The sequence below is a fragment of the Sphingorhabdus sp. genome (assembly GCF_023910635.1).
Taxonomy (GTDB): Bacteria; Pseudomonadota; Alphaproteobacteria; order Sphingomonadales; family Sphingomonadaceae; genus Sphingorhabdus_B.
Genome location: NZ_JAAVVZ010000010.1, coordinates 57672 through 100572, shown reverse-complemented (window position 1 = coordinate 100572; position 42901 = coordinate 57672). Strand labels below are relative to the sequence as shown.

At 55.7% G+C, this 42901-nt stretch carries 41 protein-coding genes, 1 tRNA gene and 1 pseudogene (1 of these 43 running past the window's edge); 15 read left to right on the top strand and 28 right to left on the bottom strand.

Annotation, left to right across the window (positions count from 1 at the left end; genetic code table 11):
* The 4 genes and pseudogenes from HEQ34_RS08080 to HEQ34_RS08065 all read left to right on the top strand — a co-directional run.
* Nucleotides 1-432, top strand: a pseudogene (locus HEQ34_RS08080) (tryptophan synthase subunit beta); the annotation flags it as partial.
* Between the two features lie 181 nt (nt 433-613).
* A complete protein-coding gene (gene trpA, locus HEQ34_RS08075; protein ID WP_296199505.1) occupies nt 614-1396 on the top strand; it encodes a tryptophan synthase subunit alpha in 783 nt (260 codons plus the stop codon).
* A 110-nt stretch (nt 1397-1506) separates the two neighbouring features.
* Nucleotides 1507-2361, top strand: a complete 855-nt coding sequence (gene accD / locus HEQ34_RS08070; RefSeq protein ID WP_296199502.1) for an acetyl-CoA carboxylase, carboxyltransferase subunit beta — start codon at nt 1507-1509, stop codon at nt 2359-2361.
* A 147-nt stretch (nt 2362-2508) separates the two neighbouring features.
* Nucleotides 2509-3849: a folylpolyglutamate synthase/dihydrofolate synthase family protein gene (locus HEQ34_RS08065; protein WP_296199500.1), complete on the top strand. Its 1341-nt coding sequence runs from the start codon at nt 2509-2511 to the stop codon at nt 3847-3849.
* A gap of 42 nt (nt 3850-3891) precedes the next feature.
* On the opposite strand, the gene HEQ34_RS08060 is transcribed toward HEQ34_RS08065, so the two are convergent.
* A complete protein-coding gene (locus HEQ34_RS08060; RefSeq protein ID WP_296199498.1) occupies nt 3892-5217 on the bottom strand; it encodes an MFS transporter in 1326 nt (441 codons plus the stop codon).
* A 91-nt stretch (nt 5218-5308) separates the two neighbouring features.
* On the opposite strand from HEQ34_RS08060, the gene HEQ34_RS08055 reads away from it, so the two are divergent.
* The 5 genes from HEQ34_RS08055 (at nt 5309) to cysK (ending at nt 11523) form a co-directional block, all read left to right on the top strand.
* Nucleotides 5309-6154 (top strand): pseudouridine synthase, encoded by an 846-nt coding sequence (locus HEQ34_RS08055; RefSeq protein ID WP_296199496.1) that lies wholly within the window; start codon nt 5309-5311, stop codon nt 6152-6154.
* 97 nt (nt 6155-6251) lie between these two features.
* Nucleotides 6252-6800, top strand: coding sequence for a 16S rRNA (guanine(966)-N(2))-methyltransferase RsmD (gene rsmD / locus HEQ34_RS08050; protein WP_296199494.1), 549 nt, complete (start codon nt 6252-6254; stop codon nt 6798-6800).
* A gap of 89 nt (nt 6801-6889) precedes the next feature.
* Nucleotides 6890-9193 carry an ATP-dependent helicase gene (locus HEQ34_RS08045; protein ID WP_296199492.1) on the top strand — a complete coding sequence of 768 codons (2304 nt, stop codon included), beginning with the start codon at nt 6890-6892 and terminating at the stop codon, nt 9191-9193.
* A gap of 84 nt (nt 9194-9277) precedes the next feature.
* The gene (locus HEQ34_RS08040; RefSeq protein WP_296199489.1) at nt 9278-10606 is read left to right on the top strand and encodes an MFS transporter; all 1329 of its coding nucleotides are present in this window, start codon (nt 9278-9280) and stop codon (nt 10604-10606) included.
* Entirely contained in the window at nt 10603-11523 is a 921-nt protein-coding gene (gene cysK, locus HEQ34_RS08035) for a cysteine synthase A (protein WP_296199488.1), read from the top strand. The genes HEQ34_RS08040 and cysK overlap by 4 nt, the downstream gene beginning before the upstream one ends.
* A gap of 59 nt (nt 11524-11582) precedes the next feature.
* Here cysK and HEQ34_RS08030 read toward each other — a convergent pair whose 3' ends face one another.
* From HEQ34_RS08030 to HEQ34_RS08020, 3 genes are all read right to left on the bottom strand, one after another.
* The gene (locus tag HEQ34_RS08030) at nt 11583-13382 is read right to left on the bottom strand and encodes an acyl-CoA dehydrogenase C-terminal domain-containing protein (RefSeq protein WP_296199486.1); all 1800 of its coding nucleotides are present in this window, start codon (nt 13380-13382) and stop codon (nt 11583-11585) included.
* A 31-nt stretch (nt 13383-13413) separates the two neighbouring features.
* Nucleotides 13414-13866, bottom strand: coding sequence for a MerR family DNA-binding transcriptional regulator (locus HEQ34_RS08025; RefSeq protein ID WP_296199484.1), 453 nt, complete (start codon nt 13864-13866; stop codon nt 13414-13416).
* A 94-nt stretch (nt 13867-13960) separates the two neighbouring features.
* Nucleotides 13961-14848, bottom strand: coding sequence for a L,D-transpeptidase family protein (locus tag HEQ34_RS08020; protein WP_366934851.1), 888 nt, complete (start codon nt 14846-14848; stop codon nt 13961-13963).
* A gap of 135 nt (nt 14849-14983) precedes the next feature.
* Between HEQ34_RS08020 and HEQ34_RS08015 the strand changes: the two genes are divergently transcribed.
* Entirely contained in the window at nt 14984-15622 is a 639-nt protein-coding gene (locus HEQ34_RS08015; RefSeq protein WP_296199482.1) for a murein L,D-transpeptidase catalytic domain family protein, read from the top strand.
* A 279-nt stretch (nt 15623-15901) separates the two neighbouring features.
* Here HEQ34_RS08015 and HEQ34_RS08010 read toward each other — a convergent pair whose 3' ends face one another.
* On the bottom strand, nt 15902-16429 hold the full coding sequence (locus HEQ34_RS08010) for a superoxide dismutase family protein (RefSeq protein ID WP_296199480.1): 528 nt from the start codon (nt 16427-16429) through the stop codon (nt 15902-15904).
* Between the two features lie 73 nt (nt 16430-16502).
* Nucleotides 16503-17393 (bottom strand): phosphoserine phosphatase SerB, encoded by an 891-nt coding sequence (gene serB, locus HEQ34_RS08005; protein ID WP_296199478.1) that lies wholly within the window; start codon nt 17391-17393, stop codon nt 16503-16505.
* A gap of 16 nt (nt 17394-17409) precedes the next feature.
* On the opposite strand from serB, the gene miaA reads away from it, so the two are divergent.
* The 5 genes from miaA to HEQ34_RS07980 all read left to right on the top strand — a co-directional run bounded on the left by miaA (nt 17410) and on the right by HEQ34_RS07980 (nt 22525).
* Entirely contained in the window at nt 17410-18312 is a 903-nt protein-coding gene (miaA, locus tag HEQ34_RS08000; protein ID WP_296199477.1) for a tRNA (adenosine(37)-N6)-dimethylallyltransferase MiaA, read from the top strand.
* A 101-nt stretch (nt 18313-18413) separates the two neighbouring features.
* Nucleotides 18414-20156, top strand: a complete 1743-nt coding sequence (locus tag HEQ34_RS07995) for an acetolactate synthase 3 large subunit (RefSeq protein WP_296199475.1) — start codon at nt 18414-18416, stop codon at nt 20154-20156.
* Nucleotides 20156-20671 carry an acetolactate synthase small subunit gene (gene ilvN / locus HEQ34_RS07990; RefSeq protein WP_296199474.1) on the top strand — a complete coding sequence of 172 codons (516 nt, stop codon included), beginning with the start codon at nt 20156-20158 and terminating at the stop codon, nt 20669-20671. The genes HEQ34_RS07995 and ilvN overlap by 1 nt, the downstream gene beginning before the upstream one ends.
* A gap of 126 nt (nt 20672-20797) precedes the next feature.
* Complete coding sequence (ilvC, locus tag HEQ34_RS07985; protein ID WP_296199472.1) at nt 20798-21817, top strand: ketol-acid reductoisomerase; 1020 nt, start codon at nt 20798-20800, stop codon at nt 21815-21817.
* Between the two features lie 78 nt (nt 21818-21895).
* Nucleotides 21896-22525 carry a YceI family protein gene (locus HEQ34_RS07980; protein WP_296199471.1) on the top strand — a complete coding sequence of 210 codons (630 nt, stop codon included), beginning with the start codon at nt 21896-21898 and terminating at the stop codon, nt 22523-22525.
* 310 nt (nt 22526-22835) lie between these two features.
* On the opposite strand, the gene HEQ34_RS07975 is transcribed toward HEQ34_RS07980, so the two are convergent.
* The 22 genes from HEQ34_RS07975 to pyrH all read right to left on the bottom strand — a co-directional run.
* A complete protein-coding gene (locus HEQ34_RS07975; protein ID WP_296199469.1) occupies nt 22836-23807 on the bottom strand; it encodes a nitronate monooxygenase family protein in 972 nt (323 codons plus the stop codon).
* Nucleotides 23808-23959: 152 nt separating this feature from the next.
* The gene (gene leuA, locus HEQ34_RS07970; RefSeq protein WP_296199467.1) at nt 23960-25630 is read right to left on the bottom strand and encodes a 2-isopropylmalate synthase; all 1671 of its coding nucleotides are present in this window, start codon (nt 25628-25630) and stop codon (nt 23960-23962) included.
* Nucleotides 25631-25870: 240 nt separating this feature from the next.
* Nucleotides 25871-27808, bottom strand: a complete 1938-nt coding sequence (locus HEQ34_RS07965) for a potassium transporter Kup (protein WP_296199465.1) — start codon at nt 27806-27808, stop codon at nt 25871-25873.
* A gap of 129 nt (nt 27809-27937) precedes the next feature.
* A complete protein-coding gene (locus tag HEQ34_RS07960; protein ID WP_296199463.1) occupies nt 27938-28594 on the bottom strand; it encodes a hypothetical protein in 657 nt (218 codons plus the stop codon).
* Entirely contained in the window at nt 28591-28992 is a 402-nt protein-coding gene (locus HEQ34_RS07955; RefSeq protein ID WP_296199461.1) for a cytochrome c-type biogenesis protein, read from the bottom strand. The genes HEQ34_RS07960 and HEQ34_RS07955 overlap by 4 nt, the downstream gene beginning before the upstream one ends.
* Nucleotides 28989-29519, bottom strand: a complete 531-nt coding sequence (locus tag HEQ34_RS07950) for a DsbE family thiol:disulfide interchange protein (protein WP_296199459.1) — start codon at nt 29517-29519, stop codon at nt 28989-28991. Before HEQ34_RS07950 ends, HEQ34_RS07955 begins: the two co-directional genes overlap by 4 nt.
* On the bottom strand, nt 29516-31447 hold the full coding sequence (locus HEQ34_RS07945; protein ID WP_296199456.1) for a heme lyase CcmF/NrfE family subunit: 1932 nt from the start codon (nt 31445-31447) through the stop codon (nt 29516-29518). Before HEQ34_RS07945 ends, HEQ34_RS07950 begins: the two co-directional genes overlap by 4 nt.
* A gap of 27 nt (nt 31448-31474) precedes the next feature.
* Nucleotides 31475-31924, bottom strand: coding sequence for a cytochrome c maturation protein CcmE (ccmE, locus tag HEQ34_RS07940; protein WP_296199454.1), 450 nt, complete (start codon nt 31922-31924; stop codon nt 31475-31477).
* Nucleotides 31921-32052 (bottom strand): heme exporter protein CcmD, encoded by a 132-nt coding sequence (ccmD, locus tag HEQ34_RS07935; RefSeq protein ID WP_296199452.1) that lies wholly within the window; start codon nt 32050-32052, stop codon nt 31921-31923. Before ccmD ends, ccmE begins: the two co-directional genes overlap by 4 nt.
* A complete protein-coding gene (ccmC, locus tag HEQ34_RS07930; RefSeq protein WP_296199449.1) occupies nt 32052-32768 on the bottom strand; it encodes a heme ABC transporter permease CcmC in 717 nt (238 codons plus the stop codon). Before ccmC ends, ccmD begins: the two co-directional genes overlap by 1 nt.
* A 52-nt stretch (nt 32769-32820) precedes the next feature.
* Nucleotides 32821-33852 carry an amino acid dehydrogenase gene (locus HEQ34_RS07925; RefSeq protein ID WP_296199447.1) on the bottom strand — a complete coding sequence of 344 codons (1032 nt, stop codon included), beginning with the start codon at nt 33850-33852 and terminating at the stop codon, nt 32821-32823.
* Nucleotides 33853-33963: 111 nt separating this feature from the next.
* Nucleotides 33964-34040, bottom strand: a tRNA-His gene (locus HEQ34_RS07920).
* Nucleotides 34041-34137: 97 nt separating this feature from the next.
* Nucleotides 34138-34365, bottom strand: a complete 228-nt coding sequence (gene rpmE / locus HEQ34_RS07915) for a 50S ribosomal protein L31 (protein ID WP_295443769.1) — start codon at nt 34363-34365, stop codon at nt 34138-34140.
* Nucleotides 34366-34521: 156 nt separating this feature from the next.
* Nucleotides 34522-34983, bottom strand: a complete 462-nt coding sequence (gene fabZ, locus HEQ34_RS07910; protein ID WP_296199446.1) for a 3-hydroxyacyl-ACP dehydratase FabZ — start codon at nt 34981-34983, stop codon at nt 34522-34524.
* Nucleotides 34984-34988: 5 nt separating this feature from the next.
* Nucleotides 34989-35687 (bottom strand): OmpH family outer membrane protein, encoded by a 699-nt coding sequence (locus HEQ34_RS07905; protein WP_296199443.1) that lies wholly within the window; start codon nt 35685-35687, stop codon nt 34989-34991.
* Nucleotides 35687-38362, bottom strand: a complete 2676-nt coding sequence (bamA, locus tag HEQ34_RS07900) for an outer membrane protein assembly factor BamA (RefSeq protein ID WP_296199441.1) — start codon at nt 38360-38362, stop codon at nt 35687-35689. The genes HEQ34_RS07905 and bamA overlap by 1 nt, the downstream gene beginning before the upstream one ends.
* A 99-nt stretch (nt 38363-38461) precedes the next feature.
* Nucleotides 38462-39577 (bottom strand): RIP metalloprotease RseP, encoded by a 1116-nt coding sequence (gene rseP, locus HEQ34_RS07895; protein WP_296199439.1) that lies wholly within the window; start codon nt 39575-39577, stop codon nt 38462-38464.
* Nucleotides 39553-40743 (bottom strand): 1-deoxy-D-xylulose-5-phosphate reductoisomerase, encoded by a 1191-nt coding sequence (locus tag HEQ34_RS07890; RefSeq protein WP_296199437.1) that lies wholly within the window; start codon nt 40741-40743, stop codon nt 39553-39555. Before HEQ34_RS07890 ends, rseP begins: the two co-directional genes overlap by 25 nt.
* A 4-nt stretch (nt 40744-40747) precedes the next feature.
* The gene (locus HEQ34_RS07885) at nt 40748-41485 is read right to left on the bottom strand and encodes a phosphatidate cytidylyltransferase (RefSeq protein WP_296199435.1); all 738 of its coding nucleotides are present in this window, start codon (nt 41483-41485) and stop codon (nt 40748-40750) included.
* Nucleotides 41482-42198: a polyprenyl diphosphate synthase gene (uppS, locus tag HEQ34_RS07880; RefSeq protein ID WP_296199433.1), complete on the bottom strand. Its 717-nt coding sequence runs from the start codon at nt 42196-42198 to the stop codon at nt 41482-41484. Before uppS ends, HEQ34_RS07885 begins: the two co-directional genes overlap by 4 nt.
* Before the next feature lie 40 nt (nt 42199-42238).
* Nucleotides 42239-42796: a ribosome recycling factor gene (gene frr / locus HEQ34_RS07875; protein WP_296199431.1), complete on the bottom strand. Its 558-nt coding sequence runs from the start codon at nt 42794-42796 to the stop codon at nt 42239-42241.
* A gap of 3 nt (nt 42797-42799) precedes the next feature.
* Nucleotides 42800-42901: the 3' portion of a UMP kinase gene (pyrH, locus tag HEQ34_RS07870; RefSeq protein WP_296199430.1), read on the bottom strand. Its footprint extends 624 nt past the window's final position; the window shows 102 of its 726 coding nt (coding positions 625-726); the start codon falls outside the window, past its right edge; its stop codon occupies nt 42800-42802.

The window sequence follows — 42901 nt, the reverse complement described above, 5'->3', positions numbered from 1 at the left end:
GCGATGCTCGGCATTGAAGCGGCAGGTCACGGTCTCGACAAGGAACATGCCGCGTCTTTGGCGGGCGGTCGCCCCGGTATCCTCCACGGCAACAAAACCTATTTGCTGCAGGATGCAGACGGCCAGATCGCCGAGGCGCATTCGATCTCCGCTGGCCTAGATTATCCCGGCATTGGTCCGGAGCATAGCTGGCTCAAGGAAATTGGCCGCGTGCGGTACGACAGCGTGACCGATGTGGAGGCCCTTGCCGCTTTCCAATTGCTCTGCCGCACCGAAGGCATCATTCCCGCGCTAGAACCAGCGCACGCGATTGCAGCAGTTGAGCGCGAAGCCAAGAAGATGGACCGTGACCAGATTATATTGGCAAACTTATGCGGGCGTGGTGACAAGGATATCTTCACTGTTGCCGAGGCTTTGGGGACGACGATATGAACCCCTTTCGGCGCTTATTTGTGACCATATTTATATTCTTTGGCTCATTTGTTGGTGTAGGTGTGGCGCTAGCTTGGTACCGAGGGGACACTTACGATCTTCCCGAAGATTGGCTATTCATCTTTGGCGCTTTCGCAATTGGTGCATTAGCACGCCTCCTTTTGCGGGAACCTGAAAAGCTATGACCCGCCTTTCCTCCGCATTCTCCAAACCGCACCCCGCGCTCGTCACCTTCATCACCGCTGGCGATGGTGACACTGCCGCCAACCTCGACGCGCTGGTGGCGGGCGGGGCGGATGTCATTGAACTTGGCATGCCGTTCACTGACCCAATGGCCGATGGCCCTGTTATTCAGGAGGCGAATATCCGCAGCCTGAACGCTGGCACGACCACCGCAGACATCTTCGCCCTCGCCGCGGCCTTTCGCAAACGCCATCCCGACACGCCTTTGGTGCTGATGGGCTATGCCAACCCGATGACGATCCGTGGCGGAGACTGGTTTGCGTCGGAATGTAACAAGGCGGGCGTCGACGGCGTCATTTGCGTCGACATTCCGCCCGAGGAAGACCCGGAGCTTGGCCCTGCTTTGCGCAATGCTGGCATTGACCTGATCCGCTTGGCGACACCGACAACGGACGCCGCACGTTTGCCCACGGTCCTGAATGGCGCGTCGGGTTTCCTATATTATGTCAGCGTCGCTGGCATCACGGGCCTACAAGTCGCCGCACAGACAAGCATTGATGAAGCTGTCGCGCACCTTAAGGCCCACACAGACCTGCCCATCGCCGTGGGCTTTGGCGTCCGCACGCCTGAACAAGCCGCCAACATCGCACGCGTCGCCGATGGCGTGGTGGTTGGCTCGGCAATTGTCGAATTGGTTGCCCAGCACGGCGCGAACGCCGCTGGCCCTATTCGCGATTATGTGGCATCGTTGAAAGAAGCTATCATTTCAGCAAGAGCATGATAACAAAACCGCAGTGCTGAGCCTGTCGAAGCACGCCTCTCGGGTCAGCGCCCTTCGACAGGCTCCCTTCGACAGGCTCAGGGCTACGGTAAAATTACAGGGGAAAATTCATGAATTGGGTCACCCGCGTCCGTAACGCCATTCCCTTCATCGCCAAGCGTGAAACCGCTGAAACGCTTTGGCACAAATGCAAGGGTTGTGAGGCGATGATCTTCCTTAAGGAATTTGAGGAAAATCAATCGGTCTGCCCCAAATGTGACCATCATGGCCGCATTGGTCCCGCGACACGCTTTGCAGCTCTGTTCGATGACGACAGCTACAATGTGCTGCCCCCACCCGTCGTCGGCGAAGACCCGTTGAAATTCAAAGATACCAAGAAATATACTGACCGCATAAAGGCCGCGCGCCTTGCCACTGGCGAGACCGATGCGATGATTTCGGCCAAAGGCGAGATCGACGGCCAGACGGTTGTTGTCAGTGTGCAGGATTTCGCCTTCATGGGCGGTTCCATGGGCATGGCGGTGGGCGAGGCATTTGTTGACGCGGTAAAGGCCGCGATCAAAGCAAAGTGCCCGTATGTCATTTTCACTGCAGCGGGCGGAGCACGAATGCAGGAGGGGATATTGAGCCTGATGCAAATGCCGCGTTCGACCGTGGCGATACAAATGCTGCACGATGCAGGACTGCCCTATATCGTTGTATTGACTGACCCAACCACCGGCGGCGTAACTGCGTCTTATGCGATGCTGGGCGACGTTCAGATTGCTGAACCGGGTGCTTTGATTGGCTTTGCTGGACAGCGCGTGATTGAACAGACGATCCGTGAAAAACTACCCGAAGGCTTCCAGCGGGCCGAATATTTGCTTGAGCATGGCATGATCGACATGGTCACGCACCGCCACGACCTGCGCGGTGTGTTGTCGCAGCTCATCGGCTATCTCGCGCCGGAGAAAAAGGCGGCTTGATAGAATGGGTTGTAATGCTACCCCGCCGTCACCCTGAACTTGTTTCAGGGTCTATTTCTACGCATGGGCCGCCGGTTTTTGCCGCGCAATGGACCCTGAAACAAGTTCAGGGTGACGGATTGTTTTTCGGAAGCTATTTGGCCCTCCATGCCTGACCACGCTACCTCCACTGACCCTGCCGTTCAGGCGCAGCTTGACCGGCTGACGATGCTGTCGCCCGGCAAGGACATATTGGGACTTGGACGTATCGCCACCTTGCTGGATCGGCTCGGCAACCCGCATCATCAACTCCCGCCCGTCTTCCATGTCTCCGGCACCAACGGCAAAGGTTCGACCTGTGCCTTTCTGCGCGGCGCGATTGAAGCGGCAGGGCTCACTACACATGTCTATTCAAGCCCGCATCTGGTGCGCTTTAACGAGCGCATCCGCATCGCGGGGCGGTTGATTGATGATTTTACTCTGTCCGCACTCCTGTCCGACGTTCTTGACCATGCAGAAGGGTTGGAGGCCAGCTTTTTTGAAGTAACCACCGCCGTTGCCTTTTGCGCCTTTGCGCGGACGAAGGCCGATGCGTGCATCATCGAGGTTGGCCTTGGCGGACGGTTAGACGCCACCAACGTTCTGGCCAATCCCATAGCGTGCGGCATATCCTCGCTGGGGTTGGATCATGAGGCGTTTTTGTTGGCGGCAGAAGAAGGGCTACCCGACATGCCGCCGCTTGACCGAATCGCTTTTGAAAAGGCGGGCATTGCCAAGTCCGGCGCGCCTTTAGTGACGCAGAAATATAGCGCGTCGATGGCAAACACCGTTGCCGCGCAAGCGTCCTTGCGCAACGCAGACTTGCACGCGCGCGGCGAAGGCTGGGACGCGGCGGTATATGATGGCCGTCTGCATTATCGTGACGCGGCTGGAAAGTTGAACCTGCCCCTGCCCCGCATGCCGGGCGCGCATCAGGCGGATAATGCGGCCTTGGCAGTGGCGATGCTGCGGCATCAAACGGCAATCCACATTCCAGAAGCCGCATTGTCCGCCGCGATGGAGTGGACACGCTGGCCGGCAAGGATGCAATTACTGGCGGCAGGCCCCCTGACCGAATTATTGCCCTATGGTTCGCATGTCTGGCTGGACGGTGGGCATAATCCCGACGCAGGGGCAGCGATTGCCAAAACACTCGAAAACGGCGCGCCAGTGATTGTCATTATCGGCATGTTGCAGAATAAGGACGCGCTTGGCTTCCTCGCGCCATTTGCGCATAAGATCGAAACGCTGACTGCCGTGCCAATAGCGGGGCATGCGCATCATACGCCAAGCCAACTGTGCGACGTGGCGCGTTCCAAACTGCACATCACCGACGCAGGGGCGGCAGGCGACATTGTAACCGCGCTGGCGCGGTTGGCGGGGCAGCAAGCGCCAGCCAATGTCCTGATCTGTGGCTCGCTATATCTGGCCGGTGAAGTGTTACGCTTGAACGATCAGGTCCCTGATTAAGCTTTGTCATTCCCGCGAACGCGGGGATGACAGTTGGGCATGCTATCCAACACCATTCGATGGTTTGCCATCAAAAGTTGCTGCCGAACCAATGGAACTGTCAGCAAGCCCACTTCGCATCATCATCCAGAACAATATTATGCCCGGCAAAGCAGCAAACATCGTTAGTATGTAGAAGTTAAAAAAGCCCATACTCTCAACCATCGCTCCGGCAGTTGTTCCGGTTAAAAATCGGCCAACAATGCTGGCAGCAGACGAAATCAACGCATAATGCGCCGCCGTGAACCTGAGGTCACAAAGAGCTGCGAAGTACGCGACCAGAACCGTGCCCGCAACGCCGCTCGCAAAGTTTTCAAAACCTATAGTGGCTGCCAAACCCCAGTTGCTATGCCCAGCGTTAGCCAACAACGCAAAGCTCAGGTTAGAAATCATCATTAGAAACAGGCTGAGTAACACAGACCGCTTTAACCCCATCTTTGCATACAAAACACCGCCGACAAAGATGCCAACAAGATACGCCCAGAATCCAAACCCGACATCGTAAATTGCGATTTCGTCATTGGAAAAGCCTAAATCTTCTAGCAACAACCGAAGAGTGAGGTTCGCTAGGGTGTCGCCGATTTTATGTAGCAGGATAAAAAGAAGGACCAGCCACGCGCCATGGCGGCTGAAAAATTCCCGAAACGGTCCAATTATCGACTCACCAATGTTGATTGCCTTTCGCGCTACAGCCTCACGGTGCCGCGCAGGCTCCCCGCCCCACAAAACGGCGATAACGGCTGGGATGGCAAACGCAGCGCACACGATATAAGCTGCTTCCCAGCCCAGTCTTGCAGCAACGACCAGTGCCAGTGCGCCAGCTCCAGCCGAGCCAAGCCGCCAGCCATACTGGCTCATCCCTGCGCCAACACCTTGTTGGTCCGGACGCAGAATTTCAATACGGTAAGCGTCGATTACAATATCGAATGTTGCACCAGCAAAACCGACAAGAACTGCTGAATAGGCCACAAACAAAAGGCTTGAACTCGGGTCGGCAAAGGCCAAATTGAAAACAGCTATCGCAACGAATGCTGCGGACAAGAGTAACCAAGATAAGCGTTGTCCCATTCGCCCAAGCAAAGGAATGTGAACGCCATCAACAATCCAAGCCCACATCCATTTGAAATTGTAGACGAGGAAAGCCAGAGCGAAGGCCGTTACCGCTTTCTTGTCGATACCATCTTGCGCCAAGCGCGTTGTGAGCGTTGCACCGATCATTGCATATGGGAAACCTGATGAAATCCCAAGCAGAAGCGCAATAACTGCCTCCTTCTCGAGATATGGCTTTACTGCATCCAACCAGCTTTTACTCTTGCTCATAGACGTCACAGGCATTCCCTTCCCGGCATTGCGACGATGACTAACGGCATTTTCCTGAATGGCCAGTGACTTTTAAAGCAATATGCGTCAAAGGCGCTTAATGGTTAAACCCCCGTCAAAAGCACCTGCCCGTCCCGCCAAGCCACCGCGTCTGCGTTGGGACAGCAAACCGTTGCGTAAACCCAACCCAAATGCTGGCCCCAGCAAGGGCGCTTTGGAACGTAAGGATGGTGAAGAGCGCATTGCAAAGCTGCTCGCGCGCGCTGGCGTTGCCTCGCGGCGCGAAATCGAACGCATGATTGCCGATGGCCGGGTAACGCTGAACAATGAAAAGGTGGAAACGCCCGCAACTTTGCTGAAATCGCTGCACGGGGTCGCTGTGGATGGCAAGGCCGTGGGTCAACCCGCGCCAACGCAGCTTTACATGTTCCACAAACCCGAAGGCTGCCTAACCGCTGAGCGCGACTTTAGCGGGCGCAAGACGATCTATGACGTTCTGCCGAAGGACTTGCCGCGTCTGATGCCGATTGGCCGGCTCGATCTCAACACCGAAGGCTTGTTGTTGCTGACCAATGATGGCGAATTCAAACGCCAGATGGAATTACCATCGACCGGCGTTGAACGCACCTACCGCGCCCGTTGCTTTGGTGATGTCAGTCAGGAACAGCTTGAGGAGCTCATTCACGGTATCGAGATTGAGGGCGTGAAATATGGCAAGATCGACGCCAATCTGGAACGCCGCACGGGCCGCAATGGCTGGGTCGAAATGACGTTGACGGAAGGCAAGAATCGCGAAGTCCGCCGGGTGCTGGAACATCTTGGGCTTGAAGTCAGCCGCCTGATTCGGACGCGTTATGGCCCGTTCGTGCTGGGCGAGCTTGCGCCGGGCACGGTCGGCGAAGTGCGCCGCGTGGACCTCATCGAATTTCGAAAGACGTTGAAGTGATTTTCCTTGAAATGCGCAGGAAGAGCGCCCCTCCGTCATCCGGAGCTTCCGCTCCGGCTGCCACCTCCCCATCGCAAGTCGATAGGGAGGCATAAACATGCGGATCATTTCCGGCCAGTGGCGCTCGCGCCCGCTGATAGCGCCAAAGGGCGATACAACCCGCCCGACGGCAGACCGCACGCGGGAGACATTATTCTCCATGCTGACAAGTCGGCTGGGGTCTTTTGAAGATTTGCGTGTGCTTGACCTGTTTGCTGGGTCTGGCGCGCTGGGGCTTGAGGCCTTGTCGCGCGGCGCGGCACACTGCACCTTTGTTGAACATGACGCGCTAGCACTCGACGCACTTGCGGCAAATATCAACAGGCTTGGCGCAAAAGACCAAAGCGACGTGCGTAAATCCTCGGTGTTGTCACTCGGCACCGCGATAAAGCCAGCGGATATTGTCCTTATGGATCCGCCTTATTTGAGCGGTGCCGGTTCCGTCGCGTTGGATAAATTGGTCCGTTTTGGCTGGTTCGCACCATCTGCCTGGATCAGCGTCGAAACCAGTATAAAAGAAGATGTTGATGTGAAGGGTTTCACGATCGACACCGTCCGCAATGTCGGCAAAGCAAAACTTACACTGTTACGACCTGCGGCCAGTTAACGGCGCGCGCCCCTTGCGGCGCATTATAGTTCCGCCATGTGACCGAACAGCGCTTGCGGTTCATCGCTCCGTTCCCTAACTGTTCGCCTATGTCAGAAATTGTGGTCCAGCCCGATCCGTCGGAAACAGAACCGCCTTGGTTGCGCGGGTTGAACCCGCCGCAGCGTGAGGCTGTGCTAACGACCGAAGGACCTGTGCTCCTACTGGCGGGCGCTGGCACGGGCAAAACGGCTGCGCTGACTGCGCGTATGGCGCAGATATTATACACGCGCCAAGCATGGCCGTCGGAAATCCTTGCCGTCACCTTCACCAACAAGGCCGCACGCGAAATGCGGGAGCGCGTTGGAGCGATGGTCGGGTCCGCGGTGGAGGGGATGCCGTGGCTTGGCACCTTCCATAGCATTGGCGCAAAGCTGCTTCGCCGCCACGCCGAAGTCATTGGACTGCAAAGCAACTTCACGATCATCGACACTGACGATCAACTCCGGCTGTTAAAGCAGCTTATCCAGTCCGAGGATTTGGACGACAAGCGCTTCCCCGCGCGCGGACTTGCGAGCTTGCTCGACAAATGGAAGAATGCGGGCAAATCCCCTGCTGATTTGAATGCCGCCGACAATGAGGCTTTTGCCAATGGCAAGGGGCAACATATGTATGCGCTATATCAGGCGCGGTTGCTGGCATTGAACGCCTGCGACTTTGGTGATTTGTTGTTGCATGGCCTGAACCTGTTGAAGAACAACCGCGACATCCTCGAAAAATATCAGGCGCAGTTCAAATATATCCTCGTCGACGAATATCAGGATACAAACGCCGTCCAGTATCTCTGGCTGCGATTACTCGCGCAGAAGCGCAAAAATATCTGCTGCGTCGGTGATGATGACCAAAGCATCTATTCATGGCGCGGGGCCGAGGTTGCCAATATTCTGCGCTTTGAAAAGGATTTTCCCGGCGCAAAGACGATAAAGCTAGAGCAAAATTACCGCAGCACGCCGCATATTCTTGCCGCTGCATCAGGCCTGATTGATGCCAACAGCGCACGGCTTGGCAAGACCTTGTGGACCGAGTTGGACGATGGCGAAAAGGTTCGGATCATCGGCGTATGGGACGGCCCCGAAGAGGCGCGCCGCGTCGGTGAGGAAATTGAGGCAATACAGTATAAGGGCGAAAGCCTCGACAGCATCGCCATCCTCGTCCGCGCGCAGCACCAGACGCGCGAATTTGAAGACCGCTTCATACAAATCGGCGTCAACTATCGGATAGTCGGTGGTTTTCGTTTCTATGAACGTGCCGAAATTCGTGATGCCATCGCCTATTTACGAATCGTCAATCAGCCCGCCGACGACCTTGCCTTTGAACGGATCGTCAACGTGCCCAAGCGCGGCATTGGCGACAAGGCGGTTGAGAAAATCCATATCGTGGCCCGCGCAGAACGTGCGCCTTTGTCCGTTGCCGCCGCGCGTTTGGTGGGAACCGACGAGCTGACTGGCAAGGCACGAAAGTCACTCGCGGACCTTGTGGTTGACATTGCCCGCTGGCGGGACGCGGCTGCGACGATGTCGCCTGCCAATCTGACACGGCTGATATTGGATGAAAGTGGTTACACCACCGCCTTGCAAGCCGAACGCAGCGTTGAGGCATCTGGCCGCCTTGAAAACCTGAGCGAACTGGCCCGTGCGATGGAAGAATATGAAACTTTAGGGGAGTTTTTGGAGCATGTCAGCCTCGTCATGGACAATGATCGCGGCGACACAGGCGCAAGCGTCACCATCATGACCATTCATGCCGCCAAGGGCCTTGAATATGACAATGTCTTTCTGGTGGGATGGGAAGAAGGTATTTTCCCATCGCAACGCGCGTTGGATGAAGGTGGCCTTGCCTCGTTAGAGGAAGAACGCCGCCTGGCTTATGTCGCGATCACCCGCGCCAAGCGCAAATGCACCATCATCCATGCCGCAAATCGGCGAATTTATGGCCAGTGGACCAGCAGCATCCCCAGCCGTTTCATTGAAGAATTGCCGCTCGACCACATTGAGGCAGAGCAGACGATGACCGGCGGTGCATCCTTGTGGCGGGCGAATTGGAGCGAACAATCCGACCCGTTTGCGCATCTGGCCGTCGCTAATCAGGGGCGAAGCAATGCGCGTGGTCCAGGCTGGCAACGCGCCGCCACCTCGGGCGGTTTCAACCCGCGTCCTCAGCGCATAGCCGAAAACACGCGCAGCGCCGTCAGCCTGGGTAATAAGGGCCGAAGTGACCTCAGCATTGGCCTTCGCGTTTTCCACGAAAAATTCGGCTATGGCGCGATTGCGTTTATTGAGGGCAACAAGCTTGAGATCGATTTTGAACAAGCCGGCCGTAAACGCGTGATGGACAGTTTTGTCAGCCTAGGCTGAACTGCTTCCACCGGGACCTCATGATGGGGCTGTTAAAATCGCGCGTATTGCGCTTGGAAACATAAGCCGATAGGCGCACAGAATATGTCCGACACGCCCGTTGAAATCCACCCGCTTAAAATTGCGGACTTCCGCTTTTACTGGATGGCGCGGTTTATGGCGGTGCTTGCGACGATGGGGATGGTCGTTGTTATCGGTTATCAGGCCTATGACATCGCGCGCAGCGATTATGGCATGTCCATTCGCGAGGCCTCATTGCAACTTGGCCTTTTGGGGCTGGTGCAGTTTGTGCCGCTGGCGCTGCTGACGCCGGTGGCGGGATGGGCCGCAGATCGCTGGGAACGGCGGACTGTGGCGCGGCTCGCCAATAGCATCGACATGATGGTCGCGCTTGCTTTGGGTTGGTTCACCTTCATTGACGGACTGACCCTTCCCATCCTTTTCCTGTTTGCAGCATTGCACGGCGTCGCACGGGTGTTTGTCGGGCCGTCGATGTCGGCGATTGCGCCCAACATCGTGCCGCCGGCATCATTGCCCCGCGCGATTGCCTTAAGCTCGATCGCTTGGCAAATCGGTTCGGTGTTCGGCCCTGCGGCCGGCGGCTTGATGTTCGCCGCAAATCCGTCACTGCCATATTTTGCCTCGGCCGGGCTTTTGTTGATGGCGACCATCAGCCTCAGCTTTGTGCGGCCAGTCTTTCCGCCGCCGATGGAAAAAAAGATCCACCCCATCCGGCAAATGGTCGATGGCATGCGTTATACGTGGTCGGAACGCTTCTTATTGGGTGCCATAACGCTTGACCTGTTTGCGGTGTTGCTGGCGGGCGCAACGGCCATGCTGCCCGTCTATGCACGCGACATATTGATGGTGGGACCGGACGGGCTTGGCCAATTGCGTGCGGCACCTGCTGTGGGCGCGTCAGTGGTGGCACTCATGCTCACCTTCCGTCCGCTGCGCCATAATGTTGGCGCAAAAATGCTTTGGGCTGTGGTCATATTCGGCATTGCGACCATTGGTTTCGGCCTGAGCCATGAAATAGGGGCGCGCGTGTTTGGCGGTGCTGAAATTGGTTTCCTTGATATGGGCGCTGGCATGGCGGTGGCGTTGGTTATGCTAGTTGTGCTTGGCGCTTCGGATATGCTGTCCGTTTATGTGCGCTCATCCCTGGTTCAGCTCAACACACCGGACGACATGCGCGGACGTGTGAGTTCGGTGTCCGGCCTTGCCATTTCCGCATCAAACGAATTGGGCGAATTGCAATCCGGTTTGGCCGCAGCGGTGCTTGGCCCCGTCGGCGCAGTTGTATTTGGTGGCGCTGGTGCCATATTCGTTACTGCAATTTGGGCGGGGTTATTCCCCGAGCTTAAAAACGCCCGCAGTTTCGAACCACAATATAGAGGAAAAAGTCCATGAAAGCACAATCGATCCTCGAAACCATTGGCAATAGCCCGCATATTCGCATGGGACGGATGTTCCCGAATGCAGAGGTCTGGATTAAATCGGAACGGTCGAACCCCGGTGGGTCGATTAAGGACCGCATTGGCTTGGCCATGATAGAAGCAGCCGAAAAAGACGGTAGCCTTAAACCCGGCGGCACAATCATTGAACCGACCTCTGGCAACACCGGCGTTGGTCTTGCCATGGTGGCGGCGGTCAAGGGCTATAAGCTCATCCTCGTCATGCCCGAATCCATGTCGCTGGAGCGTCGCCGCTTGATGCTGGCCTATGGCGCGTCTTTTGACCTCACCCCGCGTGAAAAGGGTATGAAGGGCGCGATTGAACGCGCGCTTGAACTGGTATCACAAACCACGAATTCATGGATGCCACAGCAATTCGAAAATCCCGCCAATATCGACGTCCATGTGCGCACAACGGCGCTGGAGATATTGGAAGATTTTGCCGAGTCCCCTATTGATGTGATGATCACCGGCGTCGGCACAGGTGGGCATATAACAGGTTGCGCTCAGGTTCTGAAAAAGGCGTGGCCAAATCTGAAAGTTTTTGCGGTTGAACCAACGCTGTCACCTGTCATCAGCGGCGGCCAACCGGGTCCACATGCGATCCAAGGGATTGGCGCTGGCTTCATTCCCGCCAATTTACACACGGCTTTGCTTGATGGGGTAATTCAGGTTGATCCCGAAAACGCCAAAGAAACCGCGCGCCGCGCCGCACGCGAAGAGGGCATGCTGGTAGGCATTTCATCGGGCGCGACACTGGCCGCAATTGCGCAGAAACTGCCAGACCTACGCGCGGGAAGCCGCGTACTTGGTTTCAACTATGATACTGGTGAACGCTATCTATCGGTCCCGGATTTCTTACCGGTCGAGTAAACCAAAAATGCCGGGACTCATGTTCCCGGCATTTTGTTAGATAGCATTGAAAGCCGCGATCACGCCGCTGCGAACATTTCCGGGGTAAGCGCCATGATCGCTTCGCTGCCCGCCTCAATCTTACGACGAAGCGCGCCGCAATCCGGCATATGACGCTCCGCAAAATAACGCGCTGTCACCAGCTTGGTTTGGTAGAATGCCGCGTTTCCTGTGCCTGCATCCAATGCCTTCTGTGCGCTTTGCGCCATACGCAGCCATTGCAGGCCAAGCGCTGCGATGCCCATGATGTGCATATAATGATGCGCGCCCGCGCCGATATTGTTCGGATTGGCCATGCCATTTTGCATGAACCACATCGTTGACGCCTTCAAATCGCCATTGGCCTTTTCAAGACGACCGGCCAGATCCGCCAGCGGCCCATCCTTCGCAGCAGCGCATTCCTCATCCACAATCTTGAAAAGCGCCTGAATGGCGCGACCACCGTTTTGCGCGAGTTTCCGGCCGACAAGATCCATGGCTTGAACGCCATTCGTGCCTTCGTAAATCATCGCGATACGGGCATCGCGCACATATTGCTCCATGCCCCATTCGGCGATGTAGCCATGGCCGCCATATACCTGCTGCGCATTGGTTGCGACTTCATAGCCCTTGTCCGTGCCATAACCCTTGATAACGGGAGTCAGCAAAGACAAAAGGTCGTCGGCCATCTGCCGTTCTTCTTCGGTTTGCGCATGGTGCAGCAAATCGGCCTGCAACGCGCCCCATAGGCACAAGGCACGCATGCCCTCAGTAAACGACTTTGCATCCATCAGCATACGGCGCACGTCCGGATGCACGAACAGCGTGTCCGCCTTTTGGTCCATATCCTGCGGGCCAGTCAGCGCGCGGCCCTGACGGCGGTCTTGCGCATAATGAACGGCATTTTGGTAGGCGACTTCTGCAACGCCCAAACCCTGCTGCCCCACGCCAAGCCGCGCGATGTTCATCATGATAAACATTGCCGCAAGGCCCTTATGCTCTTCGCCCACCAAATAGCCGGTGGCACCATCATAATTCATGACGCAGGTGGCGTTGCCGTGAATACCCATTTTATGTTCAATCGAACCACAGGACAAAGCATTGCGTGCGCCAAGCGATCCGTCGTCATTCACAAGGAACTTGGGCACGATGAACAAAGATATGCCTTTCACGCTGTCCGGTGCGCCTGGTGTTTTTGCGAGCACCAAATGAATGATGTTCTCGGTCAAATCATGCTCACCCGACGAGATGAAAATCTTGGTCCCGGAAATGGCAAAGCTGCCATCTCCATTGGGTTCTGCCTTGGTCCGAATAAGGCCAAGGTCTGTTCCGCAATGCGGCTCGGTCAGGTTCATTGTCCCGCCCCATTTGCCCGAAATCATGTTCGGGGCATATTTGGCCTTCTGCTCCTCACTGCCTTTGACCAAAATCGCGGACACAGCGCCTTGCGTCAGACCGGGGTACATCGCAAACGCCATGTTGGAACTCGCCATAAGCTCCTCAAAGGCCATGGAGACGATGTGCGGCATGCCCTGCCCGCCAAACTCCAATGGGCCAGACAATGTGCCCCAGCCGCCTTCGCAATAAAGCTTATAGGCTTCTTTGAAACCGTCGGGGGTGGTCACGCTGCCATCCTCATGGCGTGTGCAGCCCTGCAAGTCCCCAACTTGGTTCAAAGGGAAAAGCACGTTTTCCACAAACTTTGCGCCTTCGGTCAGGATCGCATCAATCATGTCAGCGCTGGCGTTTTCAAACCCGGGCAGATTGGCGTAACGCTCGACACCCAAAACTTCGTTGAGGATGAACTGCGTATCGCGAACGGGGGCGGTATAGCTTGGCATTTTCGGTCCTTAAAATAGCAGTGAAATGGCCTTAGGCCGCAGCAGATTTTTCCGCCGCTTCGACCTGTTCCACCGTTGAAACAAATTCGGTCAGCTCGTTAATTGCGCTTTCGATATCGTCGCGCTGGGCCTTCAACAGGTTGATCCGGTCGCGGCATTTCTCAATTGTCACGCGGCGCTGAATATTGCGGCCGTCATTGAGGTCATACAGATCGATCATCTCGCGGATTTCAGCGAGGCTAAACCCGACGCGCTTTGCCCGTAATATCCACGCCAACCGCGCCCGGTCGCGCTTTGAATAAATGCGCGCCAAGCCCATACGTTCCGGCGCAATCAGGCCCTGATCCTCATAAAAGCGCAATGCCCGCGCAGTTACCTCAAATTCGATTGATAGGTCGGATATCGTAAACGAATCCCGATTATATGCGTCGGGCGTGTCGATGGTCGCATCGGTCCGCCTTTCGTCGCGCGTTACAGATTCCATAGCGCCTTCCCTCTTGGTTGCCCTAACGTCACTAGTTTACGTTAGCGTAAACGTCAATCGGGGAAGTTACGACTGCGGTAAGAAATATAGCCAGTTAAACGGATGGCTCAGGCGGAAATGCGTCTGCTGGCTTTGGCGCTAGTACCGGCGGGGGCAGCGCAGGGTCAGCGATAGCATCGGCTGACCCAACCTCAGTATCTGTGGTCGGCTCTGGCTCTGGCCGCTTGACGGGCGTTGACGTATCTTGAAGAACGACCACCTCTTGCCCCATTTGCGTGACGCCGAACAACGCCTTAGCAAACACAATTGGCAACCGGATGCAACCATGCGACGCTGGATATCCCGGCAAATCGCCCCCGTGGACGGCAATACCATCCCATGTCAGGCGCTGCATAAATGGCATCGGTGCGTTGCTGTAGAGATTGGATTTGTGATCCACATTTTTCTGCAGAATGTTGAAAATACCCGTCGGCGTTTCCTTGCCCTTTTTTCCCGACGAAATCGTGCTGAAACCAATGAGCTGGTCATTCTGAAACACATAAATCCGCTGCGTATCGAGCACGATGACGATTTTCATCGGTCCTTCATACACATCCTGCTTCACCCAGATGAACTCTCCAGGCTTGAGCGCGTCAACCGGTCCTTTTTTGCGCGGCTTTGGTGCGGGCGTTGCAATCGGGGGTTGGACTGTGGGTGGTGTTGCCGAAGGTGGCGCAGCGACTGATTGCGTTTGCGCTGGTGGCGTGGACAAAGCCGCATCCGCCGGAACGACTTCAGGCTGTTGACCTTGCTGGATAGGCGCAGGCTGCTGCGCCTGCCCCGACACGTGTGCTCCAGCCATGCCCGGCAGGGCACTCATCAAAAAAAGCGCGATTATGCACTGCAATTTGCGGATGCCCGCGCCGAAACCCATGAAATTGCCCCAACTGACGGATATTGTGCCGCACAAGGCAGCGTCAGAACAAGCTCTACCATCATGCATGTAAAAATTCGACGTCAATCTTCCCGTCGGCGCATAAAATTAAATCTCCAAACGATGCGCCTAACCGTCCTACTTTTGCGCTCAAATGCATTTGGAGGCCTGTTTATGTAAAGGATTGGTCTTTATCTGAAGGGAATGGAAATAGGTCGCAGGCAATTCATTCATTCCGCAGTTTTAGGCGCGAGCCTGCTCACGGTCCCGTCAAAGGCGGCCGACATCGTATTTCGGCCCGGCACGGGCACCGGAACGGGCACCGGAACGGGCGGGCCATCGCCTTTATTGCTTGGCCGCGCAAAGGCAGCGTTGGCCGCGCATAAGGCGCGCATCCGCAACCATGATTTACTTGCCATAGCTGACTTTTCCAAGGCTTCGCGCGACCCACGCTTTTACCTAGTTGATCTGCGCAGCGGTAAATCCGACACGTTCCTGGTCGCCCATGGCAAGGGTTCGGACCCAAGCCATAGCGGCTGGGTGCAGCATTTCTCCAACGTGCATGGGTCGGAAGCTACCTCGGCGGGCAGTTACCTTGTTGGCGATACGTATATCGGTCAATATGGCGAATCCCGCCGGTTAATCGGGCTTGACCCGCAAAATGACCAAGCCGAGGCCCGCGCGATCGTCATTCACCCTGCTTGGTATGTGAACCAGTCGCTTATTCACGACCAAGGCAAGATTGGCCGCAGCCAAGGCTGTTTCGCCTTTGCCAAAGATGACATCAGAGAGATACTGGAGCGTGTGGCCCCAGGATGCCTATTATACGCTGATAAGGTTTAAACTCAGCTACGGTTGCCGGATTGAGGCCGTGAACACATAAATATCACCTTCGCGGCGTCGAAATGGCAAAGATATCGAAGGAAAACGTCCGCCGCAGGCAGTTATTCTGCCTGCAAGGGCATTTTCTTTCGAGATCGAAGCCATTTTGACGTCCTTCGGATTTGACCCATACTGTCCATTGCCACGTTGGCAAGCTTGGACTTAGAACCACTAAGTCCTGCGCTTACCGCCTTGCACTGAACAGTATGGCCTCGAACCGCGAAGGTGATATTTATGCGTTCACGGCCTAAATACGCCACAAATAATCCGCTTCCCGCTATTGCCGCTTGGGTCGGTTTTATAATCATCGGCTTTCTCGTGAATGACAAGCGCGCCGCCGTCGGCATCCAACAGTCCGTTCGGCCCTGACAGCGTAATATCCTTTAACTTATACTCCAGCGTGATTTTCAGATCCGCGCCCGCAACCACATTTGGCAAATCGCCATCGTGCGCGCCCATGGGGTTGTCATGGCCATGCTGCTTCATACCGGGGTTCCAGTGCGGCCCCGCGCTGGTGAAGTCGGGTGCTTGGCATTTACCAACAGCATGCAGATGCATGCCATATGTCCCGGCGGCAGGTGCTTGCGCCGATAGGCTTAAAAATACGCCATCGCTCCGCTGTGATATGGTCGCAACGCCGGCCCAGCTGCCGTCGGCACGGGCGAGGTCAGCCGTCAGTACTTCGGACACCTCAGCCGTCTTTGCCGATTGCAGGGTAGAGCAACTGGCGAGGATCGGAATGATGATAATCGGCAGTAACTTGCGCATATTCTTCTCCTGAGTCTGGGTGTGCGGGCGCAGCATAACATCAACCGAGCGACACTCAATTTGTTTCTTAAATTCAGCCCGCCCATTCGTGGGGCTTAACACCCTGCGCAAACAGCAACGCTGTCAGATTGTTATGCCGCACGGAAAAGTTCGCCGCTTGCGCCAATTGCGGGCGCGGATGATAGCCCACACCAAGGCCACCGCCGGACACCGCCGCAGCGATCATCGGCAAGTCATTCGCGCCATCACCAACCGCTAGCGTAGTAGCCAAATCGATCCCACGCATTTCGGCGGCAGATTGCAGGACTGCCCGCTTAGTAGACGCATCGACGATATCAGCCGCCAATGCGCCGGTCAGTCGCCCGTCTTTAATCTCCAAAAGGTTGGCATGCACCGCATGAAAGCCCAGCATATCAGCCACAGGGCCCGTAAAGCTCGTAAACCCGCCCGACACGAGCACCGCATGCGCGCCCCATCCGGTCATCGTACGCACGAGGATTTCGGCCCCCGGCATTGGCTGCACACGTTCGCGTAGGCACTGCGCAAGGACATTCTCATTCAGTCCCGCCAGCAGAGCGACCCGAGCCTTTAACGCGTCGGCAAAATCGAGTTCACCTGCCATGGCACGTTCGGTAATCGCGGCGATCTGAGGCTTAATGCCGGCATAATCGGCTAGCTCGTCAATGCATTCGACCGTGATCATGGTGCTGTCCATATCGGACACCAACAACATTTTGCGGCGATTGCCCTCGTGCTGCAATGCTATGTCGCAACGGTCCTCAAGCCCCGCGAGGGCCGTGCGTGCATCCGCTAAGTCGCCTGCAAACGATATGTCCACGGCCTTGCCCTTTGCCAGCCAGTCAAAAGCATTGGGGATACAGCCAGCTTCGGCCAATCGATCCTTGGCCTCGGAAAAGTTGCCGCTTTCCAGACTGTCTGCTGCTATCAGAGTGCAAATGGGCATATCGAATCCTCAAAATATGGTCGCGCTTATTGCGGGTCCGACGGCAAGCGGCAAGACGGCATTCGCGCTGCATCTGGCCCGATCCGGCAATTTCGAGATAATCAACGCCGACAGCGCGCAAGTATATTCTGATCTCCCCATATTAAGCGCCCAGCCCACAGCCGATGAACAACGCAGTGTTCCGCACCATCTGTTTGGTTATATCGACGGCATCACACATTGCTCTGCCGCGCGCTGGGCAACGGATGCAAAGCACATTATTGCCCAGGCCCATGCGAGAGGCGTAACCCCGATATTGGTTGGCGGTAGTGGCCTATATATCCGCACCTTGCTTGACGGCATTGCGCCCATTCCGGAGGTCGACCCTGAATTGCGCGCCACAATACGCGCAATGCCAGTGGATCAGGCCTATGTCGCGCTGCAAATATATGATGCGTCCGTTGCCGCAACCTTGGCCCCCACGGATGTCAGCCGCATCACCCGGGCGCTTGAGGTCGTGCAAAGCACCGGACGCAGCATATTGGCATGGCGCGCAACCAAGACAGGGGGGATATCCGCAGACATCTGTTTGCGGCCTTTGTTGCTCTTACCCCCGCGCGATTGGCTATACGACCGCTGCGACACACGCTTTGAAGGGATGATGGAGCGTGGTGCAATTGATGAAGTGGAGGCGTTGCTTGCCCGCAATCTGCCGCAAGATGCGCCCGTAATGCGCGCCATCGGCGTGCCCGAGATTTCGGCCTATCTTAAAGGCACGATTTCGCGGGCGGAAGCGATCAAGCTAGGCCAGATCGCCACCAGGCAATATGCAAAACGGCAGTATACTTGGTTTCGCAATCAGGCCCCAGCGGATTGGCAGCGTGTAAACGCAATAATAAATGATTCAAACATAGATAAATTTGAAATAATATTTCAATGAATGTATTTGACAAGTCATTTTCTAATTATTAGCTAGCGCGCTCTTGCTTACCCTATTGCAGTGCAACATAGGAAAGCGGCTTAACTCATAAGGACTGTCCAGTGCCCGAAAAATCCGGCGCAGAAATTTTGATTGATACCCTGATTGAACAGGGCGTAGACACCATATTCGGTTATCCCGGTGGTGCAGTATTGCCCATTTACGATGCTTTATTTCAGCAGAAGAAGATTAAACATGTCCTCGTCCGGCATGAGGCGGGCGCCGCGCATGCGGCAGAGGGTTATGCGCGCGCAACGGGCAAGCCCGGCGTTGTGCTAGTCACATCCGGCCCCGGCGCCACCAATGCCGTTACCGGTATTGCCGATGCATTTCTGGATTCCATTCCTTTGGTCGTCCTGACGGGACAGGTTGCGACTAATTTAATCGGTACCGATGCCTTTCAGGAGGCCGATACCGTTGGCATTACGCGCCATTGTTCAAAACATAATTATTTGGTGAAAGACCCTGCCGAACTCGCAACGGTCGTGCGGGAGGCTTTTGCCATCGCCACCAAAGGACGTCCCGGTCCGGTTGTCATCGACATTCCAAAAAATGTGCAGGTCGCGAAGGCTGCAACCGATGTGAAGCGCCCTACCCGGTCGCGCTTTACCTATGCGGGTGAGGCTGACTATGCGGAAATCAACCGCGCGGTCGAATTGATTGCTAACGCCAAGGCGCCGATACTGTACACGGGCGGCGGCATCATCAATTCAGGCCCTGCCGCCAGCGAAGCGCTGCGAGAGTTAGCGGAATTGACCGGAGCGCCCGTCACATCCACCCTCATGGGCCTTGGCGCATATCCCGCCTCCGGTGACGCCTGGTTGGGTATGTTGGGCATGCACGGCACATATGAGGCCAATATGGCCATGAACCAATGCGATGTCATGGTCTGCCTCGGCGCGCGCTTTGACGACCGCGTAACGGGCCGCTTGGACGCCTTTTCACCCGACAGCGTCAAAATCCATGTCGATATCGACCGCAGTTCGATGAACAAGACCGTGCGCGTTGACCTGCCTATCGTCGCTGACGTTGGCACGGCCATGCGTCAGATGATCGATGTATGGAAAGGCCGGAAAACCAAAAAACAGCCGCTGACCGAATGGTGGTCACGCATCACGGGTTGGCGCGCCGTTGACTGCCTAAGCTACCCCGGCAGCACGCAGGAAATCATGCCGCAATATGCGATACAACGCCTGTTTGCAGCCACCAAGGACAAAGCCCCGATTATTACGACCGAAGTTGGCCAGCATCAAATGTGGGCGGCACAGCATTTCCACTTTGATGCGCCGAACAAGTGGCTGACCAGCGGCGGGCTTGGCACCATGGGCTATGGACTGCCTGCCGCAATTGGCGCGCAAATGGGTCATCCTGACGCGCTTGTGATCGACATCGCCGGTGAGGCATCGATCCAGATGAACATTCAAGAGATGGCAACCGCAACACAATATCGCTTGCCGGTGAAGGTCTTCATCCTCAACAATGAATGGATGGGCATGGTGCGCCAATGGCAAGAGCTGACCTATGAAAGCCGCTATTCCGAAAGCTATTCGGACAGCCTGCCCGATTTCGTCGCGCTGGCCGAAGCTTATGGCTGGAAAGGCATTCGTTGCGCTGACCCGGCCAAGCTTGATGATGCCATCGCCGAGATGCTGGCGCATGACGGGCCAGTGATGTTCGATTGCCGTGTGCACAAAACGTCAAACTGTTTCCCGATGATCCCATCGGGCGCAGCGCATACGGACATGATCCTGCACGCGGATCAGGTTTCGGGCACCATGGATGACGAAGCAAAGGCGCTCGTATAATGCATATCAAGCAAGAACTTACCGAACGGCATGTGCTGACGCTCACCGTCGATAATGAAGCGGGCACGCTGGCGCGGATCGCCGGCATGTTTACCTCGCGCGGGTATAATATCGACAGCCTTACTGTGGCTGATATCAGCGAAGACCATGCAACAAGCCGGATAACCATCGTCACCAAAGGCCCGCCCCCCGTGATCGACCAGATCATCGCGCAATGCGAACGCCTTATTCCCGTGCACAAAGTCACTGACCTCACCGAAGCTGGGCCGCATGTCGAGCGGGAACTTGCATTGGTCAAAGTCAGCGGCGCGGGCGATCAACGCGTTGAGGCCATGCGCCTTGCCGATATTTACCGCGCGCGCGTCATCGACGCCACGATCAACAGCTTCATTTTTGAAATCACGGGTGGCCCTGAAAAGATCGACACGTTTGTAACGTTAATGCGCGAAGTCGGGCTGGTCGAAGTTGGCCGGACCGGGATTGTTGGCCTGATGCGGGGTGCCGGGGTCAGTTAACTAAGATATCGTCATCCTGAACGCGCTTGAACAACGGGCACTGCGTTCCAGGGTTTTGAAAATACGCCGTTGAAAGTAAGACCCTGAAACACGTTCAGGGTGACGGCAACGAAGAAGGACGGAAGAATGAAAGTATATTATGACGCCGATTGCGACTTGGGCCTTATCAAAGACAAAAAGGTCGCGATTGTAGGCTATGGTAGCCAGGGCCATGCCCATGCGCAAAATCTGCGTGACAGCGGCGTGGCGGATGTCGCTATCGCCCTGCGTGCGGGATCGGCGACCGCTAAAAAGGCGGAAGCGGCTGGGTTCAAGGTTTTGGCCAATGCCGACGCTGCGGCTTGGGCGGATATCCTTATGGTGTTGGCACCCGATGAACATCAGGCCGCAATTTACGCCGATGATCTGCATGCAAACATGAAACCCGGCGCGGCTTTGGCCTTTGCTCATGGCCTCAATATCCATTTCGGCCTGATTGAGCCGCGCGCCGACATTGACGTTATCATGATCGCACCCAAGGGCCCCGGCCACACCGTGCGCAGCGAATATCAAAAGGGTGGCGGCGTGCCGTGCCTGATCGCAGTTGCGCAAGACTCAAGCGGCAATGCCCATGACATCGCGCTTGCGTATGCAAGCGGCGTCGGCGGCGGACGCAGCGGTATCATCGAAACCAACTTCCGCGAAGAATGCGAAACCGATTTGTTCGGTGAACAGGCCGTGTTGTGCGGCGGTATCACGCACCTTATCCAGGCCGGTTTCGAGACACTGACCGAGGCGGGCTATGCACCAGAAATGGCCTATTTCGAATGCTTGCATGAAACCAAGCTGATCGTCGACCTTCTGTATGAAGGCGGCATTGCCAACATGCGCTATTCGATTTCGAATACCGCAGAATATGGGGACATCACCACGGGTCCCCGGATCATCACCGACGAAACCAAGGCGGAAATGAAGCGGGTTCTGGCGGACATTCAATCGGGGCGTTTCGTCAAGAATTTCGTGCTCGATAACCGCGCTGGTCAGCCAGAATTGAAGGCCGCACGCAAGGCAGCGGCAGCGCATCCAATTGAGGAAACGGGCGCAAAGCTGCGCGCGATGATGCCATGGATTGCAAAGAATAAATTGGTGGATCAGGCGAAGAACTAATCTCTTTTTCCCGACTTGACTCATTTGGGGGAGGCATCGACACTGATGCCTCCCTTTTTTGATGTCAGGAGCAGACTCATGCGTAAGCTTTTATGTGCCCTTCCCCTTCTGTTTGCGGTGCCTTTGATCGCGCAAAGCGCCCCGCAAGTGCCCGGAACAATGGACGTCGCCCGCGTTACCGCGGGAACCTACAACACCGACCCCGGCCATACATTGATCGGCTGGCGCGTTAGCCATTTTGGTTTCAACGATTATTTCGGCATTTTCGGCGATGCGACCGGAACGCTGATACTTGACCCCGCCAACCCGAATGCCGCCAAGGTGGATATCACTATTCCCGTCGGCAAGGTCACGACCGCCAGTGCTGGCCTGACGGGGCATCTGCTGCGCGCGGGCAAGGACGGCGGCAAGGCCGACTTTTTTGGCCCTGCCCCAACCGATGCCAAATTCGTTTCAACCCGCGTCGTGGTATCCGGCACCACCGCCAAAATCACCGGCGACCTCACGCTGAACGGCGTCACCAAGCCAGTCGTTCTGGACGCCACATTTTCAGGGGCCGGCAATAACCCGTTCAACAAGAAAGCCACCGTCGGCTTTCACGCCACCGCCGTCATCAAACGCAGCGCATTCGGCATAAGCTATGCCGTTCCGATGATTTCGGATGAGGTAACGCTGGACATCAGCGTCGCGTTTGAAAAGGCCAGCTAAGGTCTAAATATTCTCACGCAAAGCCGCAAAGCCGCAAAGGCGCAAAGAGAAGAAGATAAGGAAAATCTTCTTCTTTGTGTCTTTGCGGCTTTGCGTGATAAAAATTTCTTTGGTTTGCGCCATTCAACGAGCGCTATTGTGGTTTGAACCAGATATCAACGCGGTCCTCGCAAAAGGAGACGCACGTCTGTTATATTGTCACCCCCGACTTGATCGGGGGTCCATGGTCTGACCCGTCGGTTTACACGTCTACCGCAGGCCATGTATCCCCGCATGCGCGACGATGACAGAGTTTATCACCGAAGCGCGCTTACCCCAAATAGCGCGCATCAAGGCTCGCTTTTGCCGCGCGATATTCGGCCTCAAGCTGATCCACGAATTGCGCGACGGTTTGGACTTCTTTGATCGCGCCAATACCTTGGCCTGATCCCCAAATATCTTTCCACGCCTTGGCTTCGCTATTGCCGCCGGAACCGAAGTTCATCGTCGAAATATCGCCCTTGGGCAGGTTGTTCGGGTCCATACCGGCGCGCTCAATCGATTGGCGCAGATAGTTTCCGCTGACGCCCGTGAACAGGTCGGAATAGACAATGTCGGCGGCCTTCGCGTCCACGATATCTTCCTTATAACCGTCTACGGCATTGGCTTCCTTGGTTGCGATGAACGCGCTGCCGATATAGCCAAAGTCTGCGCCCATGGCCTGCGCCGCGAGGACGGAGGCACCATGCGCGATAGAACCGGACAGAGCGACAGGCCCGTCAAACCATTCGCGGATTTCGCGCATCAACGCAAAGGGCGACGTCACGCCCGCATGGCCGCCAGCACCCGCCGCAACGGGAATGAGGCCGTCGGCGCCCTTTTCAATCGCCTTATGCGCGAAACGGTCGTTGATGACGTCATGGAAGGCAATCCCGCCCCAGCTATGCACGGCTTTGTTCAATTCCTCCTGCGCGCCCAGCGAGGTAATGGTAATGGGCACCTGCCATTTGGCGCACACGGCAATATCTTCCTGCAGCCGGTTGTTGGATTTATGGACAATCTGATTCACCGCATAAGGCGCGGCAGGACGATCAGGATTGTCGCGGTTATGTGCCGCCAGCTCTTCGGTAATCTGATGCAGCCATTCGTCCAACTGGCTTGCAGGGCGCGCATTCAGCGCCGGAAACGACCCGACAACCCCCGCCTTACACTGCGCGATGACCAGTTCCGGCCCGGACACGATGAACAGCGGTGAGCCGATCACTGGAAGTCGAAGATTATCGAAAATTGCCGGAAGTGCCATGCGTCGAATCCCTTGTTAATATATTGGTTAAATACGGGTTAGCCACAGCGGGTCGTGGCTGTCAAATCCACCTTTTTGAAGAGGCCGTTCCGTAGGGTAACGTCGCCAGAGGGGCACCACGACCTAATCGCCGTGCGCACCCTCAATATAACCTAAGCCCCGTTAGCAGCGCTTAGAATGGCTCTGACGGACGCTGTGGCCACGTCCTGACTTATACCGACGCCAAATATAATCGGACCGTCGCCAACGCGGCATTCGACATAAGCGGCGGCGCGGGCATCGGTGCCATGGCCAATGGCGTGTTCGCTATAGTCGATGATGTCCAGCCGCCCACCCAGCGCGTGCTCCAATGCGTTGGCAAGGCTGGAAATCAAGCCGTTGCCCCGTCCGCTGACGCTTTGTTCAACGCCATCTATGCGGATATTACCCGCAAATATGCGCTCGTCCTTTTGCCGCTGGCTTTGGGTTTCGTGGAAATCGATTAACCGGAACCGGCCATCACCCTTTAGATAATAACGTTTTTCAAACGCCTCCCAAATGTCACTGCTGGTCAGTTCGCGCCCGGTCGTGTCGGACAATGTTTGCACCGTGGTCGAAAAATTCACCTGCATCCGTTTGGGCAGCTTCAAACCTTGGTCCTGCTCGATCACCCAAGCCACGCCGCCCTTGCCGCTTTGCGAATTCACGCGGATCACGGCTTCATAACTGCGGCCCAAATCGGCGGGATCAATCGGCAAATAGGGCACGCGCCAGATTTCGTCATTCTGCCGTTCTTGCGCCGCGAACCCTTTTTTAATCGCGTCTTGATGCGACCCTGAAAAGGCGGTGAATACCAATTCGCCGGCATAGGGATGCCGCGGGTGTACAGGCAATTGGTTGCAGTATTCAACCGTTTGGATAACTTCATCAATATCGCTGAAATCGAGGCCGGGGTTCAGCCCTTGGGTATACATGTTCAGCGCCAGCGTCACCAAATCGACATTGCCGGTGCGCTCGCCATTGCCAAACAAACACCCTTCGATGCGGTCTCCGCCTGCCAGCAAGCCCAATTCGGCGGCTGCGATGCCGCTGCCCCGGTCGTTGTGCGGATGCAGGCTGATGACTACATGGTCGCGCGCGCTGATATGGCGGCACATCCATTCAATTTGATCGGCATAGACATTGGGCATGGCGGCCTCAATCGTCGCTGGCAAATTGAGGATCAGTGGCTTTGCCGCCGTGGGTTGCAACACGTCCATCACCGCCTCGCACACCTCAAGGCTGAATTCGAGCTCAGCCGTGGAGAATGTTTCGGGGCTATATTCAAAATGCCAATCGGTTTGCGGATATTTCGCCGCTTGCTCTTTCAATATGCTTGCGCCTTCGATAGCAATCGCCTTCACGCCCGCTTTGTCGAGGTTAAAGACAATATCGCGCCACGCAGGGCTGACCGCATTGTAGAGATGGACAATTGCCCGCGGCGCGCCGGCCATGCTCTCAAACGTTTTTTCAATCAGGTCACGCCGTGACTGCGTCAGGCTTTGTATCGTAACGTCATCGGGAATGCGTCCGCTGTCGACGAGATCGCGAATAAAATCGAAATCGGTGGCACCCGAACTTGGGAAGCCAACCTCAATCTCTTTTACGCCGACCTTCAGCAGCAGGTCGAAAAAGCGTTTCTTCTTCTCTGCCCCCATGGGGTCAATGAGCGCTTGGTTTCCATCGCGCAGGTCAGTGGAAAGCCAGCGCGGCGCGCGGTCGATGGTCCGCGTCGGCCATATGCGGTCGGGCAGATCAATTTGGGGGAAGGGTCGGTATTTACGCGATGGGTCGGAAAGCATCATGATATATGGCAACTTCGCTGAGACGCCCAGCTAAGGGCTAAATTTGGCGGTGGTAAAGCCCTTAGGCGGGTTGCCGAACATGGTCGGCAAAACAGGCACGCCTAAGGGCGTGTAAGTCGTAGTAGGAGAAGCGAAGGCACGTTGCGCGATTTCATAACATGTCCGCGTTAGCCATATCGAGCAACATTCGTCCAGTCTTAAAATGCGTTGGGGTTGTTTAATTGCGAAAACTAGGGCGCGTCAGATTTCAACCTGGCTTCCCAGTTCAACCACGCGATTGCTTGGCAATTTGAAAAACTCCATTGCATTGGCCGCATTGCGCAGCATCCAGGAGAAAATCTTTTCCCGCCAGATCGCCATGCCGGGTATTTTGGATGCGATCAATGTCTGACGCGACAGGAAAAAGCTGGTGTGCATCATGTCAAATTTGGGACCGCACAAATCAACTAAGTCGAGGGTGGCTGGCACATTCGTCTCTTCCAAAAAGCCAAAGCGCATTTTTACGCGGTAAAAACCTTCACCCAAATCCTTACAGATTATACGGTCAGAGCTAATAACATAAGGCACATCCTCAATCTGCACGGTCAGGATGATGACACGTTCATGCAAGATGCGGTTGTGCTTGATGTTATGGAGCAAAGCCGAAGGAACGCCGCTCGCTGCCGACGCCATAAATATCGCCGTCCCCGGAACGCGGGTCGCACTATTGGCGGCGGATTTGATAAAAATGTCCATCGGCATGGTGCTTTCCGCCATGCGCTCGCGCATCAATGCCCGCCCGCGTGACCATGTGGTCAACAATGTGAAAATCACCAAACCAATTACCAAAGGCACCCATCCGCCCGATGGAACCTTTAACAAATTGGCGCCCAAATAGGCAAAGTCGACGATGAAGAACAAAGCGAGGATCGGCAGCGCTTTCCACTTTGGCCATTTCCACAGCGACAGCAGGACGACCGCGATCAAACATGTGTCGATGAACATCGCGCCCGTCACCGCAATACCATAAGCTGCGGCAAGGTTGGACGATGACCGGAAAAATAGCACCAGCAACAAAACCATCACCGCAAGGCCCCAGTTAATCGCCGGAATGTAAATCTGCCCAGCGGCTTTCTCACTGGTGTGTAATATGCTGAGGCGTGGCATGAAGCCCAACTGGATTGCCTGCTGCGTCAGTGAAAACGCGCCGGAAATAACGGCTTGGCTGGCGATAACGGCCGCCATGATGGTGAGGAAAATGACAGGGGTGCTTATCAGCTCCGGCACCATCAGGAAGAATGGATCACGAATGGCGGCCTGTGCCTCTTCAGGGCTCATCGACAATATCATTGCCCCCTGCCCCATGTAATTGAGCATCAGCGCGGGCAGCACGAAGAACAGCCAACTAAACTTGATGGGCCGCCGACCGAAATGCCCCATATCGGCATACAGCGCCTCCGCACCCGTCACAGCCAGCACAACAGTGCCCATCGCGACAAAGGCCCGAAAACCGTCAATATAGAAAAAATAGAACGCATTCATCGGGTTCAAAACGTCTAATATGATCGACGGCATCTTAGTCAAATGCATCAGACCCAAGCCTGCCAATGTCGCGAAATAGACCAGCATGATTGGCCCAAACCAAGCCCCCACCTTCGCCGTCCCGCGTGATTGGAATGCAAATAGTGCGCCGATGATGACAACAGCGATTGGCAATATCCATGCGCTAAAGCCTTCGTTCACATATTTCAGGCCTTCGGCCGCCGACAAAATCGACATGGCAGGCGTGATCATGGAATCGCCATAAAATAGCGCAGTTGCAAATACCCCGAGCATGACAAAAGGCGCAGTCCATTTCGCGCCAGCCGTCTGTCGGTTGATGAGCGCCAACAAGGCAAGGCTTCCGCCCTCGCCCTTGTTGTCGGCTTTCATGATGGTGAATACATATTTGAACGTCACGACGATCATCATTGACCAGAACACGAGGCTCAACACGCCTTTGATGTGCAACGGGTCGGGCGTTATCGGGTGGTGCCCGGCAAAGGTTTCACGGAACGCATAAATCGGGCTGGTGCCGATATCGCCGAAGACAACGCCAACAGTGCCCACGCATAAAGCCAGCAGCGAGCCTTTTGGGGCATGGCTGTGACTGTGATCCTGGTCACTATGACCAAAATCGTCTGCTTGCGGTCCAACCATATTGCTTCCCCGGCTTTCGCCCCAAACGCCACGTTTCCCGTGACTGGGGCGCGGGCAATAGCATGGAGCACTGCCCTTCACAACACAGCAATGCTGCGTTCAAAAACTATAAAAATATTTGATAATCAATTACTTGGAAGTGATATTTGATTCTGCTTGTGTCGCTTGCGCTTGTAGGGCCTTTGCCGCCTGCAGTTGCGACTCAATCCGCGTTTTCCATTTGGCTTTCGGTGTCGCCAGTGAAACAGTTTTTTCCCAGAGTAAAACCGCTCCATCAAGGTCGCCTGCAAACAATCGCGCAAGTCCCGCAAAATAATAAGGCGCAGGATGTTTAGGCCGAATTGCCCGCGCTTTATCGAACGCCAATACTGCGGGCGGCGACATTTGTCCCTCACTGGCCAGCATCAATTGCAGGCCAAGTGCGGACCATAAATCGGCATTTTGCGGCTCAGTGCGTAAGCCTGACTGGATATAAGAGGCAGACAAAGGATAATCACCCTGCTTGGCAAAGGAATCCGCCGTCACGAGCCAACGTTTCGCACTGCCAAAGCTTTCGTCCATATCCGCACGGATCTCGACCAACTGCGTTGCGCCCTCTGCACTGGCCGCCAGAGGCTGTGCTGGCGCTGGCGGTAACGACGGACGTCCCTGCAGCGCATAGCCGGTCATTGCCAACAGAACCGCTGCCGCAGCAACCTGCCACAACCCCTTTGACGACCGCACGCAATAACCCAACACTGATAGGCTGAGGAGCGATAACAACGCGAGTGCAAGCCAACCGTTCATGTGCGCCTCCGAAACAACCCGCGGGCAAGCCAAATTGCGGCAAAGAATATCAAGAAGGGCGCGATCCAGAGCAAAAGTCCTGCCCCCTTCATATCGGGTTCAAAACTGACCCATTCACCGTAGCGGTCAATCATCCAGCTTCGAATGGCGTGTGGTTTCTGACCAGCGGCGATTTGTTGACGCACCTCTGCGCGCATGGTGCCGGCCATATCGGCGTCGCTGTCGGCAATAGATTGGCCCTGGCATTGAATGCAGCGCAGGCCGTGCATCAGGCGCATGGCTTGCGCCTCCTGTGCGGGATCGGCGAGCTGCCGGTTGGCCAGCGCGGGCGTTGGGCCGCTACCTTGCGCCCAAACAGGCGCGGCGAGCATCAGCAAAAGCGGCACGAACGTTCTCATTTCGCTGCATTCACTTTTTCAATCAGCATCGGCACATGTTCCGCCCTGATATCGCCAATATGCTGAAACAATATCGTACCGTCGCCGCCGATCACATAGGTTTCGGGAACGCCGGACGACCCAAGCTTTAGCTGCACCGCCAATTCGCTGTCCGAACCAATGCGCCGGAACGGATTGCCAAACTCTGCAAGAAAGGCAGCCACATCCTCCGGCTTGTCACGAATGGCGATGGCGTCAATCTCGACACCCGCCGACTTCAATGCCTCCAGATGCGGTGCCTCTGCCTTGCAAGGCAGGCACCAGCTTGCAAAAATATTAAGCAAACGCGGCTTGCCATCGGCCATGTCTGTATTGGACAAGGCTGGAACGCCCGCCGTTGCAGCGGGCAAGGCAAATTCGGGCAGTTTTTTGCCGATCATTGCCGAATGGACTTGGTCGTCCTTGGGCACCGCAAGGCCATAGATCGCAAGCCCACCAATGAAGGCGACGACCGCAAGCGGTATCCATAACAGCCATGGCCGGTTCATGCGCGTTCCCACTTATTGATAGCAGGCTTCTTGGCGCGCCGGAACATACGGCCAAACAGCGATATCGTGCCACCAAGGGCAATCAGGACGCCGCCATACCAGATGAACGTCACAAATGGCTTCCACCAAAGACGAACTTGCCAACGGCCATCACCTTCTTGGTCCGGCTGCGCGATTACGGCGTATAATTGACCATTCCAGCGGGTCAGCAATGCCGCCTCGCTCGTCTGCATTTCGGGCTTGAAAAACTGCCGCGACTGCGGACGCAGCACAAATGTATCGCCATTTTTACCCGCGACCATTTCGCCTTCAACCGCGACCCAATTGTCACCAACAACCGGTTTAATGTCGCCCAACGTAACTTTCCAGCCAGACACTTCAGCGCTTTCACCCGGCGCAAGCGCGGTGAGGGTTTCTTTCGAAAACCCGGATTCCGCCGCCATGCCAAAGACGCTGACCGCTATGCCGAAATGGGCGATGACCATCCCGAAAACGGGCAAAGGCGTGCGCAGCAATTTGCGCCCCCGCAGCGGCAACCACGCCGCCACCGCAAGAGCCAAGGACAAGGCGATACCAAGCAGCGGGAATATGCCAATATCAGGTGCGAGCTTCCAAACGGCGATCCCGCTGCACAACAGGATCGCGGCCGCGCCGATCAGCCAATATTTGATCCGCATGATGTCGTCCCGCCGCCAGCGCAACATGGGACCAATCAGCAAAGCGAGCATCAACAGCACCATGATGGGCACCGTGGCCTTGTTGAAATATGGCGGCCCGACCGAAATCTTGTCGCCCATGGCTTCTGCCGCCAGCGGATATAGCGTGCCAATCAAAACGACCGCCAGAATGACGCTGAGGAAGATATTATTCGCGACGATACCGCCTTCGCGGCTGATAAGCTGAAACGGCTCACCTTGCTTCACCGTCCCGATGCGCAGGGCAAAAATAACGAAAGCAAGGCCAGTGTACATCAGCATGAGCGCCAGAATGAACGCGCCGCGTTCAGGATCAACGGCAAAGGCATGAACGCTGGTCAATATCCCCGACCGCACGAGGAACGTGCCTGCCATCGACATGGCAAAAGCGACCAGTGCAAGCATGATGGTCCATGCGCGAAGCGCGTTACGGGTGGCCAATACGCTGACCGAATGCAGCAAGGCCGTGGCCGCGAGCCATGGCAACAGCGAAGCATTCTCAACGGGGTCCCAAAACCACCAACCACCCCAGCCCAATTCATAATAAGCCCAATAGCTGCCCGCCGCGATGCCGATGGTGAGGAAAATCCAAGCGGCCAAAACCCATGGTCGCATGGCGCGTGCAAATGCTGGTCCGACCTGGTTGGTCAACAATGCGCCAAGAGCAAAGGAGAAGGCAACCGAAAGGCCTACATAGCCAATATACAAAGTTGGCGGATGAAAGGCGAGGCCAACATCCTGAAGCAATGGGTTAAGCCCTGCGCCTTCCAAAGGCGCGGGCACAAGCCGTTCAAACGGGTTTGATGCAAACAACAGAAATGCAAAGAAACCCAGCGCAATGAAAGCTTGGACCGCAAGTGTCGCATACAAAGTCTTCGCTTCAACCCGTTTTTCCAATAGCGCGATAGCTGCGCCCGATGCGGACAGCACTGCTACCCACAAAAGCATCGAGCCTTCGTGATTGCCCCATGTGCCCGCCAGCTTGAAGATCATCGGCTTGTCGATATGGCTGTTGCTTGCGACCAAAAGCACCGACAGATCGGTCACATAAAACAGCCACATCAACGCGAAAAAGGCAAAAGCGCATAATGCCCCCTGCATATAAGCCGCTGGCTTAATAAGCGGGATCAATTGCCCTGCCCCGCTACGTAACAAGGTCAGTCCGCCAATAAACTGCAGCAACGCCATCGCCGCCGCAAGCCAAAGCGCCGCCAATCCTGCCTCTGCTATCATGTCAAAGCCTTCATTATGCCAGCGCCGTCATTGCGAGAGGGTATCCTTGGTATGTTCAGCCGCATTCATGTCGATGTCGGCCAATTCCTTCGGCACGTAATTTTCATCATGCTTGGCCAGCAAGCTTTCGGCGACGAATATGCGGTCGGGGCGAAGACGACCATCGGCGACAACGCCCGATCCTTCCACGAACAAGTCGGGCGTGATGCCACGATAGGCGACCATTTGCGTGCCGCTTTGGTCCTGCACGATGAACGTTATGGAAACGCCATCGGCGGCGCGGACAATGGAACCCTTCTGCACCATGCCGCCAAGCCTTATGGCTTTTCCAGGCGCGACATTAGCGGCGGCCAAGGTTGTGGGCGTGTAGAAATAGGACGCCTCTTCGCGCAAGGCGGAAGCCGCGATCAGGCCAGCGGCCACCAATGCCACCACAGCAATCAGGGCCAATAACAAACGCTGATGCTTGGGTTTCATGCCTGTTCCCGAAATGCATCTGCCAAAGCCTCGGCGCGACGCATGGAAAGATAGCTGGACAGTATGAGCCAAATCATACCGACGCCCGTGACCGCGAATGACGCGATGATGAAAGGCGCGTGGGGCATTAGCCTTGCGCCATCCGGCGCATCCGCGCTTCAATCCGCATCTCCGCCAATGCTGCGCGCATCCGCATCAGGACGAGCGCGCCGAACAACAGGCTGAAACCCGCGACGGCGACAAACAAAGGCACCAGATAAGCCGTATCAATCGACGAACCACCCAGCGTGATACTCGCCTTTTGATGCTGGCTTTCCCACCAGATTACCGAACGGTTGATAATCGGAATGTTGACCGCGCCAATCACGCCAAAGACCGCCGCCACACGGCTCGTGTCGCCCTTCTCGCTTGAAGCGTTGGAAAGCGCGATATATCCTAGATACAGGAAGAATAAAACCAGCATGGACGTCAATCGACCATCCCAGACCCACCAGGTGCCCCATGTTGGCCGTCCCCAGATGGAGCCCGTGATAAGGCAGATCGCCGCAAAGGTCGCTCCGGGAACAGCGATGGCACGGGCAGCAACACCCGCCAACGGGTGTCGCCATACCAATTGCACGATGCTGGCAATCGCAATGCCCGTCCACCCCCCCATGCCCAGCCAAGCGGCGGGAACATGGACGAAAAGGATTTTGACGGTATCGCCCATCAAACGTTCTGTTGGCGTAAAAAACACACCCCAAATGCAAGCGCCGAGCACGAGCAGTAGCCCTGGCCAGAATAATGCTGCGGTGAGCGGCTTTGCGATACGCAAGAATCGGGCAGGATTGGCAAAGCGATGCATGATTAAGCAGCGCCTTTAGCACTGCAAAAGCGTTACGCCAACGGATTTGCGATCATCTGCCAATAAGCTTTTGCGCCATATTGTCTGCAACTTCGGCAGGGGTCAGCCCGGTCGAATCACTTTCGGACCAGATGGCCGAAAGACGCCCCGGAATGGCGTCGATGCGCCTGTTGATTTCCGCGTCATCGGCATTTTCTATCTGGCGTAAAACATTGATAATGCCGCCTGCGTTGATGACATAGTCCGGCGCGTAGAGGATGCCCCTATCCGCCAACATCCGGTCCTCTCGACCACTGGCCAATTGGTTGTTCGCGCCGCCAGCAATCGCGCGAACTTTTAAGGCGTTCACGCTGGCTTGCGTAACTATGGCCCCCAAAGCACATGGGCTGAAGATATCTGCATCGACGGTCATGATCGCGTCGGCAGCAACGCTGGTGCCGCCAAGTTCCGCAGCCAGGTCGGCGGCACGTTGTGCATCGACATCGGCCAATGTCAGCTTTGCCCCTTGTGCCGCAAGATAACGCGCCAGACCGCCGCCAACACTGCCAACGCCCTGAATAGCGACGTGCACGCCCGACATGCTATCGGTGCCAAAAGCATGCTTTGCCGCGGCCTGAACGCCCAGATATACACCGCGCGCCGTATAGGGGCCGGGATCGCCGCCTTGCTCCGGCAGTCCGGCAACATGCGACGTGACCTTCGACAAGGACACCATGTCCGCTTCAGACATGCCGACATCCTGCGCCGTGATATATTTCCCGCCGAGCGAATCCACCGCGCGGGCAAATGCGTCGAGCATATCCTGCTTTTTGGTGCGTGCTGCGTTGGCAAGAATGACTGCTTTGCCGCCGCCGGCAGAAAGCCCCGCCATCGCGTTTTTGTAGCTCATGCCGCGCGACAGGCGCAGCGCATCTGTAATCGCGGCCTGGGAATCGCCGTAATGCCAAAAACGGGTTCCGCCCGCAGCGGGCCCCAAATGGGTAGAATGCACCGCGATAACGGCCCTTAGCCCCGTCACACGGTCGTCAAAGACGTGCACCGCCTCGTGCGAGTCAAAATCAGGCAGGTCCCAAATGGCGGGCATGATATATTTCCTTGTGCGAAGAATCGCCCTTGGGCGTTCGGAATCATATTACGTTCACGCGTAATAATATTACGCACGGCAAATGTCACACAGATTTTGGCGTGGAAGAAATGGGGCGACCGAGGGGTCTTGAACCCCCGACCTCTGGTACCACAAACCAGCGCTCTAACCAACTGAGCTACGGTCGCCATAGCGCCACTGAGGCAGGCGCGATCCCGTTTTTCGGTCTAAGCTTAGACCTTGAATTTGTTGTGTGCCGAGCCTTCGCCCGGCACACGGAATATCTTATTTTTTGAGGCTGAGGCCACCAAAACGCTTGTTAAACTGGGCCACGCGGCCACCAGTGTCAAGCATACGGCCCGAACCACCGGTCCATGCCGGGTGCGACGTCGGATCGATATCCAGAGCGAGGGTGTCACCTTCCTTGCCCCAAGTGGAGCGCGTTTCGAAGATGGTGCCATCGGTCATCTGCACCTTGATCATGTGATAATCGGGGTGAATGTCGGCTTTCATATATAAATCCTTTGTTCAGTCACCGGTTTCCGACCGGCAACCCTAAATTCGGAAGCGCCGCGCATAGCGGGGAGCGGACGCGATAGCAACATGGAAATATTGCAGGACGCGGGTGTAGCGGATTTACAACTCCGTGCTATTTACGCTTATGCCTCATTAAGCAGGCGGCTCGGCAATCATCGCCATAAATTCTGCCTCAGCAGCGATTTGGTCGCCCACCATGGCACGCCCGGCAAATTTGCAAACGCGGGCACGTTTCTGCACAAATTCAACATGCAAATGCAAAAGGCATCCCGGCTCAACCGGCGCGCGGAACTTGGCATTGTCGATGGACATGAAATACACAAGCTTGTCCGATCCAATCAACCCAAGGCTTTCCATCGCCAACACACCCGCCGCTTGGGCCAGCGCCTCGACAATCATAACACCCGGCATGATGGGTCTTCCCGGGAAGTGCCCCTGAAAAAACCCTTCATTCATGGTCACGGCCTTGACCGCGCATATACGCTCGTCAACGACAAGCTCTTCTACGCGGTCAACCAACAGCATGGGGTAACGGTGCGGAAGCACCGCCATGACCCGGCGAACGTCATAGTTGCTGAAATCGCCCCCCGACATACAGTTTACCGGCTTTCAGGCTGCGCTGCTGGGCTTGCGGGCGCAGCGGTCTGGGCCTGCGCGGCAGCGGCTTGTGCTTGCTGCGATGCTGCGTTGATCAGTTGCTGAATCTGCTGATATAATGCGCCAATCTGACGCGACGGACGCCAGCCGGCGGGCGGCGTGATCGGCACGGATGGTACCACCTTGTCGAGCTCAGCCGTGATCGCGGCAGTTACGTCAACCGCTTCTGGTGCCCACACAAACGCATCGGGCGCAAGGATGACATTGATTTTCTTGGCGGTAATGACCGCTTGCTGTGCAGCGTCATATTTCAACGCAATCTGTTCGACGGCATAAAGCTGCGCAAGGAATACCGGCTCTTGAAGCGTGTTTATTTCCTTCTGCTTTGCGTCGAGTTGCGTCAACAACGGATTCTTTGCCTTAATTGCGACGTCCAGCTCGGCTTGCGTTAGTTCCTTGTCCTTATTGGTATCAAGCTGCGCATTCAGATTGTTGATCTCTACGCGCTTGGCCTGCAATTGCTGTGCCACGGCGGCGTATTGCGTGCCGATTTGCTGATAGGCAGTACCAAGCGCCTTTGAACGGGTGATTGCAACTGCCGTGTCAGCGGTGGCGATGCCTGCAACTTGGGCAGACGCTGGTACCGAAATGGCTGCAGCCGACAAAAAAGCAGCGGCGAGAATGTTTTTACGAATTTTCATTAGAATTGCGTTCCTACGTTGAATGTAAATAATTTGGTATCGTCACCCTCCTGCTTGAGCAGGGCGCGGGCAATATCGATCCTGAACGGACCAAAGGGTGAATTCCAGTTAACGCCAAAGCCAACCGACAAGCGCGGTTTCCAACTGTCGCCCAAAAAGCGTTCTTCGAAACGCAGCGCGGCAACCCGGGTCGAGCCATTCGCATTGATAGCGGTGGTGGATGTTTGAAGTTTGCCATCGGTATCGACGAAATAATATAATGGAGCGCCCTGCGTGCCGTTCGCCAACACTTCGCGCTGCGGCACCGTCTGCAAAATAGGGCGCGTCACATCAAACACAGAACCCACATCAACAAACAAGGATGGACGTAAACCCAACTCTCTTGCGCCGCTGCCGAGCGGAATTTGCAATTCGGCACGGCCAAGATAATAGAAACGACCGCCGACAGCATCATCCTGTATCTGGTTACGATCCGTCAGTGGCGCATTAACAGCCACCCCGTTTACAACCTGACCTTCGAAGAACACACGCTGCACCCTTGGGCCGACGCCGCGAATGTCGAAGCCGCGCATTTGCGGCTCACCCAGATAAAAACGATCAGTCAGACGGACATCGTCAATACCTTGCGAGGTCAAACCGCGGTCTTCCAACGGGTGGATATACCCACCTTCCAACGATAATCCGAAAACGAAATTACCGAATGGCTTCCAAAATTTGTCGGCGTTAATCCGCGTTTTAACATATTTGACGTCACCACCAAGCCCAGCAAAGTCTTGGCTTATACCGAAGCTCTGGCCGCGTGTCGGGCGGATGCGGTTGTCGCGATCATCATAAAGCAACGTGTAGCCAATGGAGGACGTCAAACGCTTACCGATTGCATCGCACAGAAACCGTCCGGCAACGATTGGGTCGCACGACCGAGGAAGCGGGCCCGTGCCATCCGGGTCAGAGAAGAAGGTGTTTTCATCAAGTGAAATATCGTCCTGGCTCAACCCGTAGCGCGCCTGAAAATAAATAAACTCATTGACCGGCACACCAACGCGTACCTGCAGACCTGTTGTGGCTTGCTTATAGGTTGTGTTGCGTTGGTTGTTGAAGAAGTTGAAACTGTTCAAATCCCGACGGAAAATATCGCCCGATATTGCGATGGAACGATCAAACAAATAAGGCTCGGTAAAGCCAATTTCCGCTGATTTGGAATATGACGAATAAGAGATATTCGTCCGCAATTCTTGCCCCAAGCCGCGGAAGTTCCGTTGCCTGATCGACCCTTGGAAAATGAAGTTTTCAATCGAGGAAAATCCTGCGGACAAGGACAATTCGCCCGTCGCTTTTTCTTCGACATTTGTGGTGAGGATGATGCGGTCGGGCGCACTGCCCTGCGCCTGTTCGACTTCAAGGTCTTCCTGAAAATATCCCAGCGATTTGATGCGCTCTGCGGTCCGCTTGACTTGAATACTATTAAACGCATCCCCTTCATTCAGGCGGAATTCGCGGCGAACAACCTTATCCTGCGTCAGTGTGTTGCCGTTAATGTCGATCCGTTCGACAAACACGCGCGGGGATTCCGCCACGTTGAACGTAATGCCCATGGTCAGCGTTTCTTTGTCTCGCTGAAAATCAGGGTTTACGTCGGCAAAAGCATAGCCAAACAAACCTGCGGTTTCCGACAGGCTTTCGACAGTGTCTTCGACCATTTTGGCGTCATACCAGTCGCCTTTTTTCATGCGCAGAGTTGTCGTCAGACGCTCTGAATCAAAATCACGAATTTGGCTTTCAACCTTGACGTCACCAAATTTGTACCTGTCACCTTCTTCCACCACATAAGTGATGATGAAGTCCTGCTTATCAGGCGTCAGTTCGGCGACTGCGGAAACAACGCGGAAATCGGCATAGCCTTGTGTCAAATAGAATTGACGCAGCTTTTGTTGGTCAAATGCCAGACGATCGGGATCATAGCTGGTGCCAGAGCTGAAAAAGCGATAGAAACGGGCTTGCTTCGTGACCATTTCGCCGCGCAACTGGCCATCGGAGAACTTGTCGTTGCCGATGATGTTGATCTGCTGAACCTTGGACTTGGGCCCTTCGATAATCTCGAAAACAATGTCTACGCGGTTTTGGTCAAGTTGAACCAATTTAGGCTCAACGACCGCCGCAAAGCGCCCCTGACGCTTGTAAAGTTCAATGATGCGCGCAACATCGGCGCGCACTTTGGATCGCGAATAAATCTGGCGCGGCGCAAGTTTGATTTCGGGTTCAATTTTGTCATTCTTGATGCGCTTGTTGCCTTCAAGAATGATGCGGTTCACCACCGGGTTTTCGCGTACCTCAATTACCACCGCGCCGGCGTTATTGCGGACCGCGACATCTGCGAACAATTCGGTCGCATATAGGTCCTTCAACGCTTGGTCAGCCGCGACCTGCGTCCATGGCTGTCCTGTGCGTAGCCGGATATATGATCGCACGGTGTCGGATTCGAGTCTTTGCGTGCCCACGACGGTGATGGATTGAATGGTCTCGACAGGGGCGGCTACCTCAGGCTGCGCAGCGGGCGTCGCCGACACAGTCTGCGCCAAAGCAGGGGTCATCGTGCCCGTCACGGCGAGCGCCGTCGAACCCATCAAATATATGCCAAAGCTTTTGAAGTTGCCGCGAGATATATTTTTCATTGTCATCCGATCTGATGTCCGCCCCTACCGGGTGTGGCGTATTGCCGCTAAAATAGTTTTGCGTCCCTGCCCGATGCAGCGCGCGCAATCAAGTATGCAATGCCCTCAACCGCTTCCGAACAGCCCGAAAGACGCAAGGTCGTTGAATGTTACCATGATCATAAATGCTGCCAGCATCGCAAATCCTGCACGAAAAGCCCACTCCTGCACTATTGGCGTGGCTGGGCGCCGACGCACTGCTTCCACGGCGTAGAGCAACAAATGCCCTCCATCGAGCATGGGGATTGGCAGGAGATTGATGAACCCCAAGTTAATCGAAATAAGCGCAGCAAGGCTGATGAAGGTTAAAATGCCAAGACTCATGGCTTCGCCTGAAACTTTTGCGATTTTCAACGGCCCGCCCAGTTCGGAAATGGGACGCCGGCCAGAGATAATCTGACCAAGGCCAATCACCTGCTGCCGCAAGATATTTCCGGTTTGAACAACCGCTGCCCAAGGTGCCTCAAGCAGGCCCACTTCGCGGACTTCCATCTTGCTGGCACCCACGCCGAGCCGACCAATGCGGTATTCATTGCCGAAACGATCCACTTCGATAGCCGCAGCGACCTTGGCTTGCTTGACAATGCTCGCCCCGTCGCGTTCGATTTCGATCACCACCTGTTCGTTGGGGATCATGACAATTTCCTTCGCCATCTCATCGAACGTCTCAATGGTCCGGCCATTCAAAGTAAGGATGCGGTCACCTTCCATCAGGCCCGCCACCGCAGCCGCGCTATTGGGCTGCACAACGTCAATTACAGGTGGCGTAACTGATTTGCCAAACGCCAAGAGGAAACCCATCGCGATCAGGATGGCCAAGATGAAATTCACCGCTGGCCCGGCAAAAACAATCAACGCACGTTGCCACAAGGTTTTGGATTGGAACGTCTGGTTGCGCTCCTCTGCGGGTAGCTGTTTCCAGCTTTCGTCCGCTTGGCTGGCGGGATTCATGTCGCCTGCGAATTGGACAAAGCCGCCCAAAGGCAGCAGGCCAATGCGCCACAAGGTGCCACGTTTGTCGACCCTGCCCCAGATCTGCGGACCAAAGCCGATCGAGAATTTCTCAGCCTTCACGCCGAACCAACGACCCACGGCATAATGCCCCAGTTCGTGCACGACAACCAGACTGCCGATCAGCGTTAGAAACGCAAGAGCCGTCACGATGATATTTGGCGATTCCATTGGCATTCAGTTACCTTTTGAATGAGCGCCTGCGCATAAACACGCGCGGCTGCATCTATGCTGAACAAGTCATCGATGCAGGTTGGCAGGTTATTCGGTGCGTAACCGCAAAGCGCATCTTCCACCAAAGCTGCGATATCGAGAAAACCGATTTGGCCATTCAAGAACGCCGCCACGGCGACTTCGTTGGCCGCGTTCATGATTGCCGGCTTTGCCCCGCCTTCGGATATGGCCGCGCGGGCAAGCCGCAACGCCGGGAAACGTGCGATGTCCGGCTGTTCAAACGTCAACTGCCCAATATTCGCTAAATCCAGCGGCTTGCAGCTTGTGGCAATCCGCTCCGGCCACGCCAGCGCGCTCGCTATTGGAATACGCATATCTGGCGATCCTAGCTGCGCTAAAGTGGAACAATCGACATATTCGACCATCGAATGGATGACCGATTGTGGATGCACAAGTATATCGATTTTATCCAAGCCCACCGGAAACAAATGATAGGCCTCAATCAGTTCAAGGCCTTTGTTCATCATGGTCGCGGAATCGATGCTGATCTTCGCGCCCATGTCCCAATTCGGATGCGCCACGGCCTGCGCCGGGGTTACGCCCCGCATCTCCTCAAGCGAGAAAGACCGAAACGGTCCGCCGCTCGCCGTCAGGGTTATCTTGCGCACTTGGTCAATTTTGCCACCCGATAGGCACTGGAATATCGCATTATGCTCACTGTCGACTGGCAATAATGCTGCGCCCGACCGGCGCACCGCAGCCATCATCAATGCGCCTGCGGAGACCAATGCCTCCTTATTGGCCAAAGCGACGGTCTTGCCAGCCTCGATTGCGGCCATCGTGGAGGGCAACCCGGCACAACCGACGATTGAGGCCATGGTCCAATCGACATCGCGTCTGGCGGCCTCCACAAGCGCTTCTGCGCCTGCTGCGGCTTCTATACCGGTCCCGGCCAATGCGTCCTTCAGGTCGGCATAGGCCGTTTCATCGGCAACGACCGCCAATTCGGCATCAAATTCCCGCGCCAGTTGCGCGATGGCGGCAGCATTGCCGTTCGCCGTTAGCGCGACCACGCGATAGTCGCTTCGATGCTGGCGAATGAGGTCCAGTGTCGACAGCCCGACCGAACCTGTTGCGCCAAAGATGGAAACGCTGCGTTTCATGGGATCAGCTACCGGCCACACTTTGGAATAAAGTCACGACACCGGCGGCAAAAGCAACAGCAATCAGGCCATCCGTCCGGTCAAATAACCCGCCATGGCCGGGTATCAATCGCCCGGAGTCTTTCACCCCTGCCCGCCGCTTCATCCAGCTTTCGAAGAAATCCCCCATTTGCGCGACCACCGCAAGCGCGGCCCCCGTCAGCATGAGGCGAAACCAGCCATATGCAAGATAGACATCGCCATCGCCAGCATTTCCGCCCCTGAAGGCGTAGATGCCTGCTTGAATAAAAACCATCATAAGGCCCGCACCCATCATGCCGCCAAAAAGGCCAGACCATGTTTTGGACGGACTAATCCGTGGCGCGATTTTGGGTCCGCCAATGCTTCGTCCCGCAAAATAGGCACCGACATCCGTGCCAATGACACCTGCGATCAATAGGATTGCGGGCGTCATGCCAAAAAAAGGCGCGCTGAACAGCATCAAAGTGAAACATGCAAGGCCGACATAGGTCAGGCCGCCCAACAGCCACAAAATCCGTGCCATCGGACTTCGCGTGAAGCCGAACACCAATTTGGTAAATTCGAAAAACACCCCGAGGCCAACGGCAATAACGAGGGCCATAAAGGCATAGCCGCCTAGCCAGATCGCAACTATCGCAACCGACATCATGGCGACGCTCGACAAGGTCCGTATGCCCAGGTCCGATCGGGGTTTCAGCAGCGGCGCGACCTTATCGTTCATCGACCACCATAGCGCCGTTCACGCCGCGCAAATTCGTTTAGGGCAGCAGCGAGCTCGTCCTTGTTGAAATCCGGCCATAAGGTTTCGGTAAACCAGAATTCGGCATAAGCCGCCTGCCACAGCATGAAATTGGACAGCCTTTGCTCCCCTGACGTGCGGATGAGCAGATCCAGCGGTGGCAAGTCTGCGGTGTCGAGATTGGCCTCAATGCTCGCCGCATTAATTTCGCCCATCGCAGCGGCAGCGCGGGCCGCGCGGACAATCTCATCTTGTGCGCCATAATTCAGTGCGACCGCCAACGTCGTGCGGCTGTTCTGCGACGTCCGCGCGATAGATTCTTCAAGCATTTCCACAATATCTGGCGCTAATGCTTTATAATTTCCAATAATTTTAAGACGCACATTGTTAGAGGCGAATTCATCAAGGTCAGATTTGATAAAATCACGCATGAGGCCCATCAGATCGCTGATCTCATCCTCAGGCCGTTTCCAATTCTCGCTGGAGAAGGCGTAGAGGCTTAACGTTTCCAGCCCGAGCTCACCTGCCGCACGGACAATATTCCGGACAGTCTCTACACCCCGCTTATGCCCCATCGCCTTTGGTAACATGCGCTTTTTCGCCCAGCGGCCATTGCCATCCATTATGATCGCGACATGGCGCGGCATTTTGCCCGTTCCGGCGGCAATGCGCTCTTGCGCTTCAGCGACGGCCATCACTTACCTAAACCCGATGAAGTTAAAGGGCTGGCCAAAATCACTGGCTCAGGATTTCCTTTTCCTTGTGCGCTGCGGCCTCATCGACCGCCTTGATCATTTCATCGGTCATTTTCTGGACTTCAGTTTCCAACCTTTTGCGGTCGTCTTCACTGATTTCCTTCTTGTTCTCATCGGTTTTCAGCCCGTCATTGGCATCGCGACGCACGTTGCGAATCGCAATTTTTGCTTTTTCCGCATATTGACCCGCCAGCTTCGCAAGTTCCTTGCGCCGTTCTTCGGTAAGGTCGGGAATAGGCAGACGCAGTGTCTGGCCATCGGTAATCGGGTTCAGGCCCAAGCCTGCCGAACGAATGGCCTTTTCCACTGGCGTCACATTGGACCGGTCCCATACCTGCACCGACAGCAGACGCGGCTCTGGCGCGCTGACGGTCGCAACTTGGCTCAACGGCATGTGTGATCCGTACACTTCAACCACCACCGGATCGAGCAAGGTCACATTGGCGCGGCCCGTACGCAAGCCCGAAAGATCGCTTTTGAATGAATCGACCGCGCCCTTCATACGGCGCTCTACATCGGTTTTGTCATATTGCGGCATGGATCAGTTTCCTTCGCTTGTTACCACAGTTGAAGTGCCGCTTCCGTCGAGCACTTTCAATATATTGCCCTGTTCGCGGATGGAAAAGACCACGATTGGAATATT

Coding starts and splice junctions, on each gene's coding strand:
- leuA (WP_296199467.1), bottom strand. CDS start 25,630: ATGATGCTTTCCGACCCATCGCGTAAATACCGACCCTTCCCCCAAATT.
- accD (WP_296199502.1), top strand. CDS start 1,507: ATGAATTGGGTCACCCGCGTCCGTAACGCCATTCCCTTCATCGCCAAG.
- HEQ34_RS07955 (WP_296199461.1), bottom strand. CDS start 28,992: ATGAGAACGTTCGTGCCGCTTTTGCTGATGCTCGCCGCGCCTGTTTGG.
- rseP (WP_296199439.1), bottom strand. CDS start 39,577: ATGGAATCGCCAAATATCATCGTGACGGCTCTTGCGTTTCTAACGCTG.
- HEQ34_RS07945 (WP_296199456.1), bottom strand. CDS start 31,447: ATGATAGCAGAGGCAGGATTGGCGGCGCTTTGGCTTGCGGCGGCGATG.
- HEQ34_RS07960 (WP_296199463.1), bottom strand. CDS start 28,594: ATGAACGGTTGGCTTGCACTCGCGTTGTTATCGCTCCTCAGCCTATCA.
- ccmE (WP_296199454.1), bottom strand. CDS start 31,924: ATGAAACCCAAGCATCAGCGTTTGTTATTGGCCCTGATTGCTGTGGTG.
- HEQ34_RS08015 (WP_296199482.1), top strand. CDS start 14,984: ATGGAAATAGGTCGCAGGCAATTCATTCATTCCGCAGTTTTAGGCGCG.
- HEQ34_RS08065 (WP_296199500.1), top strand. CDS start 2,509: ATGCCTGACCACGCTACCTCCACTGACCCTGCCGTTCAGGCGCAGCTT.
- HEQ34_RS07925 (WP_296199447.1), bottom strand. CDS start 33,852: ATGCCCGCCATTTGGGACCTGCCTGATTTTGACTCGCACGAGGCGGTG.
- rpmE (WP_295443769.1), bottom strand. CDS start 34,365: ATGAAAGCCGACATTCACCCCGATTATCACATGATCAAGGTGCAGATG.
- rsmD (WP_296199494.1), top strand. CDS start 6,252: ATGCGGATCATTTCCGGCCAGTGGCGCTCGCGCCCGCTGATAGCGCCA.
- HEQ34_RS07905 (WP_296199443.1), bottom strand. CDS start 35,687: ATGAAAATTCGTAAAAACATTCTCGCCGCTGCTTTTTTGTCGGCTGCA.
- uppS (WP_296199433.1), bottom strand. CDS start 42,198: ATGGCCGTCGCTGAAGCGCAAGAGCGCATTGCCGCCGGAACGGGCAAA.
- cysK (WP_296199488.1), top strand. CDS start 10,603: ATGAAAGCACAATCGATCCTCGAAACCATTGGCAATAGCCCGCATATT.
- ilvC (WP_296199472.1), top strand. CDS start 20,798: ATGAAAGTATATTATGACGCCGATTGCGACTTGGGCCTTATCAAAGAC.
- HEQ34_RS07980 (WP_296199471.1), top strand. CDS start 21,896: ATGCGTAAGCTTTTATGTGCCCTTCCCCTTCTGTTTGCGGTGCCTTTG.
- HEQ34_RS07950 (WP_296199459.1), bottom strand. CDS start 29,519: ATGAACCGGCCATGGCTGTTATGGATACCGCTTGCGGTCGTCGCCTTC.
- frr (WP_296199431.1), bottom strand. CDS start 42,796: ATGCCGCAATATGACAAAACCGATGTAGAGCGCCGTATGAAGGGCGCG.
- HEQ34_RS07890 (WP_296199437.1), bottom strand. CDS start 40,743: ATGAAACGCAGCGTTTCCATCTTTGGCGCAACAGGTTCGGTCGGGCTG.
- HEQ34_RS08055 (WP_296199496.1), top strand. CDS start 5,309: ATGGTTAAACCCCCGTCAAAAGCACCTGCCCGTCCCGCCAAGCCACCG.
- ccmC (WP_296199449.1), bottom strand. CDS start 32,768: ATGCATCGCTTTGCCAATCCTGCCCGATTCTTGCGTATCGCAAAGCCG.
- HEQ34_RS07965 (WP_296199465.1), bottom strand. CDS start 27,808: ATGGTTGGACCGCAAGCAGACGATTTTGGTCATAGTGACCAGGATCAC.
- HEQ34_RS08040 (WP_296199489.1), top strand. CDS start 9,278: ATGTCCGACACGCCCGTTGAAATCCACCCGCTTAAAATTGCGGACTTC.
- HEQ34_RS08045 (WP_296199492.1), top strand. CDS start 6,890: ATGTCAGAAATTGTGGTCCAGCCCGATCCGTCGGAAACAGAACCGCCT.
- HEQ34_RS07885 (WP_296199435.1), bottom strand. CDS start 41,485: ATGAACGATAAGGTCGCGCCGCTGCTGAAACCCCGATCGGACCTGGGC.
- ilvN (WP_296199474.1), top strand. CDS start 20,156: ATGCATATCAAGCAAGAACTTACCGAACGGCATGTGCTGACGCTCACC.
- ccmD (WP_296199452.1), bottom strand. CDS start 32,052: ATGCCCCACGCGCCTTTCATCATCGCGTCATTCGCGGTCACGGGCGTC.
- miaA (WP_296199477.1), top strand. CDS start 17,410: ATGGTCGCGCTTATTGCGGGTCCGACGGCAAGCGGCAAGACGGCATTC.
- HEQ34_RS08025 (WP_296199484.1), bottom strand. CDS start 13,866: ATGGAATCTGTAACGCGCGACGAAAGGCGGACCGATGCGACCATCGAC.
- serB (WP_296199478.1), bottom strand. CDS start 17,393: ATGCCCATTTGCACTCTGATAGCAGCAGACAGTCTGGAAAGCGGCAAC.
- trpA (WP_296199505.1), top strand. CDS start 614: ATGACCCGCCTTTCCTCCGCATTCTCCAAACCGCACCCCGCGCTCGTC.
- HEQ34_RS08030 (WP_296199486.1), bottom strand. CDS start 13,382: ATGCCAAGCTATACCGCCCCCGTTCGCGATACGCAGTTCATCCTCAAC.
- HEQ34_RS07975 (WP_296199469.1), bottom strand. CDS start 23,807: ATGGCACTTCCGGCAATTTTCGATAATCTTCGACTTCCAGTGATCGGC.
- HEQ34_RS08010 (WP_296199480.1), bottom strand. CDS start 16,429: ATGCGCAAGTTACTGCCGATTATCATCATTCCGATCCTCGCCAGTTGC.
- bamA (WP_296199441.1), bottom strand. CDS start 38,362: ATGACAATGAAAAATATATCTCGCGGCAACTTCAAAAGCTTTGGCATA.
- fabZ (WP_296199446.1), bottom strand. CDS start 34,983: ATGTCGGGGGGCGATTTCAGCAACTATGACGTTCGCCGGGTCATGGCG.
- HEQ34_RS08020 (WP_366934851.1), bottom strand. CDS start 14,848: ATGCATGATGGTAGAGCTTGTTCTGACGCTGCCTTGTGCGGCACAATA.